The following is a 57,671-nucleotide window of genomic DNA, read 5'->3' on the forward strand; positions in this document are numbered from 1 at the left end:
CCAGCGATTTACAGGATTTACCCTGGCGTTACCTGTATAACGAAGCCCTGGCCGATTTTCAGAAGATCTATGAGCTGGGCAAAACGGCCAACAACGAAAATCTTCAGGCGATAGGGCTGATCATGCGCGCCTGGGTATTCGGCAACCTGACGGATGTGTACGGCGATATTCCCTACTCCGAAGCGCTCAAAGGCACCACCAGCGGCATTGTTGCCCCAAAATTCGATGCTCAGAAAGATGTGTATATCGGATTGGTAAACGACCTGAAAACCGCCAGTGACCTGATCAGCACCAAAACGGTCGATAAAGACGCCGACATTCTATTCGCGGGCGATATGACCAAATGGAAAAAGCTGGCCAATTCGCTAAGTCTGCGGTTGCTGAACCGAATGGTGGGTAAAACGGGTCTGTCCATTGACCCAAAAGCCGAAATGACACGCATTCTGAGCGACCCGACAAAATACCCCGTTATGACCTCGAATACAGATGTCGCGCAACTGGTATACCTGTCTCGTCCGAACAACAACCCCACCAACGAGAACCGGCGCACCCGCGATGATCATCGGATAAGTGCCACCCTGGTTGACAAACTCGTTGCGTTGGGCGATCCGCGTTTGGGCGTTTACGCTAACAAAGCGGTGGCTACGGGCCTGTACAAAGGCGTTCCCAACGGACTCCCCAACTCCGATGCCGGGGCGCTGGGCTTCACCAGTACGTCAAAAATCGGTGATTTCTTTGTGCAGGAAACCACACCGGGCGTGATCATGAGCTATGCCGAGCTGAACTTCATCAAGGCCGAAGCTGCTCTGAAGGGTGTAACGGCCGCCGGTGATGCTGCCAAAGCTTACGAAGAGGGCATCAAAGCGTCCATGGCGTATTACAAGCTGACACTTCCCGCCGATTACCTCACCAAAAATGCGCTTAAAGCCGGTGATGCGGGGCTAACACAGGTGCTGGAACAGAAATGGATTGCGCTGTTCGGGCAGGGCGTTGAAGCATGGACGGAATACCGGCGAACGGGCGTTCCGGCGCTGGTAGTACCTAAAGTCAACTACAACGGGGGCGTAATTCCCACCCGACTGCCTTACCCATCGTCGGAAGAAAACCTCAATAACGCCAATTTTAAAGCCGCCCTCACCGCTATGGGTGGGGCCAACACTATGCAAACCAAACTCTGGTGGGCCAAGTAGACCGCTACAGGTTTTTATTGATTAAGGCTCTGGCTTCTTCGAATGCGCCCGGTAAGGGCGCGTTTCGTTTTATGATCTTACCCGTTCGGTTGAGGATGGTTGCCGAGGTTTCATTATCGGGCCTGAATCGTTCTACAGCATCCATTAGCTGCGTTTCGGTTAACAGCAAGTGATCACCGTAAAGGTTGTAGCGGGTGGCCTGTTCCGGAAACAAATCCATGTCGGAACTCGGCATGGGTATGTAAATCAGCGCGAAGTCGCGCGGGCTGTAGGCGCTCCGCAGACGCTGGGCGTCGAGGGCTACCTGCCGTCCGGCTTCGTCGGAAGGGGAGAAGAGCAGAACATAAATGACTTTCCCGCGATTGGCGGCAATGACCTGGTCGATCAATACCTGACCACCATTGCGTTCTGATTTCGTTATAAACACACCGGGAGCTATTTCTAATCCCTGGGCTATTGTCCCTGATTTTTTCAATACCTGCGTGGCTGCCCGAATGCGTGTGCTGTCTTTCACTTCCAGCCGATACAACTCATCGAGCGATTGACCCAAGGCCGTTTCTTTTATCTGCGGCCGGCCGTAGTCGTAGAGCAGCAGGGCAAAATTAAGTGTCATGGCTGGCAGCGACGTGGCCAGCCAATAAGCGGTCAGGTAATGCAGAGACGAACTGTCGACCTGCGAACGGCTGCGCTCGATCAGGGATTCGTAGCTAACCAGGCGTTGTAGTGTATCGGGGCTGCGTTTGACGAGGCCATCAAAAAAACGCAGGTCGGCGGCACGGGCGGAGTTTTTTATGGCGTAATCATGGAGCCGGATGCGCTCGTCGGCCGTGAGATTCTTGCCGTATCGTTCGAGCAAAGTAGAAAGCATACGAACCGTCAAACCATTGGTACGCCCATTCGCCGACTCGGTAGACACCCGCTGGGTAATGTAATTGGCAAACCGGTTCATAGCCGACGCCCGCGACGCCGTCAGCAACTGGTCGTTGGCGGGCCGCAGGGAGTCGGTCAGGGCAGTTGGAATTTTTTCATTTTCGTAAGTTGCCTTTTCGTACAGGAAGGCGGCTGCGTTGTATCGACTGCTGGACGTGATCCAGCGGGTCACCAGCGGGAACGCCTTTTCCCGCTTCGCAAAGGCGGTGAAGGGCGCTCGGTAAGCCGCCGACAGTATGCCAAAGGCTGACGTAACGGTTTGATCGCTGATCTGTTTGCTTAGCTTCTTGCCATCCGGCTTATCGGCATAGGTTGCTTCAAAGGCTTTGTAACGGGCAAACTGGCTATTGACCTGTGCGTTGACACCCCCAAAGCGGAAGGGAACGGCGGCTGTGAAGAGGGAGTCGGCATCGAGGTCGATGCTGAGTGTACCGGGTGCGGCCAGAAAAGCCGTTGATATGCGGCCGTAGTTAAAGTACATTTCTTCCTGCGCGTATACAAGCGGCATAGATACCCGAAACGTACCATCTATGTTGAGTGGAGCCGGACGAACCAGCTCACGACTGGCTTGCAGGATATTGTTACGACTAACCAGAACCGTGGGCGACTCCCGATAAAGGCGGGCCGTCAGGTTACGAATACGACCCGTTACAATGACTGAATCCGTTTGTGCCTGACTCAGAAAAGGGGCTAGACAAAGAACGGTATACACTACGGCGCGGAGGAGCCGGGAACGATTTTTCATGGGTTTCAGGAATACAGACAAAGCAATAACAAACGAAATTCAGAAACAGTCAACAATCAACTCAAAATGTCGACGGCTTATTTCGTTTTTATGCCATGGTACTGTTCCTCTTCCTGGTAATCGGTACGAAGGGGATGTCCGACCCAATCGGTAGGGAGCAAAATCCGGCGCAGATCGGGGTGGCCGGCGAAGTGAATCCCCACAAGATCGAAGGCTTCGCGCTCGTGCCAGTCGGCGGTGCGCCAGACGTGGGCGAGGCTCGGTACGGATGGCAGCGCTGCCCCGTTCATGTTACGCGGCACAACGACCTTTATCATCAGGTTGTGTTCGTAAGGGATGGAAGTGAGGTTATAAATTACCTCCATGGTGTTGGCACTCACTCCGTTGTCGATGGCTGTTAGGCAGGCCAGCAGGTCGAAGAATAGTCGCTCGTCGTTGCGAAGGAATTGGCAAATGTCGACCAGTTGCTCTGCTGGAACCGTCAGATAAGGTTGTAGGTTCTGGGTGTTGGGCTGGATAGCTGCGCCAAATTGTGTGGCGAGGAGGTCGGAAATTTCGGAGAAAGTCATTAAGTAACTTAGCAAGCAAACGGGTTTTTATCTGGCCCAATTCGTGTGGTCATACTATTTAACAGACGAATGGTATCGTCTTCAATCAGATAGAATCTAAGCGATCTCCTGAAGGCTCATTGCTGTATTCGTTTGTTTATCGAAAGATACAAAAAACTTGCCTGACCCTATGCCAGCCAGGCTAGCCACTGCATCCAGTTTTCAACCCAGAACAGGAACTTGGCGGCAAACTTTGCCGCCGGAGCAGACGACGGCGATAAGGTTAAACTGTTATTGTTCAGGTTGGTATCCATAAAGATTTTCTGCTTCGGGTCTACCTTTGCCCAGAGCACCCGGTCGTTTTCCGTAACCGTAAACTGACGCTGGCGACCCTGGCCATCCCAGAACAGCATCAGCTCCCGCCCATTATCGAAATGCACCAGCACATCGACCGGAATTTTACCATCGCCGTTTCGCTGTACGGTTATCACCGCCTGTCGCCGACCGTTCGGGCGGCTGTTTTTGATCGACACGAGTTCATAGTCCACCACGTTGTCGCCGTAGAGCACCTGGTCGAAGAACCAGTTCATGTTGGTGCCGTACTTGCTGCCGAGCCGCTTCGGTACGATCTCGTTCACGATGTCGATGAAGTTCTGCCCGTTTGGGTGTTTGAATTTCCAGCGGATAAAATATGTCTGCATAATTTCGTCCATCACACGTCGGCCAACGAGTCCTTCCAGCGTTCGCATCCAGGTGGCCGTTTTGGAGTAGGTCAGTACTCCATACTGACCTACGGGCAGTTGCCAGGTGTTGCCGAACGAGGAGCCGATGGCCGGGTTGTCCTGATGAACATAACTATCGCGGGAACTTTCCAGATCGCCCATGCCAAAGCCGAACAGGTCAATCTGCGACGAACGCGGGCCATAGGTTTCGTCCATGACCCGGCCTTCGTAATATTGGTTGAATCCCTCGTCGAGCCAGGCTTCTTCGAACTCGTTGGTCGCCAGCAACTGCATGAAGTACTGATGACCGAACTCATGGATGGTCACTTCTTCGGGAAAACGGGCTCCGGCGGGTAGAAACCACGCGGTTCCGGCCGTGATGAATGTGGGGTACTCCATCCCGAACGAACCCTGGGCGTGAAACGGCGGATCGACGATAGTCAGATTCGGGAAGGGGTATTTGCCAAGGTGTTTGTCGAAGTAAGCCAGCGCAGATCGGGCTGCATCAATATGGCGTTGCGCCTGATGAACGTGTTCCGGCTGCATAACCAGCTCGATACTCACTTCGCCACCGCCGGGGCGTTTCCATTTATCGTTGATCACCTGAAAATGGGGCGAGGCCGTCCAGGCGAAATCGACCACATCTTCGGCATGATAAAACAGTGTCTTGGTGCCGTTGCCATGTATTTTTTCGGATTGATACAGGCCGGTGGCGCTTACCCAATAGTCCTTTGGTGTAGTGATGTTAACATCGTAAACGCCATAATCGGCGTAAAATTCCGAATGGGCATGAAACTGGTGGCAGTTCCACTGGCCCGTTTTGGCATAACGCGTTCCGGCCGGTTCGTACACGCCGATTTTCGGGAACCATTGACCCACCAGAAAGAAGTCCCGGCTAAAACCCGTTCGGGCAAAGATTTTAGGTAATTTGGCCTTGAAGGCAATGTCGAGCACAATTGTCTCGCCCGGCCCGACGGGCTTGCTCAGCGGCACTCGAACAACGGTATGGTCGTCCCGGTTCTGGTCGTCGGGCTGAAAAAACTGGTAGGCCAGCGGCTCGCCGTTCCGCACCTTCATCGACACAATATCAATAGAGCCATACGGGTTTTCCTTTGCGTTCCGGTCAATGCCCTCGCCCCGAAGCTGCCCGCCGGATTCGCGCATGAACGTCGAGTTTTCGTTTCGGAAAGCATTCAGATACAGGTGAAACTGCAACTCCCGGACAACATCGGTTGAGGGGTTCCGCCAGGTGAGCGTTTCCCGGCCGTTCAGTTTTTTGGAGGTCGGGTCCAGTGTCACGTCGATCTGGTAATTCGCCAGGCGTGGGCTCAGCGGAGTCGTGAACATAGGCTTTGCCGACTGGGCAAAGCTGGAGAACGCCACACCCATCAGGAGCAGGAACAAACGTAGTTTCATGGCCGGGATCAATTCGGTAGACGAAGCTAAGTACCGAAAAAGCGGGCTCGATTGCAACTGGGGTCTGGCAGGAGATCAGGAAAATTGGGTCATGGCATCGAGCCGCGTACCGGATGCCATGACTCAGGTTCAGTTTTATAGGTAGCGATCAATTCATGGAATCTGCCGGTTACCAACCTCCGATGGGCTAGCCGAAGAGGGCTGCAGCGTTGGGGCGTTTCTGACGAGCGCGTCGCGTATTTCGGTCAGCAGGACTTCTTCTTTCGTAGGCGCGGGGGGTACGTCTACCGCGTCGGCTTTCACGCGCATCAGGCGATTCATGCCCCGAATAAGAAGAAAAATAATGAAGGCCAGGATAAGAAAGTCGATCACAATTGTCAGGAAGCTGCCATAGGCAAAAACGGGTCCCAGCTTTTTAGCATCTGCCAGCGCCAGGCCCTCTGTGATCTTGTCGGATAGCGGTACGTACAGGTTACTGAAATCGACGTTGCCAATGGCGCGGCCCACCAGCGGCATAATGAGGTCGTTTACAACAGAATCCACAATTTTGCCGAAAGCGGCTCCAATAATTACCCCAACGGCAAGGTCCATAACATTGCCGCGCATGGCAAACTCCTTAAACTCTTTGAACATGGGTGTATGTGTTTAGTAGTTAAAAATAGGAATAGGTGAATTTCTGTTGAAATATAAATTCTATGGGGGTAACAGGCAATCACATCTTATTGTTTATCAGTCTTATTTGTCTGATTAGTATGTCGGAATAAAGAAGAATCGATGCGTTTTACTGGCCTTATTTCATTCGTAACAGAATTACATGGACTTGTAAAATAGCCGGAAAGGCTTTTACTATTTTTAGGCAGATTCATCGGTAAGCCGGGGTTCGCTGGTCTGCACTTTGTTTTGAGCCGAAAAACGACAAGATTGTTAAGGGAATATTATTTGTACCGTCTTGTAAAAAAACTAACTATGCTAAACCGGCTACTCTCATTCTCTATTTGTTTTCTGGTTCCCCTGCTGACGCAGGCGCAACGCTACGACCTGGTTATCAAAAATGGACGGGTTGTGGATGGAACGGGTAACCCCTGGGTTTATGCCGATGTAGCCATACAAAACGGCCGTATCGTTCGGGTGGGGGTGGTGCCTGCCACCGATGCGAAACAGACTATCGATGCCACCGGACTCATTGTTGCCCCCGGTTTTATTGATGTACATACCCACGTAGAAGGTAGTCTGGAAGCTCAGCCCGGTGCCCCCAATTTTATTCATGATGGGGTAACTACCCTGATTACCGGCAACTGCGGAGGGTCCAGTGCGAACCTGCGTACGTACTTTGATACACTTCGTACGCAGGGCATTTCCGTAAATCTTGGTTCGCTGATTGGTCATAATACAGTACGGATGCGCGTGATGAAAATGGCTTTTCGGGAGCCAACCGCCCGCGAGCAAACGGAAATGGAAGCCCTGGTTGAGCAGGCTATGAAAGACGGAGCCGTGGGCCTTTCAACCGGGCTTATTTATACACCCGGTACCTACGCCCGAACGCCCGAAGTAGTGAGCCTGGCTAAAGTGGCCTCTCGCTACGGTGGCGTCTACGCATCGCACATTCGCAACGAAGGGCAAAACGTTAAACAGGCCGTTGAAGAGGCCATTCTGATTAGCCGCGAAGCGCACATACCGGTCGAGATATCTCACTTTAAAGTAGCCAGCAAACCACTTTGGGGTAAAAGTACCGAAACGGTCGAATTGGTCGAGGCTGCCCGGCGCGAAGGACTCGACGTAACGGTAGATCAGTATCCGTACACCGCTTCGAGTACTTCGCTGGAAAGCATTGTGCCTTCGTGGGCGCTGGCAGATGGCGATTCGGCCGTGCTGAACCGGTTTCGCGACCCGGTTACCCGTGCCAAAATAAAAGCCGAAATGCTGGACGGACTGGCAAAGAACCTTCGCAAAAATTATGAATACGCCGTAGTGGCCAGTTATAAACCCGATACGACCTTCAATGGCCTGAGCATTAGTGCCATCAATCAGAAAGTAGGCCGTAAAAAGTCGGCAGCCGCCGAAGCAGATCTGATCCTGGACCTCATGGAGCGCGCAAGCCTGAAACGCATTCAGATGGTGTACCATACCATGTCGGAGACCGATGTTGAAACGATTCTGCGCTACCCCAATACCATGATTGCGTCTGATGCGGGCGTGGCCAAACTGGGGTCGGGCATGCCGCATCCGAGGGCCTACGGCACCAACGCCCGTGTATTGGGCCGCTATGTGCGCGAACGGCACGTTATTCCGCTGGAAGAAGCCATTCGCCGGATGACGTCCTTACCTGCCCAGCGGTTTCGGCTTCAGGATCGGGGACTGTTACGACCGGGCTATGCGGCCGATATTGTGCTGTTTGATGAGAAAACCGTTTCTGACAAGGCCACCTATGACCAACCTCATGCCTACACAACAGGAATTTCGTGGGTACTGGTCAATGGTACACCCGTAGTCGAGAATAACCAGTATACCGGTAAACGGCCCGGTCAGCTGCTTTTGGGCCCCGGTTCTTTAAACTAGTAGATTACAGGATACATCATCCTGCCGTATACATTTATTGCTGAATAATATATTCTCATGTTACCATGATTATGCGTAAATTTCCATTCGCATAATGAGTTTTCCCCTTTGGTGTGTAGCTGTAATGACAACAATTTTAGTTGTAGATGATGAAGTTGATGTTGAACCGCTAATGCAGAACTGGTTCCGACGGAAAATTCAGCAAGAGACGTATCGATTTCATTTTGCCTATACTGGTCGGGAAGCACTCAACTTGCTCCAGGACGAACCGGACATTGATCTGGTGCTACTGGATATCAACATGCCCGAAATGGACGGCCTTACCGTCCTGAATGAGCTGTCGACGCTGGATCGTTTGTTGGGCGTTGTTATGGTATCGGCTTACAGCGACATGAATAACATCCGGATTGCCATGAACCGGGGGGCCTTTGACTTCGTCGTCAAACCCATTGATTTTTCGGATCTGGAGGTTACCATTGAAAAAACAGCCCAGTATATTCGTCAGTTACGCGAATCGCAGCAGCTGAAAGTGATCAACGACCTGAAGACGCGCTTTTACGATAACATTACGCATGAGTTCCGGACACCGCTGACCCTTATCTTATCGCCGGTCGAAAAGCTGCTGCAGAAGCACCGTGAACCCGAAGAACTCCGGGTGGGCCTGAACATGGTTGAGCGCAATGCCCAGCAGTTACTGCGGCTGGTCAATCAGCTTCTTGACCTGGCCAAACTCGAGTCCGGGCACCTGACGTTGTCGCCCCGAACCGGCGATTTAAGCGATTTTATCGGTCAGATTGTCCAGCTCTTCAAGCCAATGGCCGAGGAGCGCGGGCTGACCCTGACCTACGAAAGCGAACTGGTCGGTTTTTACAGCTTCGATACCGAGAAAGTTGAACAGCTTGTTTACAACCTTATTGCCAATGCGTTGAAGTTTACGCCGGCCGGCCAGGTGAAGGTCGAACTAAGAAAGGGCCGGTCTGTACAGATTATCGTTGCCGATACGGGCGTTGGCATTGCTTCAGAAAAGTTACCCTACATCTTCAATCGGTTCTATCAGATCATTCCAACCCAATCCCTCACAGAGCAACATCTGCCTGATACGTCGGATAAAGTGCCGGGATTCCTGAACTCGGGTACGGGTATCGGGCTGGCGCTGGTAAAAGAGCTGACCGAATTAATGAATGGAACCGTAACCGTAGACAGTACGGTGGGTAAAAACCCCGAACAGCCATCAGGAACGGTTTTTACCGTTGAGCTGCCTTTGGTGGCCGTTGAAAGCGCAACCGTTCATGTAATTGACAAACCACTACTGCAGCCGCTTGACTGGTCTGCTCAAAGTGCGGGTGTTCCCGAAGTGCCGGAGCCAGAAGCTGAACCGGTCGATACGACGCTTTTTGGCGTTAATGGTGAAAAACCATTGGTACTGATCGTTGAAGATAATAGTCAGTTACGTACACTTTTAGAGCGGCAGTTATCTCCCCTTTACCGGATAATGCTGGCTACCGATGGGGAGATGGGCTGGCAAATTGCCCAGACCGAACTCCCCGATCTTGTTCTTACCGATATATCCATGCCCAAAATGGACGGGTATGAGTTGACCCGTCGGCTGAAGACATCCCTTATTACCGATCATATCGCGGTTGTGATGCTGACCGCGAAAACGGCCCAGCCCAGTCGTATTCAGGGTTTGCAACAGGGGGCCGACGACTACATCAACAAACCGTTTCACGTCGACGAGCTGCATCTTCGACTGAAAAACCTGTTCATTCGGCAGCAGAAGCTACGCGCCTATTACCAGAATGTATTCTCGCAGCCGGAGGTATCCTTCCAACCCGCCACCGCTACGGATAAGTTCTTGCAGACACTCTATGCCGTCATTGAAGCCCACCTGGATGATAGCCAGTTTGGGGTTGAAGAGCTGGCGTATGAGGTGGGCATGAGCCGCCGGACACTCTACCGGAAATTGCTGGTCGTGACTAACCTCACCATCAATGACTTTATGCGTCAGTATCGGCTAAGGCGGGCGGCTCAGTTTCTGCGGCAAGGCCGTAACGTATCAGAAACAGCGTATCTGGTTGGTTACGAGAGCCCGGCGCATTTTACTACCGTTTTTAAGGAGTTCTACAACAAGACACCTTCCGAGTATACGGATCTATGATTGACAAAAAATAATGGCTGCATTCCGGCTAAATTTTGATCCAGTCAATCCATTGCGCATACTGTAGCTAAACCGCTGCCGGGTAGCACCGGAGCGGCTAAATAATCAGGTAAAAACAGGTTGTCCTAAAAACGATAGTTGTTGTCCTAAATTCGATAGCCTGCCGGTCAGTTATAAACGACCTTTGTTATGGCCGAGAGCAGTGGCTTTTCGCTTTTAACCACACCTACCACTTCCAAGAATAAAGAGTTTGTTCGTGCAGTTTGCAGAAAACACAGGCTCCTACTTTATCCAATAAATTGTGATACCGAGCCAGGTAGTTAACGCTGCCTGGTTTTTCACATTTCCGGCGCCACCGAATCGGCTGCCAAGTTCATAATCCGGTCAACTGCGGAGTCAGTCAAATTAACAGCATATACAGGTCTGGAATCGTAATTTTTAGCTAAGACAGCTGAAGATTCGACATTTTTGCGGTTTATATAAATGACATTGGACCGGCAAGGTCTTTCTCATCCGATCATTTGAACCGATTCACTTATTTTGACCACTTCATCTGCCTCTCCGTCACCCGATCAACTTTTTGGCGATTTGTTCCGTGATGTGCAATTGGGTCACGTTTTCGCCGATTCGAAAACGTTTGTCGACTGTGTACCCAAACAGGCTCCGGCTGCTATCCTTGCCCGGTATAAAGCCGAAAAGACAGCGGCAAACTTTGACTTAAGTGACTTCGTTCACCATAATTTTTGGGTACCCGAGAAAGTAGCCGGTGACTACGTCAGCGATACCTCCGTCAGTACCACCGAGCATATCAATGGGCTGTGGGATCGGCTTTCCCGACCGGCTGATGGCCCACCCGCTGAAGGAAGCTCCCGGGTGCCCCTGCCTTATCCGTATGTAGTGCCGGGCGGACGGTTTCGCGAGATTTTTTACTGGGATAGCTACTTTACCATGCTGGGCCTGCAACGGGCGGAGCGGGTCGATTTGATCCGGAGTATGGTGAACAACTTTGCTCACCTGATCGATACACTCGGGTTTATCCCCAACGGGAACCGGACGTATTTTCTCAGCCGGTCTCAACCGCCTTACTTCGCGCTGATGGTAAAGCTGCTGGCCGATATCGACGGCCCGGAAACGCTGGTCCATTACCAGCCACAGCTACAGCGGGAGTACGACTTCTGGATGCAGAGCAGTAAAGACCTTACCGATGAACAGCCGATAACCAAACGGGTGGTTCGTGTGCCGGGCTGCTCGATCGTAAACCGCCATTGGGATACCAGCCAAACGCCCCGACCGGAGGCCTATCGGCAGGAAGTCGAGCTGGCAAAGGAGGCTGAAACGGGTAGCGTTGTGCCAACCGAATTGTTTACGCACATCCGGGCCGCCTGCGAATCGGGCTGGGATTTTAGCAGTCGCTGGTTCAGCGATCAGCATACAATGGCTAAAATCCATACGACGCAGATTGTACCCGTCGACTTAAACTGCCTGCTCTACTCGCTGGAAACAACGCTGCAGGAAGCTAACCAGTTGACAAATTCAACCGCTGGTCAGGATGAACTTGCCCGGCTGATCGAGGTCCGAAAGCAGGCCATCCAGACGCTTTTCTGGAATGACGAAACGGGATTCTTTCACGATTACGACACAACGCTGCATGAACCAACGCCAGCCCTTACCCTGGCCGGTGTTTTTCCGTTGTTTTTTAAGCTGGCCACCCCTGAGCAGGCTGCCCGGGTTCACGACCGTCTCAAAACCGATTTTTTGCAGGCGGGTGGTTGGGTAACTACCCTTATGCATACCGGGCAGCAGTGGGACTGGCCCAATGGCTGGGCACCGTTGCAATGGATGGTACATCAGGCGTTGTTGAATTACGGCTTTGTCGAAACAGCCGACGAAAGCCGTAAACGATGGCTGGCCCTGAACGATAAAGTGTTTCATGCAACGGGTAAAATGATGGAAAAATATAATGTAGTGGATGCTGCCCTAACGACCGGCGGAGGAGAATATCCCAATCAGGACGGTTTCGGCTGGACCAACGGCGTTTATCTGGCTATGGTGGAGTAGTGGGTAGTGGAATGGTGGAGTAATCTGAGCAGCCAATTTCACCACTACGCTAGTTTCCTGGCACTGTATTTGTAAAGGTGTGCTTATCATCCTTGATACTGCACTCAGCAGTAGTAGGTTAAGCCATGAAAAAGCTCTTCATTACCGTACTGGCGTCGTGTATGACAACCGTAGCGTTTTGCCAGAAAACGTTTATTTTATCACATCAGGATAAGCAGGGATTTTTTGCTGTCTCAGCAGGGGCCAGTCTGCCCGTTGGCCAGTTTGCCCGTTGCTCACCCGTCGACGACCAGGCCTGTATGACTGGCGAGGGGGTAGCGTTTAACGCATCAATGGGTTATCGGGTTGCCGGGCCGGTAGGACTGATGATTCGGGGCGAACAGCACCGTAACACGGTCAATGCCAATGCTATGCTCGATGCGTTGTATCGGAATGATACCGATATATGGACGGCCAGAGCCGATAACTGGTCGGTGTTGAGCGTAATGGCAGGCCCTTACGTCAGCCTACCGATGGGCCGCTTCTTCGTCGATGCCCGTTTGTTGGCGGGTCGTGCACTGGCTGTGTTGCCGAGTACATCGATGGCCGGTAATTTTGGTACAACCGAGATGTCTTTGAATACAACCGGATCGCAAAGCACGGCTTTAGCACTCGGAGGGGGGCTGTCCATCCGGTACCGGCTTGGACGTAGTACCTCCATACTGCTCAACGCCGATTACAGCCGCGCCGATTTCACCTTTCATAACCTGATCTCCACCGCCACCAACGGCACCATTCGCTCGCAGAGCGCAGCCTTCAGCAGCAACCGGGTGGTCAGTGTGGTGAGTGTATCGGCCGGAGTATCGCTGCTGTTCGGCACGAAATACCGTCCGTTTTAATAACCGCTGATTGCTGTTTGCGACGGTTCATCCCTATCGGCTTGTAACCATCGTCCGGGTGCCGTAGTTTAGTAGCTAAACTTATCTATTCAGGCCATGACACCTCTCCGTCGACATGCCGTTCTTCGGCGCGTAAAAGATATTACCCTTAGTGCTACCCTTAGTCTGGCTTTGCTCAATGGTTCGGTTATGTTGCAGAGTTGTGGTAACAGCGGCTCCGACGAGCAGGAAGCACGAACAGAAACTACCTTTAAGCAAGGTGTTCGGACATATATAACCGAAACAGCGCCGGGTAATTTTAAAATCACCGATGAAGTTCAGACAGGTCCAGATAAGGCCGGGGCTATTGTGAGTTATTATGATGGCCATCGGGATACATTAAGCGTTGAAGCCGCCAAACGACTGGTTGAAACCGATAAGTCGACGAGTACCTACCTCAATAATCCGGGTGCCTACCAGTCCTATCACCACAATGGTCTGGCCAATGCGCTGCTTTGGGGGAGTCTGGGGTATATGCTGGGCCGCAACAACTCATCTCAGTTTCGCACCGATCAGCAGCGCTATGGTTCTGGCTTTTATACAAATCCCGGTTTGTTTCAACGGTCAACGCAGGTTGGTGAGAACATTCGCAGCTCGCGGGTAACGCGTACCGTTCGTCCTTCGGGAGGCCGGAGCGGGTTCTTTGGTGGCCGGAGCCGTAGTTTTTCAGGGTAACTGCCCGTTAATACAGGTTAACAAATCTGTTGGTTAACAAATCATTAAGCACGTACTCAGTTACTATACTGCATTACTTAGTGTCGTAATAGTCTTACCTTTGTGTATGAATCGGCAAAAAAACTGGGAGCGGCTGCGGCAGGAAAAATTTGATATTTGTATAATCGGGGCAGGTGCCAGTGGTGCCGGTGCCGCTTTGGATGCCGTGCTGCGCGGGTTTAGCGTGGTGCTTATCGACCGAAGTGATTTTGCCGGTGAAACCTCATCGCGCTCAACGAAATTGATACATGGCGGTGTTCGCTACCTCGAACAGGCCATCAAAAAGCTCGATCTGGCGCAACTTCGTCAGGTCCGGCACGGCCTGGCCGAACGCCGGACGGTTATTCGCAATGCCCCGCATCTGGCCCATCCGCTCGCTATTCTGACGCCCGTGTTCAGCTGGTTTGAAGGGATGTACATGACCGTTGGGCTGACCCTCTATGATTTTATTGCCGGGCATGATGCTTTTCCGAAAGGGAGCTGGCTCAACCGGGTACAGGCACTCGAAAAGAGCCCCCGGCTGACGCAGAAAATGCACAGCGCCGTTCTCTATTACGATGGGCAGTTCAATGATGCCCGCTACGCACTGGCGCTGGCTCACTCCGCCGACGAAGCCGGTGCCGCTGTCGTTAACTATGCCGCTGTTACTGCTTTCGAGCAGGAAAAAGGCCAGATTAAAGCCGCAACGGTGCAAGATCAGCTGACTGGAGAGTTGGTAACGGTTCGGGCGAGTGTGTTTTTAAACTGCACCGGCCCTTATGCCGACAGCATCCGCTTGCTGGCGAACCCCAAACTCAGCCCGCGTATTCGACCCAGTAAGGGTGTTCACATCGTACTGCCGCGCGAAACGCTCCAAAGCGACTACGCTGTTCTGATCCCGAAAACAACGGATGGCCGTGTGGTCTTTGCCATACCGTTTGGCGATAAAGTGTTTGTTGGCACGACCGATAACGATTATTCTGATCTGGCAAAAGAGCCGGTGCTGGAGTCGGATGAAGTCGATTACCTGCTCGAAACCGTGCGGCCCTATCTTGCCAAAATGCCCGTCCGCGCCGATGTACAGTCGGGTTTCGGGGGTATCCGACCCCTAATCGTAAGCAGCCGCGCCGACACCAAAACCCTGCTCCGCGACCATGAAATCGAGCACGACGAAGCGTCGGGACTATTGAGTTTGCTGGGTGGTAAATGGACAACCTACCGGTTAATGGCGCAGGATGCTATTGACCGGGTAGCCGAGGTGTTGAAAAGGACAGTGCCCGGCAGTACGGAAATGCATTACCTGATTGGGGGCGAAGGCTACCGGTTTGCCGATTGGGAGGGGTTACAGCATCAGTACGGATTACCCGCCGATGTGTGCCAGCAACTGATGAAAACGTACGGCAGCCGCGCTGAAAAGGTGGCCAAACTAACGGTTGGTCAGCCCGCGTTGACCCAAAAATTAACACCGCAACAGCCTTACATTCTGGCTGAAGTAATTTATCAGGTACGGGAAGAAATGGCCGTTACTCTCCGCGATGTACTGGCCCGTCGGTGGCGCCTTGAATTGTCCGACTGGCAGTTAACGGCCCAAATTACTCCGCAGGTGGCCGACTTGATGGCTGCAGAACTGGGCTGGAGTGACACCTACCGGCTGGAACAGGTACAGCAGTACCAGAATCTACTGGCGTCATTTGTCCGGCAGGCAGGAATTCCGTCGGGTCATGAAAAGGCTGTAGTAACGGAATAATGTAAAGATTCGTCCGAGATTTGGCTTATGGCCCTTCTTTTTCCCAGGGTACGGCTCCCCCCTGGCGCGTGTGCTCACGCATGAGTTTTTCCAGGCGTCGGAAGTCCTCCGGCCGGTCGGTTGCCCGGTTCGATTTTTCCTGCGGGTCTTCTTTCAGATTGTATAATTCCAGTGGGCTGTAGGGGCTATCCTGAAGCAGTTTCCAGTCGCCAAGCCGAACGGCATCGATCGTTTTACCATTGTATTCGCTGCCACCTTCCCGCCTGATGAAGTACAGCGGGCGTTCGGCAGATAACGGCTGGCTCTTTCCCAGTAGAATAGGTAAAAAGCTTTTCCCGTCAATCGGATGTCTGACCGTTGTGGCCGAAGCCTCGGCCAGCGTCGGGAACAGATCCATCAAGAGAAGCGGTTGCTGCGACTGGCTTTGCGGGGCAACTTTTCCGGGCCAGACCACACAGGCCGGTATGCGAAGGCCGCCCTCATACATATGCCCTTTCCCGCTGCGCAACGGCCCGTTGTTGGCTCCGTCAAACAGTTTTCCACCGTTGTCGCTGACAAATACGATCAACGTATTTTCATAAAGCCCTTTCGCCCGTAAGGTTTGAATGACCTTGCCAATGCCGTCGTCCATGTGTTCGATGAGGGCCACCAGTTTGGCGCGTTTCTCACTGATGCCCGGCTGACGCGCTTTCACCCTGGCCAGCCAGTCGGTGGGGGGCTGAATGGGGTCGTGCGGGGCGTTGTAGGCCAGATACAGGAAAAAAGGACTTGCCTGACTCGCACGCTGCTGAAGATAATCCGTTGCCCATTGGGTAAACAGGTCGGTAGCGTGTCCCTGTGGGTTGATTACCTGCCGATTCAGCCGCATGTAGTTCCGGTCATGGCGCAGATGGGTGTAATAGTCGTCCATCATGTCTCCCGCGAAGCCGTGGAAGAGGTCGAAACCCCGCTCGTTGGGCAAATTGGGTGATTCGAGGCCCAGATGCCACTTGCCGATCAAGGCCGTCTGGTAGCCGTTTTTCTTCAATACCGAGGGGAGGAGGGTAGCCGTTGGCGACAGATACCCCCAGTTGTCATCGGGCATGGTTCGGATAACGCCGGGTACACCTACCTGTTCGGGATAGCGGCCGCTGAGCAGGGCGGCCCGCGATGGGGAGCAAACGGACGAGTTCGCATAGAAATGGCTAAACCGCATCCCAGCGCCAGCCAGCGAATCGATGTGGGGCGTCCGAATATCAGGAGCGCCATAACTGCCTAAATCGCCATAGCCGAGGTCATCCGCCAGTATAAGGAGGATGTTCGGTTTTTTAACCGGAGGCTTCGTTTGACCAGCTACCCAAATCGGTTGGCAGAAGAGAACGAGGAACAGGGTGAGTAAAGGCTTCATACATCCGGGAAAAGCTGACATACCCAGCTTCTACCTATGGAGGCAGACTAACTGTAAGACCGAGCGTCGGCCCGGCGACCGTCTCGCCAACCATCTACTGTGGTGTCAGGTTGAAGAACCTGACACCACGCGCACTACCTGTGGCTGAAATCAAAAAAAAGCACCAAATAAAATTTCGTTTCCTAACAATCTGATTAGACGGCGGTTAAGATGGTGTTAAAGAAAGTTTGAATAGTATTCCCATAGGAATACTTACTTTTGTCCCCCAATTTAAATTTTTACTCAACTATGAAAACACTTGGTTACTTTTTAACAGTAATCTGGCTTGTTGTTTCCGGTAGTGTGCAGGCACAGGATCAGCAGGTTACGGTTACGGGGAAGGTTGTCAACAAAGCGGATAAACAGACTCTTCCGGGCGTCAACGTTTTGGTACGCGGCACAACAACCGGCACGGCTACCGATGTAGAGGGCAATTATCGGATCAATGTTCCTGCTGGCGCCGTGCTTCAGTTCAGCATGATCGGGATGACCACTCAGGAGGTTCCGGTAGGCAATCAAACAACTATCAACGTCGAACTCGCCGATGATGCCCGCGCCTTGCAGGAGGTTGTGGTAGTTGGTTACGGTACGCAGCGCAAGATCGACGTGACCGGCTCGGTGGCGCAGGTAAAGGGTGAAGAACTGGTGCGGCAGCCGGTGCTGTCGGCTACCCAGGCCCTGCAAAGCAAAGTGGCCGGGGTACAGATTATCAACTCAGGCGCACCCGGACAGGCACCCACCGTCCGGATTCGGGGAACGGGTACGCTGCTGGGCGGGGCCGACCCCCTCTACGTGGTCGACGGAATTATTACCGAAGACATTCGCAACATCAATACCTCCGACATTACCTCCGTCGATATTCTGAAAGATGCCTCGGCAACGGCTATTTACGGGGTACGAGCAGCCAATGGCGTCGTGCTGATCACCACCAAACGTGGTAAATCGGGTGCGCCAAGTGTCAACTACGATGCGTACTTTGGTATCCGCACACCCGCCTATCGGGTCAAGATGGCCGATTCCCAGTTGTTCACCCAATACAACAACGAAGCGGTTCGGTACGACGACCCAACGGCCACGCTGCCCTTCGATCCAAACGCTACCAATGCGGCCAACACCGACTGGTTCAAAGCCATTACCCGAACGGGTTTCCAGCAGAACCACTCGCTATCGGTCAGTGGCGGTACTGAAAAAACGACCTATCTGTTCAGTGCGGGTTATTTTACCGAAAAAGGGATTCTGAAAGGAACGGACTATAGTCGTCTGACCCTTCGTCTGAACAACGAGTACACGCTCTCGCCGGTGCTGAAACTGGGGCATAACCTGAGTCTGGCCAATGACAACTCGGACCTGACGGGTACTTCCGACCCGGCCATTCCCAGCACAACGGCCTATTCGGCGTTCACAAATGCCTACAAACAGGCCCCGGTGGTTCCCGTTCGTAACGCCAATGGCACTTATGGCTTTACACCCCGCAACAATGTAGCGAATCCCGTTGCCCAGTTGGATTATACTAATTACAACGCGAAAGGGCTGCGGCTGCAAGGGTCGTTCTACGGTAATCTCACGCTGCTCAAGAAGATCACGGTCTTATCGAACTTCGGGATTGAGAGCAACGCTAACCGGGCCTACAATTACAATCCGGTCTATCAGGTATCGGCCAACCAGCGCAACCTGACTAGTTTATTGAATGTGGGTCGGTCGACCAGTTCGCGTTGGCTCTGGACCAACACCGCCGAGTATACCAATACCTTTGCGAAACAGCATACGGTGAAAATCCTGGGTGGTTACGTAGTCGAACGGTTCCAGAATAACATTCTGCAATCGTCCCGGCAGGATGTGCCGCCCCAGTCGAATTATTATTACCTGAATACGGGCAATGCCTCCTCGGCTACGAATAGCGAAGTAGGTAGTATTCAGACCCGGCAGTCATACATTGGTCGGGTCAACTACAACTTTGCCGATCGCTACCTCTTTACGGGTACGGCGCGGTACGATGGGTCGAGCAAGTTTCCGACCAACAACCGTTGGGGCTTCTTCCCCTCACTGGGGGCGGGCTGGGTCATCAGCGAAGAGCCGTTTCTGCGGGGAAAAACACCCTTCGATCAGTTGAAAGCGCGGGTGAGCTGGGGTAAAACCGGTAACGATCGCATCGACCCAAGTGCCTTCCAGTACACCATTGCCAGCGGCCTCGATTACGCATTCGGACCGAACCAGACGCTGCAACAGGGGCGCACGATTACGAACCTGATCGACCCGAACCTGCATTGGGAGGTGACAACCGGTACGGACATCGGACTGGAATTTGCGTTGGCCAAAAACCGGCTGACAGGAGAATTTACGTACTATAACAAACTGACCAGCGACGCCCTCTTCCAGCGGCCCATCGACGCTATTTTTGGCGATGTCGACGGGGCTTACCTGACCAATGCGGCCAGCGTACGCAATCGGGGTTTTGAATTTGCCCTGAACTGGCGCAACAACTCAAGCAGCGGCTTCAACTACAACATCGGTGCCAACGCGACCATCAACCGCAACCGGTTGGAAGACGTTCAGGGTGGCTTGCCCATCAACGAAGGTGGTATTGGCAATGGCCAGTACACCACCCGCACGGCAGTAGGTCAGCCGGTGGGTAGTTTCTGGGTGTGGCAAACTGATGGTATTTTCCAGACGCAGGAGCAGGTGAACAACACAACGGCTAAAATTCAGGGGACCAAACCCGGCGACTTCCGCTACATAGACCAGAACGGCGATGGCGTAATTGACGACAACGACCGTGTGTTTGTAGGTTCCTATCAGCCTAAACTATACTTCGGTATCAACGGCGGTTTCACCTATGGCGGCTTCGACTTCTCGACCGACTGGTACGCCAACTTCGGTAACAAAGTGTACAACGGGAAGAAGGCGCAGCGTTTTGGAAACGAAAATATCGAAGCCTCCCGCGCTGACCGCTGGACAGCCACCAACCCCAGCAATACCGAGCCACGGGCCAGTAATTCGGTCCCCATTTCATCGACCTATTACGTTGAGTCGGGGTCGTTTTTCCGGATCAACAACGTAACGCTGGGCTATACGCTACCGAAAGAACTGGTATCGTCGCTGAAAGTGAGTCGGGTGCGGTTCTACGTAACGGCGCAAAACGCCCTGACGATCAAAGCATTCTCGGGATACACACCTGAACTGCCCGGCAGCAATCCGCTGAACGCCGGTATCGAGTTGGGCACCTATCCGGTAACATCGGCCTACCTGGCTGGTCTGAACATTGGCTTTTAAGTAAACAACGAGATGAAAACGTTTCAGAAACTCATAACATACACGTGCATTGGCGGTCTGGTGATTGCCAGCGGCTGTTCCAAGTCCTTCCTGGATGTAGCTCCTCAGGGACAGCAAACCCCAACGGATTTCTTTTCGAGTAACGCCGATGCGGCTACGAGCCTTGTCAATGCCATTTATTCCAAAATGGTCGACTGGAATTTCCATTCGTTCTCCTGGAATGGCATTACCAGCATTGCCTCGGATGACGCCGATAAAGGCAGCTCGCCGGGCGATACCGGTACGGATAAGGATCAGCTGGACAACTTTACATTCACGCCTTCCAGCATTTCGTTCAACGAAGTTTGGGGCGGTCAATACGAAGCCATTGCCCGCGCCAATCAGGCTTTGGACAACCTGCCGGCGCTGACCATCAACGATACGCTCAAAAACCGGCTCATCGGCGAAGCCAGTTTCCTGCGGGCCTACTGTTATTTCAACCTCGTACGCTCGTTTGGCGGGGTGCCCCTGATTACGAAAGTGGCCGACCCGACCAATGCCAGCGACATTCAGCAGGGACGGGTACGGGCTACACCGGCGCAGGTGTACACGCAGATCGAAACGGATCTGGCAACGGCCGTTGCTAATCTACCCGAAAAGTCGCAGTATAATTCGGCCGATCTGGGCCGCGCTACGAAGGGGGCGGCAAAAGCCCTGCTGGCCAAAGTGTCCATGTATGAAAAGAAATGGAACATCGTACAGCAACTGACCGATGAGATCATTGCTTCGGGTCAGTATTCGCTGCAGCCTAACTATGCTGAACTCTGGCGCGAATCGGCGGAGAACGGCGTAGAGTCGATTTTCGAGATTCAGGGCCGCGGTGTAACGCCCAATAAAGGGGTTCAGGGCTATTTCGAATCGCAGGGTGCACGGGGTGAAAATGGCTGGGGCTGGGGCTTCAATACGCCGTCCGAGAATCTGGTGAAAGCCTACGAAACCGGCGACACCCGCAAGGATGGGACCATCATCCAGCGCGGTATGACCCTTTGGGATGGCCGTGTCGTGAGTCCCAACGCTGAGAATCCGTATTACAACATGAAAGCGTACGTGAGCTTCACCCGGGAAACGAACAACGGTGACACCTGGGAAACCAGCAAGAACGTTCGTATTCTGCGGTATGCCGAAGTACTGCTGATGAATGCCGAAGCGGCCAACGAACTTGGCCAGCCGACGAAAGCGCTAACGGCTCTAAATCAGGTGCGGGCACGGGCGCGGGGCAGCGTTGCCACCGCATTGCCCAACGTAGCTACAACCGCTCAGGCTGGTTTACGGCAGGCTATCTGGAACGAGCGACGGGTTGAACTGGCGTTCGAACATGACCGCTATTTCGACCTGGTTCGTCAGGGACGGGCAGCGGCCGTGTATCAGGCCCTTGGCAAGAACTTTGTCGTGGGCAAGCATGAGGTTTTTCCCATTCCTCAGCCGCAGATTCAATTGAGCGGTGGGCAGTTGACCCAGAATCCGGGGTATTAACAGACATTTGTGCCCTCTATGAAACAACTCCTCGCTATCCTCCTTACCTGCACCAGTCTCACTATCGTCTGCTGCCAGCCGAAAGCACCGTCTGCGACGCCGGCCTCAACGGCATTCAGTCTTTCGGGCGCCGACAATACGTTTCTGGATAGTCTGCAAAAGGATACATTCCGGTATTTCTGGGAAACGACAAATCCTGAAAATGGGCTGGTACCCGACCGGGCACCGTCTAATTCCTTTGCCAGCATTGCCGCCGTAGGTTTCGGCCTGACGTCGTACCTGGTGGGAGTAGAGCGCGGCTACGTGACGCGGGCACAAGCCGCCGACCGTACGCTGAAAACCCTCCGATTCTTTGCCAATGCACCGCAATCCGATAAGGCAACGGGTGTAACGGGTTACAAAGGTTTTTTCTACCATTTTCTGGATATGAAAACCGGTGAACGTTTCAAGCAGGTCGAACTATCGACTATCGACACGGCCCTGCTGCTGGGCGGTATCCTCAGCGCGCAAAGTTATTTCGACCAAACCAACGCTGTTGAAACGGAAATCCGACAGTTGGCCGACCAGATTTATGGGCGCGTCGACTGGGTCTGGTTTCAGAATAACAATGGTCCGGCGTCCCGGCCGTTTGTATCGATGGGCTGGCACCCGGAGTCGGGCTTTATCAAGAGTAACTGGACCGGCTATAACGAAGGGATGCTGCTGTATGTGCTGGCACTCGGCTCACCCACGCATGCGGTTGGTACCGACGTCTGGCCGGCCTGGACCGAGTCGTACCCCTGGGCCACGTTCTACGACCAGCCGCACGTGAATTTTGACCCGCTTTTCGGGCATCAGTACTCGCACATCTGGATTGATTTTCGGGGCATAAAAGACGAGTACATGCGGGGTCGGGGCATCGACTATTTCGAGAATTCGCGCCGGGCCACCTACGCCAATCGTGCGTATTGCGTAGCCAATCCCGGCAAATGGCAGGACTACGGCCCGACCATCTGGGGGCTGACAGCCTGCGACGGTCCCGCCGACACGCTGGTAAATGGCAGGCAGTTTTTTTCGTACCGGGCGCGGGGGGCTGCCAGTACACAGATCGTGGACGATGGCACCATTGCCCCTACGGCTGCGGGTGGGTCGATGGCGTTTGCGCCGGAGATTTGCGTACCGGCCTTACGGGCGATGAAAGCAAAATACGGATCTAAACTCTACGGTACCTATGGCTTCCGCGATGCGTTCAACCCGACGTACCGCTACCCGGCCCGTGTGGCCAATGGCTCTACGCATAATGGCTGGTTCGATGTAGATTACCTCGGCATCGACCAGGGGCCTATTTTGCTGATGGCCGAAAACATGCGTTCGGAGTTTGTCTGGAAATTGATGCAGAAAAATCCGCATATCAAACGCGGACTGATCAAAGCCGGGTTTACCGGCGGCTGGGTAGCCAGATAGCCAAAGGCAATTTTGTTTTTGAGACTGCTTTTCTAAGCAGTCTCTTTTTTTATTGGTCGGAGTAAAATCTCGCACTATCGTTTCGCAAACGTCTTGATTTACAGAGTTCAGAAACTCATTTGGATACTCTGTAACCGAACATTTAACGCAGGACGGGGTTAGTATAGGAAAAATCGCCAGGCTTCACTGATCGATTTTTTCGGTCAAATCTGTCTTCGTTATGAAACAACTTACGCATTCGCGTCGCCATTTCATGCAGCAAATGGGGGCTGCCTCGATTATACTTCCCGGACTGTCGGTCGTGGGCTTGCAGGGCTGCGGGGGGAAAAACGATAAGTCGACAGCCGAATCGGCCAGTTCGACAACCACCACAGAGGGCTCGACGCGTAAGTTGGGGATTGCATTGGTAGGCCTGGGACAGTACAGTGAAGGCCAACTGGCACCGGCGCTCGAAAAGACGACCAACTGCCGGCTAGCGGGCATCGTGACGGGCACACCCGACAAAGCCGAGAAGTGGAAATCGAAGTACAACATCCCCGATAAGAATGTCTACGATTACAAGACATTCGACAAAATCGTTGATAACCCGGATATCGACATTGTGTACGTGGTGCTGCCCAACTCCATGCATGCCGAATACACGATCCGGGCGGCTAAAGCGGGTAAGCATGTCATCTGCGAAAAGCCCATGGCAATGAATGCCGACGAATGCCAGCAGATGATCGATGCCTGTAAAAAAGCCAATCGGCAGCTATCCATCGGCTACCGGCTGCACTTCGAGCCGCATAATCAGGAAATGATGCGGCTGGGGCAGAAAGAAACGTTCGGGAAAGTCAATAGGATTGTTGCCGAGAACGGCCAGGTGCAGGACGAAAGCTCGCCCTGGCGTTTGGGCCGGGGAGTAGGCGGGGGCGGTCCCCTGCGCGATGTGGGTGTGTACTGCATACAGGGTGCCATCTACACAAAGGGCCAGATTCCCATTGCCGTTACGGCCCGGAAGCACCCGGTTACGGATATCGAAAAGTTCAGCAAGATAGAAGAGGGTATGGATTTCAGTCTGTATTTCCCTGACGGTACCGAAGCTGTCTGCAAAGCCAGCTTCAACGATAAATACAATAAACTTCGCGCCGAGGCTGCAAAAGGCTGGTTCGAGCTCTCTCCCGCCTATGCCTATTCCGGTTTGGAAGGAAAGACGAGCCAGGGAAAAATGGAAATTGAAAACGTGCCCCAACAGGCGCATCAGATGGATGCTTTTGCCAACTGTATCCTGCAAAATAAACCCACAACCGTACCCGGCGAGCTGGGCAAGCGGGATGTTCAACTGATCGAGGCCATTTTCGAAGCCGCCCGAACGAATCAGAAAGTATCGACCAAAGATGTTGTCCAGATACTGGATAAGTCGGCACTGACGGCGAAGGTTTAGTGGGCATAGGGGTTTGTGCCCACCCCACCCTCTGCCTAAACCCCTACGCCACCTGCCCACTAAACCAGCGTTACATTGGCTCCCTTAAACGCTATAAGCAGCCGTTGGAGCAGTTGGCTTTTAAGTGTCACCTCGGCATACACGCTTGTGAGCCATACCTGCACCTTAAGGTCCACACTCGTCCCGCCAATACCCGTGACGGTGACTTCGGCCGGTCTATTCTGAAGGGTTCCTTCCAGTTGACTTACTTCTTTATTGATAATCTCCTGAACGGCCTCCAGGTCGGAGTCCATGCTTACTTTCAACGTAAATTCTGTTTTCAGATAGGTGTCGCCGGAGGTCCAGTTGACTAGCCGGTTGGATAATAAGTCGCCGTTGGGGATGATTACTTCCGAGCCCTGTGGGGTAATCATCCGGCTGGAGCGGATGCCAATATCCCGAATCCGGCCTTTTTTATCGGCCAGTTCCACGTAATCACCAATCTTGAACGGTTTCTCGAAAATTAGGATAATGCCCGATACAAAGTTGCTTACGATGTTCTGCATGCCCAGGCCAATCCCTACGCTGAGGGCGCCCAGCACAACCGTGAATTTATCGACCGATATGCCGGAGGTGGCAATCGCCAGTAATACCCCGGCAATAACGATCACCAGCCGAACCAGCGCCAGCACCGAACTCAGCTGCCCAATCTCTTCGGTTTCGGTGGGGAGCTGACTCTCGCCAAACAGCAACCCGATGTTTTTCTGCAACAGACTCGACAGGTAGATGATAATCGAAAACGACAGCACATTGCTCAACGTGAACGTCAGGCTACCAAACGAACGGGGTCTGGTGAGGATGTGATGGAGTATGTTAAAAACCGTATCGGCCGCGCCGATGTTGATGAAAAAGACGATCAGCCATAACGTAACAGCTATAAAAGAAAGCCCTTTCCGGAACGATCGGCGGATGTGACTGACGTTGACCCGCGAAAAAATCCCCTCCGAACTGGTGCTCACGTTAATCTGTAAATCCAGCGCTTCCAGAATTACTTCGATAAAGGTACCCAGCGCCGTAAGCTGCATCAGTCCGATAACGGCCGTTATACCAAGCGTTTTGGCCAGACTGATGCGCCCAAGACAATTCAGGACGATGGCCAGTACCTGAAACACCATGAATAAAGTGGTAACAAACCGCACCACCCTGGCGCTGATGTGCTGGCGGGGCAACCGGCGGGCAAATACAATGCCTATGTAAAGAAAACCGATGTTCAGAGCGATCAGGCCAAGACGCATGAACAGCAGATCACCAACCAGAGCATTGGCAGTAACCAGCAGCATGTACATCGTGCCAATCAGCAACCACATCCGGAGTTCGTGCCGGGAAAGCCGCGACCTGAATTGTACGGTGAGCACCACAAACAACAGAAATTGGGTAATCTCCACGTATAATGATGGCGATTGCGGTTCGAACAGGGGCGTCAGGTTGAGCAGCACAATCAGCGAGGCCACTACCGGTACCGGTTTCAGGTAGTCGGAACGCAGCGGAGTTATCTTCTCCCGCAGCGGGGACTTTTGGGCTTTTTTGTAATTGAAGAACACCCAGGCAAAGAAAAGTCCGCACAGCATAATGAGCAGAATGCGGTTGTCCCAGGTGGCAGAAACGAAATAGGTGAAAATCTTGCTTTGCCCCTGGAAACTTGATTGAAGAAGAGCGGGCAACTCTGCCAGCGACAGAGAAGCAGGGGCTTCCCACAAATAGGGTGCTTCTTTCTGAAATGTATTTTCCGATGACTTTTGCAACCGGTCGTTGATTGCCGCTTGCAGGTTGCTAATTGTTAAATAAGTGCCTGATACATCGGCCAGTAAGCGACTAACCGTGTCCAGCTGGGCGCTGGTTCGGGTGCCCGCATCCTGCAACTGAAACTTGATACTCCTGATCTGGTCGGCATAGAGCTTCCTGTCGGTTGTGTCGGTCCCGTTTACTGTCAATAATGAATCGGTGCTCAGGGCCAGCACCTGATCCAGATTTGATTGTAAATAGTTATTCGATTTGGATAGGGTTGTACGCCAGTCGGTCAGTTTTTTCAGCCCATCATTCAGAATGAGGCTGTAGTTGACCATATTTTTGGTGTCGACTTCTTTACCATGCGCCCGCATGTCGGTGGCAATAGGAGCCAGATTTGCTTTTACATCCGCCAGCCCCGACCGTATGCGGGAAATGCCGTACTTCCGTTTGTTGGCTGCCTTGATCTGCGAAATGACAGACTGGGCTTTCTGAATCTTAAATAAGAGTGTATCCGGAATCGTTTGTGGCACCGATGTCTCTATCGTTGCAGTGGTATCCTGAGCCACGACGGGAACCGTTGCACTATGAAAAAAGATGAGTACGAGTAGTAGATTACTAAATAGCCTGATAAACATAGAATCGCAAAAGAATAGGCAGGCGAGCAGGTCAGTAAGCCAGCTGCCTTGCCAAGTGTTATCCTTCTGTTAAAACTGCCCGTTGGCGCTTATGTTAGATCGACCCGGCTCAGGCTTTGGGTTGGAACGGATTGCGTACGTTTTACCAATAGCGTCGATGAAGCTATGTCAAAACACGTATGTCATCCCGTGAATGGGTATTGAACTAGTCACTTATCAAGGAAAAAGTTTATTAAATAGTACTGTTTATTGTAATAGTGCTAAAATAGATTTATTGCATCCAAGATTGGTTTATATAATTATTGAAAAATGGTGCTTATTTTACAATGACTTTTCGCGCAAGGTGTAAGGTCTTTACATTACCTGGCTGCTTGTGCTGTTTCCTCTTCGATTACTGGCAACAATCCTTTCCATTCTGTTTTTTTTGTTCCTGCTAACGCTATGGCATCGAACGCCAACGGGCGACGATGCCCGGTTCGCCGAGCAAGCTTACTGGTTACAAAAAGACGGGATAATTCGCTCCGAGTTTTTTAGAGGTACGCTTGGTTGGGAAAATCAATTGCTTGTTAGCCATAAACTGTTTTTGCTTTTCGGCGCAGGACTGATCAAGTTATTTGGCTTTGGCCTGCCAACCGTTCAGTTTGTGGGGTTGATTCCCTTCATCATTATTCTTGCCGAAATCATAGCCTACATCCGTCAGGAAAATAAGTTGAATTCGTCTTACTTCATTTTCCTGGTTCTAATCCTGATCTTCTCAAATCGGTTATTGATCCGGTTGAGTTTTGAAAATCGCCCCGAACTGATGCTGGCGGCATTAGGCTTCGGTTCATTTTTATGTATTAAAGCCAAAAGTCATCCACTGCGCAATGCCGCGCTCGCTGGCTTACTTGCCGGCCTGGCCATGCTGTGCCATCTTAATGGGGTCATCTATTTGATTGCTGGAGCGGGTACCTATTTATACACCCGTCGAATCAAAGAAGCAGTTCTCTTTTCAATTGTCGGCGGGTTGACCCTGTCAGGATACTTCATTGACATTGTGCAGGCAAAAGATGGTTTCTCGGTCTGGTATTATCAATTTCGCCACGATCCTGCTACGCAGACTGCTTTTGGCTGGTACTCCAGGCTGGAGGTCATGCTCACTTTCCCGAGGATGTTTTTTGAATCTCCCGAACAGGCTGCCTTATCCGGACTGCTGTTATTTATGCTTTGGCACCAGCGTCAGTTCATTCAGCGGTTACCCCGCCTGATTAGCATATACCCGGTAATCCTGCTGGTTTCGTTCTGGATTATTACGAAGCATGGTTCCGGGAGCTACATGCCTCTCTTTATGCCGTTTATGCTGGTTGTTCTATATGAACTTTACCACTGCGAGCCTTTCATGAGTTGGGGATTACGAATCGTCCTGGCGGCCTATTTCATCATTGGCCTGTATGGAACCATAGAAATAATCTACAAGAATTATACCCTCGGCAATTTTCCGGTAGCCTACCAGCAACTCCGGCCCTACATTCCCGAAAACGCGACAGGACTAGTGCCGCTTACGTTTTTCTTTGACGAGTACGACCAATATCCCCACTTGTTATGTCACGAGAATTTCACCAATTATTCAACACAACATCAGGATGATTTGCCCGTCTGGGCAAATCATCACAAAGCAGATTTTATTCTTCTGGACTACGTATACAGGCCGGAAGCGTTCTACCCAAAACCGGGCACTACCACGTTGCCTTTCTACAAACTAACGTATTACGACGGCCGATTTGCCGTGTATTTGCATACACGTTAGCAGATACTAGATCAAAGGCCTTCATTCATTAACCAACGCGTTACCGCCAATAGGGCATTTCGGCCGCTGTGAACAGGAGCTTGCGGTTCGAGGATACGCTTTGCCCCGCGCCAAAGCTCAGGTCCAGTGTATAAACGGAGCGTACGCCGTTGCCGGTGTTATCGGTATTTGTAAAGATGATCTGCGCCCCATTGGGTGAAAAACGAGGGTCAAGGTCGTTGGTCCCAGCAGGTTTACCCGACGCAGACGAGCCCGACGAGGTTTGGCTGGATGATAAGCTGACGATTCCGTTTGTACTCAGGTCGAGCAGGTAAAGCCGGGCATCGAGCTGGCGACCCTGTTCATTCATGAAGTTGCTGGAGTCGGCGGAGAAAACCAGTCTGCGACCATCAATCGAAAAGGCTGGATTTCCAACCCGGGCCGACCGCTGACTATAAACCAGCTTGGACCCTGAACCATCGGGCAGGAAGGTCGTAATTTCGTTGTCATACACACCCGTGCCGGTTGTCCGGGCGGCAATCCGATTGCCCTGCGGTGTCCAGTCGCAACCGGCAAACACCCGGCCATTGGTCGCCTGGCTTACCACCCGTAACCCGGTACCATCAGTACGAACGGCATACAGGCGGTCATTGCTTGGGTAAAGCAATTGGGTACCGTCCGGCGACCAGCTGAACGACAGGTCCGTCTGGTATAAACCGGCAATGGGTACTGTAGTGACCTGACGGATATTGGTGCCGTTGGCATTCATAACATACAAGTGCAACTCGGTATTGACATTTGAGATAAATGCAAGCTGTTGCCGGTTCGGGCTGGCAATGGGCCGCCAGTTGCTGCCGTCGCGGGTGAGCTGAACGGTCTGCCCTGTTGCGCTGGCCGAAAAGATCTGGTACTGACCGTTGGTTCGGCGCGCAAAGAAGAAGCTGTAATCGGGTACTTCGCCGATCCTGAATGACCAGATCGGACCATTTACAGTATTGACTTTATCCTTCACGATCACCTGCCACAGATAGGTGGTGTTATACTCCAGAGCCGACACGTTCAGGCTGTCGACGGTGAGCCCTGTAAAGGAAGACGTAGGCGTGGCACTTCCTCCTTTAAACAACAGTACGTCATACGTGAGGCTATCCCGATTGGGGTCGGAGGCACTCCATTTGAGTGTGGCTGTCGTTGACTGGATGGTTGTATTTGTGGCAGGAGACACCAGTGTGGGCGATGTTGGCGGCCTGTTGAGCGCGGCATCTTCCGTCACTAAAATGGTCACCAGGGTAGAGGCATCGGCCGTTGCCGCAACGGTGCCGATCCCCGTTCCATAGTTGGCTTTGGCTACCTGAATGGTGTAGTTGCCCACCAGAACGCTGTCAAACCGAAAATAACCGGACGAGTCCGTTGAAATAACCCGGCTGGTAGGCGACAACGTAACGGTGGCATTTCGAACGGGTTGCTGGGTGGTGTTATAAAGAACCCGTCCCCGAACGCTGGTGAGTTGAACGGGGGTAACGAATGTTTCTTCATTGCAACTCCAGAGGCCAATCAGGGCAGCCGCCAGAATAGTTAAATAGATAAAGTATTTCATTATAAATTTTGAGATCGGTGGCTAAGTGGCAGTAGATGGACTCGTTACTTATTGGTTGCCGGTTGCTGTGGAGTGAGTGGTTTGAGTTTAGGCGGGGAGAACCGGCCAATATGAAAAACCACGCCCAGTGTTCCCCGCAGATAGTAGTCGTTACGGGTGCCAGCCACTTTGTTGTCCAGAACATCCGTAAAGGGCTGATTGTAAGACAGGGTAGTGCGAAATCCGATGACCTTGCTCGGAGAAAACTGCACGCCGGCTCCTCCCTGGGCCTGTAAATAGCTGGCTCCCTGCCACTGAAACGGCGATGCGCCACTTTGCGAAACAGCACCCGCACCCGCAAAGAGCAGGGCCGTCCAGCGTTGATAAGGTGTTAACCGATAAATCAGGTTGCCCTCCAATGAGGTGATGTTCTTCGAAAAAGCACCTTCACTGGCCAGAACGCCGGTAGCTCCGTTTACCTGCACGCCAAAGGCGGGTGTAATATGGAAGTCCAGGGAGGCACCATAGCTGCCTTTGATGGTCCGGCGCGCGTAGTCGCCATAATACCGCATGGCACCGGCATAAGCCTGTACGCTCAGAAACGGCGGGGCTATTTCGGGGCGTATGCCATACACATCCGTTTCGCTCATTACGGTCTTCTCTTTCTCGTACTCTTTAACGACGGCCTGCATGGCGGCAGCCTGGTTGTCGGCTGCGGACCACAATCCGTCCCGTACGCCCTCGATAATGAGTCCCTGAACCGCTTTTTCGATGGCTTCTGTAACGGCCAGCTGGCCCGGTTCGGTAGTGGTTAAGCCAGTTTCGGTTTCGAGGAGCCGTTTGAAAGTCACATAGCGGAACAGACTGGCGTTGACCGTTTGCGACAGAATGGTTTTGGAGGTGTATATCGTCTTGAGAATCTTTCCTGATTTGGTCGATACAGCCCGTAAATAGACCGTTACCCGATCCTGCCGGTACTGCGTTGATCCCCCGGCGCTGAAATACTGAAGGCCGCCACCACCGGTTATGATATTGGCATCGTACGAAACAACGCCCCCTTCCAGAATTATACCGGCAAACAGCAGAGGAGGCAGGTTTTCGCCCTCTTTATACTGGGCAACGCTGGAGCGGACAATCTTTCGCTCATTAAGCAGGTTGCTAACGTTCTCGCGTTCAATGGGCAAAAACCAGCCACTCTCTTCGAGGGCTTTGAGAAGTATATTGGTCGTTCCCTGGGTAACCGCGGTCGAGAAGGTAGAACCCGCTTCTATTTGTTTGTATTGGCCCGTTAAGTCCCGAAATTTATAAACGGCAGTAATGATTTTTTCTTTGGCAACGGGCAATCGGTGTAAGTCCGCCGTAACAGGTGTTTCTTCTCCCAAACGAGCGCGACGAGCCTTCGTTGGTTGAAAGAAAAAAGCGGTACACCCCGATAAAACCCCTACCAAGCCAGTCAGCAAAAAAAGCTGGATAGCTTTGGATAAAAGTACGTTCATTGTGTGAGGTAAAAAGGAAAAAGAGGAAGTAATGCAAGACTATACAGTTGTCGGGCTCAACTGCTCAACCGATCAATAATAGGGTATGGTGATAGAGGTTTCTCCGCCCTTTCCGTCAACGATCCGGACAACAACGCCACCGGAGCCATTGCTGATGTCAACCTGGTATTCCCCAAATTTATACGTACCGGGTTTAAGGGTTCCTTCCCCAAACTGAGAGCCAACCAAACTACTGGTAATGCGACTCAGTAACTGGCTCTGGAGAGACTGGGCAAATGAGTTCAGGGAGCCGGTCTGCGTGGTTCCATTCGCAGTACGGACTGTTGCCGTTGGGTCGGTGTTGCGGTCCTGCGCCTGAGCAGAACTCAACATCCACGAATAGTTAAATGTATTACCCCCGAAATTTGGATTGTTAGGATGGTATACAAACGACTGAGCCGAGGAGTAACCGGCCAGACAGATCACGAAAAGAACAGTAAATAGATGTGTTTTCATGTTGGGTTTGAGGAATGTAATTCGTTAAAATATGCCGGTTCCTTTTTGATCATCGTTTTCAAGAGATCGTTGAACTTCCTGATAATTAAGAACATATTGATTGATCACTTCGGCGGCATTGAACGCATATAGCTCAAGTACTTCCTGCCGAATCTGAACATAGTTCTGCCAAACCATCTGGTCGTTCAGCGATACGGAAATAATGCTTGTGCCAGCGCCTAAAGCGGGTAGTTCATCAATGGTAACCACAAAGGCATTAATATCCAGTTCTACGTTTGGCGTTATTTTAAGGGTAGTGTCGGCCGGGAAAATGGGTGCAATGGTTTTTGGCAGCTCGGCGTAATGGCGGAAGAACGCTTCGTAAAAATCACGACCGATTTTCGAACGGGTATTATCCAGCAACAGCGTTTCGGTGCCTTCTTCTGTAATCACGGCTTCGTCCATGGTTCCTTCTTCCAGCTTCCCTTCCAGATCGGGGTCCTGTGCCCAGCCGGCAAAACTGACCAATGTCAAACAAAGCAGTAGTATTTCCTTTAATCGTTTCATACGGTCTGGTACTTAGTACGGTTAGGGATACACGTTTGTGTTTAGCTAATTGGCTGAATTGTATTCTAATCTAGACCTTTACGGGCGTGAAAGGACTGCAAGAGTTTACTAATATATGGTAACTGTAAGATAAAAATACCAAGTCTTTTTTAATTAGTCACATATCGGCTAATTAAATGCAGGATGAATCGATTAAATGGTAGCTTAGATGTAAAGGTCTAAAATAGGTGACTTATAAGTCCTGTAGGATCAGGCACGTCGGTCAATGCGTGTGTATCGGGTGATTGCTATAAATTGTGCATTTTCTGATTTCTTAATTACACGTAAGCCGCTCTAAATGGAGCGGCTTACGTGTTTAACTGTCCTTATGAATGCGGGTGGCCTATTAAGGAGCAACACCAGTCTGAACGATAGAGGCACTATTGCCATTACCGAGCTGAGAAATGGTTAACATATTCGGCGTGCCCGACTGGGTTACGCTCAGCGTGTTCATATTTCCACTCTGAACAACAATGGCTGTCTGGTTATTATCGCTTTGAGCTATTGTTAGTGCGTTGTCATCGCCTATTTGCCGCATCGTAACCAGATTGGCGTTACCTGTCTGGGTAATGTCAATCGAGTTGCGCATGCCATACTGTGGAGGCAAAACATAGCCGCCACTGGCCAGAATCTGGTTGTTATTTCCCGTTTGAACAGTGCTGAAGGAATTGTCGCTACCACCATCGCGGAACACACCCGATTTGTTTTGGTTACCCACTTGGATGATACTAGCCGTATTTCCATTGCTGAAGTAATCCTGAATCTGAGCGTCGTTGCTCTCGCCTGTCTGAGAAATAGTACTGTTATTATTGTTTCCTATCTCCTGAATAAAGGCATTGTTCGAGATGCCGGACTGTGATATGGAGGCTATGTTGTTGTCACCGATCTGCTGAAGACCTACTGGGCCAGATCCGTTGTCATTATTACCGATAACGTTATTATCACCTAACTGAGTAACAGTTGCGAAGTTGGCGTCACCATTCTGATTTGCCAGAAAGGTATTCTCTGAACCCCCCGCTTGAGCCATTTTAATGGTGTTGGTATTACCTGTCTGGGCAATTGTGGCTACGTTAAACGTACCATATTGTGGAGGTAATATATATAAATCGGTAGCCAGAACCTTGTTGCCGTCACCGGTCTGCGTTGTTGTAAAGGTATTGTTCGAACTGTTTGACGTGTGGAACACACCTGATTTGTTGTTATTCCCAATCTGGGTTATGGTCGAGGTGTTGTTGTTCGATGAGGAGAAGTCAACCGCCTGTCCATCGTTGCCATTACCCGTTTGCGTAACAGTCGTTACGTTCATATTACCCCGCTGGTAAATGAAGCCGTTGTTATTACTTCCAACCTGGGTAATTGTGCCTTCATTGGACATTCCATACTGCTGAAGTCCACTGCTTCCAAGGCCGTTGTCGCTGTTGCCAATAGTATTACCATTGCCATTCTGGGTAATGATACCGGCGTTTGCGCTGCCGGATTGGATTGTTCCTGCACTATTACCGTTCCCCGATTGGGTTAGGGACATAGAGTTTTGGGCAAAAGAGGCTGTTGCTAATGCAAACAGCGCAAAACCTGATAAAATATACTTTTTCATGGTTTGAGAGGTAATGGTTAAAATTAAGAATTGGTAAAGGTCTTAGTGCTCCAGACGCTGTATTTCGTAGTGGTGCGGATATCTTAAAGGATTCGGTTTTAGGTCTGAATCTGTTTTGGTCAAGGTTGTGAATAGTTGAGTATACCTTCTGAAAAAAGTTAAATCAGATTGTGCTGCCAGCGAGCTGTTTTTAGCAACATAATCAAAAAATAAACTGACATTAGTGATGAGGTTTAGACGCAGTTAAAGTCAATAAGACACAAAAAAAATCGCAATAAAAAGAGTTTTAATTCATCGGTCAATCAGTTTAACTAAATCCATAAATCGCTTGTTTGCCGATGTCTTGATAAAGTTTTTTTTGATGAGTCAAAGCTAACAGCAACCTTATTAAAAATCAATATTCTTTTTCAGTGAAAAGTACAATACAGAACATGAAAATGAGTTTCTTTATAAACGATTTGATTTGAATATTGCTAATGAGTTATAAATCTCATCTTTGTGCAACTGCCTGTTTTACAGTAATTTAATGTATATATTAGGAGTTCGGTTTATTTTATTTTTATGATTTTTCTTAGAAAGAAATTAATTTAAAGTGGTGAAATAGCCGTTTTTTATAATTCTTATATTTAGCGAATGGTAGTGAATAATGTGCTTTATATTTCTAAAAAATGAATTATAAAATATTTATATACTTAAAATTAATTTTGAATAATAATTGGTGTATTTAATGATATTTGTGACAATATATTTGTTTCATTTTTCTTAAAATGTATATTAATTATATGTCTCATAGATTCAAAATTAGTGTTTTGTCGTTACATCAGCTGTAGAAGTGTTGCTTATCAACTTACATATAGGTATGTTAGTTCATGAATAATGATAAGAGGCCAAGTTTTTTCTGATTCGTATTTATATTATTCGGTCAGAGATATTAAGTGAAAATGCACATTTGCGGCCTGAATAAATTTGAAAAAATCTATTTGGACGATTGGTTTTTTTAGGCATGTTCTACTGAAAAAACAAAACGTCTTTCCATTGCAGATTTTCTCGTGCAACAGAAAGACGTTATATAATGGTGTGGTATTTTGCTGTAATTTGTTTTTAAAAAGAACGCCTATTTTTGCTTATTCTTCTTTTTTTCTTTCCTGTTACTTAAAGCTGGCCCCTGATAAACGCTTATTGTGTTGCCATCATTTGATTGGTTTATGATTGTTTCACTTGTACCTGACTGGCTGGCGTTTACCGAATTTTGCGGTCCGGTTGTATTTGGGCTGCCGCTCCCCTGATTAATAGTGACCACATTACCATTGCCCGACTGCGTAACGGTAGCCTGGTTACCAGTATTGATGGACGACTGGTTAATAACCGATGTATTTCCTGAACCCTGCTGCACAACGGTTACTTCATGAGCAGTTCCTTCCTGCGTAATGGTCGCTTTGTTCTGCGCGCCGGCCGTTGCTCCACTGAGAGCGGCAAGTCCTAGTAAAAAGAAGTTTTTCATAAGGAAGGTATCGTTTAAGCGTAAGTTAGAGGGAGCCCTGGTTTGTAAAAGCACCCTGAACGGTATAAAACTAATTGCCAGTCATACCGATGACTGCCGAATTGCCATTACCAATCTGTGCAACAGCAATGGTATGGCCATTACCAACTTCCGACAAAGTGATCATATTGTCAGAACCATTCTGCAGCAGATTGGCAATGTTATCTAGACCAATCTGTGCTACATTGACGATGTTGCCAGAGCTGCCGGCTATCTGCTCTGTGGTCAGCTTGTTGTTTGTGCCTAACTGAAGAGCCGCCGAGTTAAGGGATGCATCCAGGTTGCGAACTATATTGCCATTACCGGTCTGTGTGAACGTCGCCACGTTTAAGTCGCCGGTCTGTTGCAAACGGGCCTTGTTTGAACTGCCTTCCTGATTTATGGTTGCCGTATTGGCATTCGAGTTCGTCGAAGAGGATAAAACTCCCTGAACAATGGATGCACTATTATTCATCCCCTTGGCTTTCAGGTTTTGACTGATGCTCGCTGTATTTCCGCCCAATGATTCCTCCGGCGCAGACTGTTGCTGCGTGATTGAAGCATTGTTACCGCCATTGCTAAAAATCCCCTGGTTAATTGTTGCGGTGTTGCCTATCGAGTTAATCGATTGGGTGATAGTCGCTACATCACTAACCCCGTTTTGATTAATACTTGCCTGATTGAAGGCGCTTAAATCTTTCTGGACAACAAAGGCCTGATTCAGTGAATTGGACTGGCTGACGTTTGCCGTGTTATTGTAGCTGTTTCCCTGACCATCATTGTTTGAATCTTCACCTGCCTGACGAATATCCGCATTATTGCCTTTCCCGGTTTGGTTAACCTGTGCCGTATTGTTGTAGCTGCTAAAGGTAGTATTGCCATCCTGACTAACATAAGCCGTATGCTGACCCTCACCAGCTTGGTTGATAACTGTGGAGTTATTTTGGGCATAGTTGCTCTGGCTTACATTCGCATTGGAACCAAATTTTCCTGACTGACTAATGGTAGCGTCGTTCCCCAACCCATCGAGACCACCACTGAAGTTGTTCTGAAGAACTTTTGCAACGTTAGACCCCTGGCCGACTTGGGTTATGGTGGCCTCGTTGCCTGAGGAACTACCCAGCGCCCCTCCATTTTGTTCAACAGTTGCCTTAGCATTAGATGTGTTGCTACCTGTGTTAACACCGCCCCCTCCTCCTTGCTTTATTGTGGCAATGTTGTTGTCGGAATTAGTAGACTGGCTGATGCTTAGGGTATTATTGTTACCAAGCTGGGTGGCTGTGGCCCGGTTTTTTGTGGATGAATTATTTTGATTGACAGTTGCTGTCTGAATAGTTCCAAAGTTCTCCTGTCGTATACTGGCCTGGTTAGCAATTGAATTGTCGTTCTGATTGACCGTTATTACCTGGTTGAGTCCTCTTTGGAACGCTGTCACGACATTGCCATCTCCGCTGGAACCGGCATTGTTGTTCTTCTGATTGATCGTCGACAGGTTATTGATCCCTTCCTGCTCGATAGTGGCCGAGTTATACCTCGTTCCTAACTGATTGATGAAAGCCTGGTTTTTATCCGATGGATAGGAAGCCGGTTTCTGAATAGTTCGGGCAACGTTGCCAATGTTGGCAATGGTGCTGCTTGAGGTTTGTACAATAGCAGACACCAGGTTTTTACCCTTCTGCATGGCACTAGCAGTTTGCTGAGTACCAGATTGTGTAATTGTTGACGTATTATTTTGGGCGAAGCACGCTGCTGCCAAAGCTAGTATAGCTGTACCGGTGAGGATAATTTTTTTCATGACATGATGGGAATACAATACCTATGAAAAAACGGATATATACACTCTCTAAAAACTGGTCAGTGAGATCCCAATCTGGGGAAATGCACTTGCTTAATTCAGTTACTTTGGCGCGACAAAACGTCATTTTTTACTGATGAGTCAAAGGTATACGCAAGTTGTAAAAAAGCAATAACTGTTTTGTTTTCTAATAATTTCATTTGTATACAAATATTTGAGTTTTTATTTGTTTATTAAGCGTTCTTGATTTCAATAAATTGTAAAACAATTTATTGATTTTCAGCTATTTAGGCTTTAGTATAAAATTTCGTAATTAAGCATTTGTATTAAACTATTAGTTTGTCATTTTTATATTTTGTATAGTTAATTTCATTTTTACTGTAATTATTTAGCAAGCGGTAGCATATGCAGAGATATGATTAAAAAAATAAAGAATTAGTAATAAACAATTTATGCTGCCTGTGCGGAAGCCCGAAAAGTAAGTAAGCAGCATTCGTAAAAAGATGAGGATTTGATCCTTATTTTTCATCAAACAAATGTTAAAAAAACGTGTATGCCGGCCGCAAATTCAAGCACTTGCCTACTGGTTTTTTATACTAAAAAAGAAGTAATTAACCCATTTAATCTATATATTAAAAGTCAATAGGCTCCGCAAAAAATAAAGGGTTATAGAAAAAAACAGCCCCCTAAAATAAGGAGGCTGTTCTGCTAAAGAAAACTACCATGTTCGTTTGCTCATGACTTTATCCAGCTCGGGTCTGGTCATGGTACCTAACTCCGGGTGCTTCTTGAGCCAGTTCAGGAAATCTACTTTGATTTCGTCTGTCCACTGGCTGTCGATCTGGCCCGTGGTGTACTTACCCGACTTAACCGTTTCGAAGCCAAATTGATCCTTGCGTACCACGAACTCGGCCGTACTTACCACCTGTTCGGCCATGTGGGCCGGCACAAACAGGACGCCTTCCCGCTGGGCAATCACCAGGTCGCCGGGCATGACCATCACGTTGCCAATACGAATGGGCGCATTTAGACCCATCAGTACCATCTCTTCCAGAAAAGAGGGGTGGAAATCGCGTACAAACGCGTTGAAGCCTTTGATATTCTGTAGTTCCTGCAAGTCGCGGGCGGCTCCGTTAAAAACAACACCATTGCCGGTTTTGCTGAAGATAGCATTGCCCAAGGTGGCCCCCATCAGTGTACCACCACCAATTTTCCCAAAGCCATCAGCCACGTATACATCCCCTTTGGTTAGGGTTTCAATGGGCCAGGTGTTGGTGTTGCCCTTCCGGCCCTGTTTGCTGATGCCCCGATCCTTAATGAGCTTTTCGACATCCGGCCGACTTGGCATGTAAGCCGCCGTAACGGCCCGCCCGGTTACCGGTACATCGTTATGAATCAGTTTCCAGTTACCCTCAAACTGATTGACGTAGCCTTCGTTTTTAAGTACCGTCCAGGCGTCGTCAATGCCAATGTATTTAGCTCGTTCGAGCAGACCATCCGGAATTTTGGGCCGTCCATCCGGGAAGCGCTCCCCTTTCCATTCAGATGTTAAAAAAGTCAGTTCGTCTTTCGGTATGGTTTGGGCAAGTGAAGCGCTATTAAAGCAGAAACTCGCAACAGCCGTCAACAAAACGGCAATCCTGGGTGTCATCATTTTTATAAGTTAATGGTATAAGGTCAGACAGGATTAGCAAGGATTTCGTAAGCAACAATCCGCTTAATCCTGTCTAAAGTATAGGGACAATCAATGACCTTCTTTGGCCAGGTAACTGTCAATATCTTTCTGCGTGATGGCGAGTTTCTTGGGATACTTGCCAACCCAGGTTCTAAACTCGCCTTTGATTTTCTCTGACCAGTCGCCGTGAATTTCGCCGGATGGGTATTTCCCCTGCTGAAGAAGCACCCGTTCGAACTCGTCGCGCAGGGCGGTCATTTCCGAAGCCGATACCAGTCCCTCAACCAGGTGAGCCGGGATAAACACGGTTCCGTATTCATTGGCGAATACGGCATCGCCGGGCAGTACCGTCACGTCGCCAATGCGAATAGGCGCATTGATAGAGGTTGGCGTCATGTCTTTAATGTACGAGGGATCGTGCCCTTTTACCCAGGCATTGAACCCTTTCGTATCTTTCAACTCCTGCATGTCGCGTACCGATCCGTAAAAGATGACGCCTTTACCGGTTTTACCGTAAATAGCGTTGCCCAGGCTGGACCCGATCAGGGTGCCATCTTTAATTTTGCCGAAGCCATCCGCTACATAAATGTCTCCTTTCGTCAATATGTCGATTGGCCAGATGTTGATTCCTCCTTTTTGGGAGCGGCCTTCGGCTTTCCCCTGCGCCCGGACCAAGCTGTCGAGGTCGGGTCGCATAGGCATGAATTGAGCCGTAACGGCGCGGCCGGTCATGGTTTCGCCGGGCTTAAGGATGATCCAGTTTTTTTCGACCTGATTCCGGTATCCTTTTTTGCCCAGATAGCCCCATATCTGCTCCAGTGTACAATTGGCCAGACGCTCCATAACGATATCCGGGATCTTCGGACGGCCATCCGCCAAACGCTCGCCTTTCCAGTCGGCAGTTAAGGCTTTGACGTATTCGGGCGAAGAGCCCACGCGTTGGGCGCTGGCGGCAAGGCCACCTGAAAGGGTGATAATCGATAAGATGAAAAGTGTTCTTTTTATCATTGCTTTAATGTCGTGCTGACTATTTGGTAAGGGTTCTACAGGAAGTTTAGGGACATAAGTGGCTCTGTTACAAGGCGAGTCTCAAGGGGGCATGGTTAAATGCAGGTCTTAAGGTAATTCTCCCTAAAAAGACGATTGCATAAGTAAAATACTGGCATTTGCCTACTTATATGATAACAGGGCACTATACCTGAACAGGCTATTCGTTTACTGCTTTTTGACAGTATAGGTTGGCTCAAAACTAAAATCTGTGTTAACCAGACATAAACCCTATTGTCTTTTTTACCATGAAAAACATCTTCTCCCGATTGACATCTTCGGGAAAATCTTCCGACCGACGTGACTTTTTGCGGAATGCCGGTTTAGGTGGCCTTTCGCTTGGTTTGGCATTCGATGGTCAGCATGACCAGGAAATGGAGTTTATTACCCAGAAAGTAAGCCGCGATTCAAAGCCATCGGACTTGCGCATTACCGACATGCGGGTTGCCGTGCTGAACGGTGTGCCTTTCAGCAGTCCGATTATCCGGATCGACACCAACCAGGGTCTTGTTGGCTGGGGTGAGGTTCGGGATGGGGCCAGCGCCAATTACGCGCTGATGCTTAAAAGCCGGTTGCTGGGTAAAAACCCCTGCAACGTAGAGCAGATTTTTAAGCAGATCAAGCAGTTCGGCGGTCAGAGCCGGGCGGCAGGTGGTGTTTGTGGGGTAGAAATGGCCCTGTGGGATTTAGCTGGTAAGGCGTACAATGTGCCCGCTTACCAGTTGCTGGGCGGTAAATACCGCGACTTTATCCGGTTGTATGCCGATACGCCGGAATCCAATACCTACGAAGGCTTTGCCGAGAACATGAAGAAGCGCCGGGATCAGGGATATACGTTCCTGAAAATGGACTTCGGTATCGGTATGCTGGCCGATCAGCCCGGTATGCTCGTCAATGCCAACAACTGGAGCGTGAAGCAGCAGTGGAACGACCGGGAGTCGGGTAAGCTGGGCAACTACGCCAACACAAAACACCCGTTTACCCGTATTCAGGTTACGAAGAAAGGACTCGACCGGCTGGTTGAGCACGTGGGTAAAGTGCGGGATATTGTCGGTTACGATACGCCACTGGCTGCCGATCACTTCGGCCACTTCGATGTGAACACGGCTATCCAGATCGGTAAGGCCATGGAGCCGTTCCGCCTGGCCTGGCTGGAAGATCTGGTCCCCTGGTTCTACACCGACCAATGGAAGCAAATCACCGACGCCATTGAAACGCCAACGCTGACGGGCGAAGATATCTACCTGAAAGAAGGGTTTATCAAGCTCATTGATGCCAAAGCAATCGACATGATTCACCCGGATCTGGCCAGTTCGGGCGGCTTATTGGAAACCAAGAAAATAGGCGATTATGCCGAAGAAAAAGGGATTCCGATGGCCATGCACTTTGCCGGTTCGCCTATTTCGATGATGGCCAACGTGCACTGCGCGGCTGCCACCGAGAATTTCGTAGCCCTCGAACACCACGGAGTCGATGTGGCAGGTTGGGAGGATTTGATCACCGGCATGAGGCCTATTGTCGAAAAAGGCTTTGTCCGCGTGCCCGAAAAACCAGGCCTCGGCGTAGAGCTGAATGAAGACGTAGCCAAGAAATTCCTGAAAAAAGGAGCCACTTGGTTTGCCCCAACCGATACCTGGAATACGAAAGACTCCGCCGACCGGGAGTGGAGTTAATGTTTTCTGGCGCGGGCAAACGCCCGCGCCAGAAAATTTATACTAACAGATTCTCCAGCGCTCTGGTCAAATCATCGAACTGATACTGAAAGTCAGTCTCGTCGGCTATGCGTTTGTTGAGTACGTAATTGCCGCCCGTAACGACGATGGCCATCTCGCCGTACATCAGCTTTATAACAAAGGCCGGAATGTTGGGCAGTAAGATAGGCCGGTGCACTACCTGAGCGATAGCCCGCGTAAGGGTTTCGTTAGTAACCGGGGTAGGCGCCACGGCATTGTAAACACCCTGCCACTTCGTATTTGACAGCCCTTCAATAAACAACCGACACATATCGTCGAGGTGAATCCACGAGATATACTGCTGCCCCGACCCAATAGGCGCTCCTGCTCCCAACCGAATAGGCTGCACTAACTTGGGCAATGCTCCGCCCTCGGCCATGAGCACAACACCAATCCGGAATTTTACCGTTCGAATACCCAAAGACGCTACCTGCTCCTCCGACCGCTCCCAGGCGCGTACCACCTGAGCCAGAAAATCGGAACCACCCTGACTGTTCTCTGTGAGGGGACGGTCGTCTGTATTACCGCCGTAATACCCAATGGCCGACGCACCCACAAACGATTTGACATGATGTGAATTGGTCTTCAAGGCCTGTACCAGTAAATCCGTCGATTGCGTTCGGCTATTGAGAATGGCCTCTTTTCGTTGGTCGGTCCAGCGTTCATCGGCAATGCCCTCGCCGGCCAGGTGAATAATATGATCGGCGGTAGCGATGGCCTGCGGGTCAATGTGCCCTTTCTTTATGTCCCATTGATAGACCCTGACGTCGGGTATGGATTTGGGCGATCTGCTCAGCAAGGCCACCTGATAGCCAGCCTGTTGAAGCAATTGGGTCAGGCGACGGCCAATGGAGCCGGTACCGCCTGTGATTAAAACTGTTTCGCTCATGTGTGATTGAGTTTATTGGTGGGTGTAAGTCTATAACACACAAAACAGCCGAGTGTTCGCCGGTGTAAAACGAAGCCTAAAGGGATACTATGATGGCCAGATCAATAGCTTATTCGCTGGTAAGTCCTTATGTTTGGTTCACCCAAACCGCTTCTCAGGAGCAGACTCAACCTTAAAAACATGAACACGATCAGACAACCCCAACCGCTTCCGGGTGATTATTACGGAGTGGTGTACAAAGGCAGTCTTGTTCTGCCAGTCTTGTTTATCATTGTTTTTGCCGTAGCCCTATGGTGGTTTCTAAAGAAGCGAAGATGAATAAAAACTATTATACCAGCCACTCCTTAGGCAAGCTCAACTGCCGGGCGTAGTGTGCCGAAGCGGTAGACGTTACCCAGCCGAGCAATTTGTTGATATCATCGACAAACTCGACGTAATAGTCGGGGTCGAGTTTAGCGGCTTTCTTTACTACCTGCTCGGTTCGTTTGGCCACGTATTCGGCGGCTTTGTCGGTGCGGGAGTTGTACTTCTGAAGCAGGTGGGCGTTGTTATCGTAGAAGGTGTTGAGCATGTACAACATCAGCTCCACCTCGCCGTATTTGTCTTTAGTGACTTTTAAATGGCGGCTGATGTATCCGCTCGCCGTTCGCATATCCATCATAAGCCAGCCGGGCGTGTCGGCATGAAGCCTGGCTGTGCGGTCGATAAAATCGCGGATGAGCCCCCGCCGTTCGTCGATGGTCTTGCCCTCTTCTACCAGCTCGAACTGAAGCCGCTCGGTAAGTACGGCATCTTTGGCAATCAGGCGCAGCAGCAGTTTGTCTTTCTCCGCGCCGGGCATCCGGACAATGGCTTTCTTAAGTTCAGAATCGAGAGCTGGCATTTCTTAAGGAATAATGTAGAATGAAAAATGTAGAATGCTGGATAGAGACTGGTAAAATTATTCATTCTACACCATTCATTCTACATTCGTCATTTAAACCCCTACCGTGTCGCCCTCGTCGGTGCGAATCTTGTCTTCGATATAGGCGATGACTTCGGCGGCAATATCGACACCCGTTGCTTTTTCAATACCTTCCAGGCCGGGCGACGAGTTTACCTCCAGCACCAGCGGCCCGCGGTCGGAGGGGAGCATATCCACACCAGCCACTTTAAGGCCGAGGGCGCGGGCTGCATCAACCGCCGTCTGCTCTTCGTCGGGGGTGAGGGTTACCGTCACGGCATTGCCGCCCCGGTGAATGTTGGACCGGAATTCACCTTCAAGGCCCTGCCGTTTTATGGCCCCCACAACGCGGCCCCCTATCACAAACGCCCGAATGTCGGACCCTTTGGCTTCGGCAACGAACTCCTGCACCAGCACGTGTTTTTTCAGGCCGTAAAAAGCCTCGATGGTCGATTTGGCCGCTTTGGTCGTTTCGGCCAGCACAACCCCGATGCCCTGCGTGCCTTCCAGTAGTTTGATAACCACCGGCGGGCCACCCACCAGCTTGATCAGTTGCGTGACATCGCCGTTTTTGGGGTGATTGGCGAAGATCGTTTTGGGTAAACCAACCCCTGCTTTGGAAAGCACCTGTAAGCTGCGCAGCTTATTGCGCGAACGCATGATGGCCTGCGATTTGCCCGTTGTGAAAACGTTCATCATCTCAAACTGCCGGACAACGGCACAGCCGTAATCCGTTACGGAGGCTCCAATGCGGGGTACAATGGCATCGAAGGAATCCAGTTCCTGCCCTTCGTACAGCACCGTTGGCTTTCCGCCTTCGATCATAACCTGGCAGTTCAAATGGTTGATCAACACACCTTCATGACCACGCTGATTGGCGGCTTCCAGGAGTCGTTGAGTAGAATATAAATTCGGATTGGCCGATAAAATGGCAATTCGCATTGATTCAGTGTTCAGTTGTGTGTAAGATGTTGTTTGTAGACGAGCTTACTCGTCTTCCGAATCGATCGATGAAACGCAGGCCTGGTCTGCGTTTTTGGCTTCGTAAGACAGATTCTTCTGGGATACATCGACGATGAAGCGGTTCCGAAGGAGTTTTCGGCCCAACAGGACAGGGTTTTTGAGTTGCTCGCGGTCGGCCAGAGTAAATTCGGCCCGTATGGTACGGCCGAAGAGAACGATACGCGTTTGAATGACATACCGCAGTTCGGCCACGCCGAACGAGTTACGAATCATACGCTGGCTAAACTGGTCGCTGCGAAATTTGCGCGCGGGGAGTCCGGTCTTGTCGATCAGCCAGAAGCTTAGTTTACGTTTACCACCCGACTTGATCAGCCGGATATCTTTACAATGCAGGGCCGACGTAAATGCGCCTGTATCGACTTTAGCCTGTATATCGTAAAGCCCCAGATCCGGAAAATCGACCAGGTCTGTCATGCCAATGATCTGCTTGGGCTTGGGCGTTCGGGCTTTCATAGCAACGTCACCTGATTAACCGGCTAAAGGTAAGCGACATGTCCAGCATAATCATTTTGGCACGGGCGTTTCGTTCGAGGTGATAAGCGGCTTGGTTAAGGTCGTGAACGATACGTTCAATATGGTCGATGGTCAGTACTTTAGCGAAGTTTTTAACAAAAGCCAGTTCATCATCGGGCAGCCGCAACAGTTCAGCAGCTCCCTGCTGCCAGAGGAATAAATCGCGGTACAGCCGAATGCTGTAATCGAGTAAGCCCTTTTGCTTTTCCTTACTGAAACCATCAAACTGGTCGGCCTGTTTAACGAGGCTGATTAAATCCTGCCGGTAGCAGGTACGCATCCAGTCGGCAAACCAGATGTGCTGTCCAGGTCCGGCGTTTCCGGTTGAAACGCTATCCTGCTGGCTTAGCCGAAGGGCCTCGGCCAGATTGCCATCCGCCAGGTACGCAAACCGTCGGGCGATGGTTTCGTCGAGATTCTGGTGCTGGCGCAGATAAGTCGCCACTTCCTCATCCGTAAACGCCCGAATGGCCACCCGCTGCGTTCGCGACAGAATGGTGATCAGCAGTTTGTCGGACTGGTTGGTAACGAGCAGAAAGAGCGTTTGTGCAGGGGGCTCTTCCAGCACTTTCAGCAGGGCATTGGCGGAGGTGACGTTCATCAGCTCCGGGAGCCAGATGAGCATGATCTTGTAAGCACCTTCGTATGATTTCAGCGATAGCTTCTGCAGAATATTCCGGGCTTCTTCGGCCGAAATGTTTCCCTGTTTATTATCGGCTCCCATCGTTTCCAGCCAGTCGGGGAGAGTTCGATAGGGGGTAGCGAGCAGAAATTTACGCCAGTCGGCCAGGTAGGCTTCCGATGTTTTTCCCTTCGACAGATTCGCTACCGGAAAAACCATGTGCAAATCGGGATGCACGAGTTTCTGAATTTTTATGCACGACGCGCACCGGCCACAGGCATCGTCTGCCTGCTTGTCTTCGCAGTTGACATACTGCGCCAGCGCCAGCGCCAGCGCGAGGTTGGCGCTTCCCGTTGGACCGTCGAACAACAGGGCATGCGCGAGGTGGTTCCGTTGTACCGCCTGCAGCAGAAACTGCTTCGTTTCGTCCAGACCGATTATTTCGTTAAACAGCATAAGAGAGGGAGGAGGGGGAGGAGGGGGAGAAAAGGGGACGAGAGGGGGAAGAGATGCACGCGAGCTTTTTCCTCCCTCCCTTTCGTCCCTCTCCTCCCTTTATTCCCTTTCCTCCTTTTTATAAATATTTCTTAAAATTCCTTCTTCAACCTCGTCAAATTCCTTGCCACGCCGGATAAAGGCTTCGCGGGCTACCTGTATGGCTTTGTCGATTCGGTAAGGGGTGAAGCCATCGGACACGCCCCCCCACGAAAAGGAGGGAATGTGCTTCGGCTGGAAACCACCCCCGAACACGTTGGCGCTAACGCCCACCACCGTTCCCGTATTGAACATGGTACTGATACCGGCTTTCGTGAAATCGCCCATCGTCAGTCCGCAGAAAATCCGGCCCGTGTCTTCCAGTTGGCCGGTGGCGTAGGAATGGATCTTCACATTGGTGTAATCGTTCTTCAGGTTCGAGTTGTTGACATTGGCGCCCAGATTGCACCATTCGCCAATGACCGAATTACCCAGAAAACCGTCGTGTGCTTTGTTGCTGTACCCGATAAAAACGGAGTTGCCTACCTCGCCACCTACTTTACAGAATGGGCCGATGGTGGTGTTGCTGCGCATTTTGCCGCCCCAGTTTACGGTTGAGCCTTCGCCCAGGGAAAAGGGGCCAATCATAACCGTTCCTTCGCTGATGGTTGCGTTTTTGCCGATGTAAATAGGGCCACTTTCTGCATTGAGAACGGCCGCCCGAATAGTAGCGCCGGGTTCGACAAATATGTTCTCGGGGGCGTAACAGCGGGTAAACGGATCGGTAATGGGCGCCGAGGTACGTCCGGCGGTCAGACTGGCAAAGTCGGCCCGGATCTGATCGCCGTTCTCCACGAAAATATCCCACAAATGGCGGACAATGGTGAGCGGTTCGGTAAAGGTTCGCAGCGGATAATCGTCGTTCAGGACCGGAGCCTCCGTCAATAGGGCGTTGGTGTGAATCGCCAGAATCAGGCCGTCGTGGGTAATGAGGCCCGTGTTTTGCGGCAGGTTATGAATTGCTTCCGCCAGGGCCTCCGTGGGGCAAACGGCCCCATTAACGTACCAGCTATCGGTACCACTCTGCTGCGGAAACTTTGTCTGTAAATAAGGTTCGACTAAGTACGATGGCGTATGATTCAGCCGATTGGCCCATTTTTCGGCCAGCGTTAAAATGCCAATACGGATACCCGCCACCGGCCGGGTAAACGTTAGCGGCAGTAGGGCTGTACGGATAAGCGGGTCATCGAATAAGACTAAATTGGGCATTGATTGTAAGAGGAAAATCAGGCGGCAAATATCTAACCTTAATCTGTAAAAAGAGAACGTATGGAAAGGTACTTTTACGAAAAATATGGACGCTTTATCTATCGACGCTATTACTCAACGGATTGCTGATTTACAGGACGAAACAGGCCTGTTCGCGTCATCCCGACACAATAAATTAATTTTTTACCGACGTCCGGATACCAATGTTTTCTTTACGGCCGTGACGGTCTTTACGTTGCAAAATCTGCGGCCCAAATTACCCGCCCGAAGCCGGGAACGGGTTGACCGCATAACCGAAAGGGCCAGGGCAGCTTACCCTGTTTTTAAGAACAAAGATGGGTTGAATACATACAACTTTTGGCCTACGCGTCCTTCGCAGCATTTCTCCAACGGCTATATTTTTCGTCACTTCGACCATTTTCGCATTCCCGACGATATCGACGATACGGCGATGGTGTACCTGACAACCACGCCTGCACCCGCCAACGGGCGTTGGCTGAAAGCAAAGCTGGCGCAGCACGCCAACGGCAGCCAGGGGCAGCAGATCGTAAACACCTATCCCGACTACCGGCCGCTGCGGGCTTATTCAACCTGGTTCGGGAAGAATATGGGCATCGACTTCGACGCCTGTGCGCTATCCAACATCCTGTATTGCGTCTACCGGTACAACTTACCTCGCGATCAGCACGACGCCGATTCCCTGACGTATCTGCGTGGTATTGTGGAATCGGGTCGGTACGTGGCGGACCCGTTCCAGTGTGCGCCCCACTACGCCCGAACGTCGCTGATCAGTTACCACCTCGCCCGGCTCATGTCGGCATTCGACATTCCCGAGCTGGAGCTTATTCGTCCGCGCCTGGTTGAAGACACCAAACAACTGCTGAGCAGGGCGCACAATCGACTGGAGAAGATTCTGCTGGCAACGGCCCTGTTTCGATTGGGTGAGCCACTGCCAACCGTGAATCTGGACGGTATCGAGCGCGATTTCGACACTTTTCATTTTTTCATTGCGGGTCTGTTAACGGCCTACCAGCAACCCTGGCTGCGTCGCTTCGCCAACCGATCGCTTATGCAAATGCGCTGGCAGTGCGAAGCCCACTGCTGGGCGCTGGTAGCAGAATACGTTGTTATGTATGAGGTATGATGTAGGATGTATGAACGTGGGCCGTTGGAGTGCCGTGGGGTAGATGGAATAGGCGAACAGGGCGTAAAGACGTAACTTTACGAACGCATAAATGAGCAATTCATGAAAACACACGGTCAGTCGGTTTTACGGACTCTATCTAAAAATAAGGTCTCTACAGCCGGTTTGGTTGCGGCTGTTCTACTATCGACCTGTATTCAGAGAACAGCCGCGCAGCAACCGCTTCAGGGGCTTATGAAGCAGGTCGAGTCTATTTCCGGTAAGAAAGAATACCTGGCATCGCCCTTTGTAACGGCTGGTAACCGGTTGTACATGGTTGGTCATCAGGACAGTAAGTTCCCGGATCTGGGCTGGCACATTACCGGCGAGATGGGCGGCATCTGGGACCATCCAATCAAATTAATGGATGGATTTACGGCGGCTGTATCCATCAATCAACAATCGGTTTGCCTCGATAAAGCCGATACGTTCATCAACTACCCCTTTGCCAACAAGCACCTGTACCAGCGGGTTGCCGACGGGCTGGACATGGAGCGATTTCAGTTTGTGCCCGACAATAAAGAGGGCATGGTGGTTGAATACACCTTTATCAACAGGCAATCCAGACCGCTCACGCTTCAGTTTACCTGGACAGCCCATACGGACCTGCGTCCAACCTGGCTGGGCGAACGGACCAACATGATCGATGCACCGGATCAGGCAACCTGGGATACAAAAATGCAGGCCTGGGTCGCCAAAGATCAGAAAAACGACTGGTTCGTGGTGTTCGGGGCCAATGTGCCCGCCCGCCAGCACCATCAGCATAAATCCTGCGAATTTGTATCGGCAGGACAGGGGTGTGCGGCTTCGCTGGTGTACACGATCACGGTGCCCGCCAATGGCAAAACACAGTTGCCGATTACCATTGCCGGTTCATACAAATCGGCGGAGGTAGCCAATCGGACCTTTGCCGACGTTCAGAAAAATGCCTATGCGTATCTGGCAAGCAAGAAAACCCGCTACGCCACCATCGACCAACTGGCATCGGTAAAAGTGCCGGACAAAAAGCTGGAACAGGCCTTTCGCTGGGTGAAATACAATACCGATTGGCTGATTCGGGAAGTGCCCGAAATCGGTCGGGGATTGTCGGCGGGCTTGCCCGATTATCCGTGGTGGTTTGGGGCTGATGGCTGTTATACCCTGACAGGCCTGATCACAACGGGAAATCGGCAACTGGTGTATGATTCCGTCGACCTGCTGAATAAAATCTCCGAAAAGGAAAACGGCAACGGCCGGATCATCCACGAAGTATCGACGAACGGTGCGGTTTTCAACCCCGGTAATTTGAACGAAGTGCCTCAGTTTGCCAGCATGATTGCTGAGGTTTATCGGTGGACCGGCGACAAAAGCTTTCTTCAAAAGTACTTCCCGACGGTAAAAAAGGGGATGGCCTGGTTGCTGGCCGAAAATGACAAAGACAAAAACCTGCTCCCCGACGGCTTCGGGATGATGGAAATACACGGCATGAACAGCGAGATGATCGATGTAGCGGTGTACACGCAGGATGCCTTTGCCAGTGCGGCCTACATGGCGGCAGAACTTGGCGATAAAACGCTGGCGATGGATTACCAGCGTAAAGCGGATCAGCTAAAGACGAAAATAAACACCGATTTCTGGGTGCCCGAAAGTGGTTCCTATGCCGATTTTATCGGGACAAAAGCCGAGGCTTTGCAGCTTGTAGAAGGGGCCATTGTTCGGGCGGATACACTACACAAACCATGGGCTGTTGAGGAGCTGAAAGCCACTCAACGCAAACTTCGGACGTTATCCGACGATACCAAAAAAGGGTTCGTGCTCCACCATAACTGGGTGGTCAACACCCCCATGGAAACGGGTGTCGCCGATCCCGATAAAGCCGCTATTGCGCTTCGGACGGCCAGCAAGTTTACCAACCCGTTTGGCCTGTTTGTAACGGGTATCGACCGCGACGAATCGGCCGGCACCGACGAGGGGTCGTTCAACCTGAACAAAAAAGTATTTACGTACACCGGAGCAGTAATGACCTTGCCAACGGGTGTAGCAACGATTGGAGAGAACAACTATGGCCACCCCGACGAAGCGCTGGGCTACCTGAAACGAATGACCAAAACGTTCAGCTATGCCTTTCCGGGTTCTATTTACGAAGTATCGCCGGATTACGGCATGGTCACGCAGGCCTGGAATATGTACAGTTATGCCGTCCCGATCGTTAAACAGTTTTTCGGTATTCGTCCGGAAGCGTCCCGAAAACTAGTCGTTGTTCAGCCGCAAATGCCTGATGCCTGGAACAACGCCAGCGTTGAGAAAGTGGCAATGGGCGATAACATGGTATCGCTGAACTATGCCAAAGCGGACGGGCAGTTGACATTGTCGATTACCCAAAAACAACCAAACTGGACCGTACGGCTGGCCTTTCCCAAAGGCAAATACCAAAACTGGCAGGTAAATGGTAAAAAAGTGCCCGTACAGCATAATGCCGATTCTGATTTTGTGGAGCTAAACGGCAGTTTACTACGCGTGCGTTTGCAGTAAATTTGATCATCACACCCGATTCATCATGGAAACCGTTTCAGTAACAACAATCGATGCCTATATCGCAGGATTCCCGGAGAACGTACAGGAACTGCTGCAACGGGTACGGGCAACCCTACGCGAAGCGGCACCCGATGCTGAAGAAACCATTGGATATGGCATTCCAACGCTAAAACTGAATGGCAATCTGGTTCATTTTGCCGCTTTCAAAAGCCATATCGGCTTCTACCCGGCACCGCAGGGACTGGACGCGTTCAAGGAAGAACTGGCCGGTTATAAAGGCGCGAAAGGCTCCGTGCAGTTTCCACTTGATCAACCGCTGCCGCTCGATTTAATCGCCCGAATTACAAAATACAGGGTTGAGCAAAATTGGGTAAAAGGTAAAAAAAAGAAACCATTGGCAAAGTCCCGTTGATGTATGACATCATCTAATACGTCTTCGTCATATCGGCGGGGATGGCCAGTACGAAATTGGCAAGGTTCCGGTTGTCGGTATCGGGTTTGTCAATGTCCGACAACTCGACAGACGAGAGGGTCAGAATTTTTAAATCGGGCTGTTTCTGCCGCAGGTACCAGACAATACCTTCAAAGTTCTTGGAGTGATAGTCGCCGTTGAAGTGGAGCAGCGTTTGGCCCGGTTTCCAGTTTTGCAGGATAAAATAAGCCATTGTCGCATCTTTGGTTGCCTGCGCACGGGCAAAATTGGCCATCATGTCGGTTTGGCCGCCGTGTGGATTTGCCGTGCCATGCCCCTCGTTGCCACCCATCATATCCATCATGGCTTTGTAGCCGGGCAGCGTCAGGTCGACGTTTATGGGCAGGGGGGCCAGCTGGCGTTTGGCATCGGCAGTGATCGTGTCAAGAGCCGTTAATCCCTGTCTGGAAACCAGCCGGGCATACCGCCGGGGCACGTTTGTGGCGATAAACGGAATGTGCTGCTCCCGGGCGAAATCGGTAATGGGTTTGTAATCTGTATCGAAATTGGGCCACAGACGAGCCTGCGAAGCCAGTTCTTTGGCCGTAGTTCGTCCCTGTACGTAATCGGTAAGGGCGGACTGGTTATCCGTCTCAAACATTTCGGCGCCGAGCACCAGGCCGCCTTTTTTAGCCGCCTGAAGGTCTTTTGTCAGTTGAAACTCAAGCCAGTGGCAAATCGGGTTGTTGTGGAGTTCGCCGAACAGCACCACATCGGCTTCCGCAGCCTGCCGAAGCAACTGGGTGTAAGTGGTCGTTTTAAGCTTTGGTGTATAAAGGCGGTAGGCAGGCTTATCGGCCCGGAAAGCAAAGCCCAGAAAACAGAGAAACAGCAGAGTGAAGCGCATCAGGCAGGAAGTTCTTTGGCATTGCTGTAACCAATTTGAGCGGCAATTAGTTACCCGTCTGACCAGTAACACCTTCGCTCCCATGAATTTATTAGAAACACTGCAACAGTTCCCTGCTTTTGCGAATGTTCCCGATGAGCAGCTCCAGTGGGTTATCGACCGGGCCGATCAAGAGTCGTACCCGGAAGAAACCGTACTTTATAATCCTAACGAATCGATTCATCACCTGATTCTGCTGCTCGAAGGCCGGGTTCGAATTGATGGCGGGGTCAACGGGGCCGCCGATGAAATATTGACGTACGAACCGCATTCGCTGCTGGGTCTGCTTCCGTTCTCGCGCATGCAAAGCATCTCCAATCGGCTGATTTCGGTAACGCCTATACATGTTCTCAAACTCCACCGCGATAAGCTGCCCGAGTTGATTCATGCGTGTTATGAGCTGACCGAAGCCATGGTGCATCAGATGACCACCCGCGTTCGGGATTATACCAAACTGACGCAGCAGAACGAGAAAATGGCGTCGCTGGGGCGCTTATCGGCGGGGCTGGCGCATGAGTTGAACAACCCCGTAGCCGCCGTGGTGCGCTCGGCCGATACGCTCAAAGTACACATGCGGGCTACTCCCGAGGCTTTCAAGGCCATCATGCACCTCAACCTCACCGATGAGCAGGTCGACTCGGTCAATACGGTCTTCTTCAAAAAGGTTGACCAGCAGCGCGCTGCCGATGCCCGCACCTTAACCCTGCTCGAACGAACCAGCCTGGAAGACGAAGTGACCGACTGGCTGGATGACAACGGCGTGGATGACAGCATGGACCTCGCCAGCCCTTTGGTCGATTACGGGTTTACGGTCGACGATCTGGACTGGATTCTGGAGAAGATCGGGGATGAAAATCTCGTGGGCGTTATCAACTGGCTGGTCAATAACCTGGTCACGGAAAAGCTGGTTTCCGACATCAGCGAAGCCTCCAAGCGCATCTCGACACTCACTGGCTCTATCAAGAATTATACGCACATGGATCGGGGCGTGGGAAAACAGCAGATTCCGCTTGCCGAAGGATTGAAAAGTACGCTTGTTTTGCTGGATCATAAGGTTAAAAGCAAGCATATTCAATTAAATTTGACTATCGCCGACGATCTGCCGCCCGTTTGCGGCTGGCCCGGCGAGCTGAACCAGGTTTGGACGAACCTGATCGACAACGCCATCGATGCGTTGCCCGACGGGGGAACGCTCGACATCATTAGTCAACCCGACCGGCGGTCCGATGGGTCGGAGTTTGTTGTGACGAAAGTAATTGACAACGGAAGTGGCATTCCGGAGGATATAAAAGACAAAATCTTTGAGCCTTTTTTTACCACCAAAGAGATTGGAAAAGGTACGGGTCTGGGTCTCGATATTGTGCAGGGAATCATTAAGCACCACAATGGCTCCATCAAGCTACAATCAGAACCAGGGCATACCGAATTTAGTGTTTGTTTACCGGTTTAAAGAGTGCAGGAGCGAACGAGTCAATGGGCGCTTTCCTTACTCTTTTCTTCTCTCGCTCTCTCATTCTTTCACTCTTTCGACTTTATGAAGCTACCCATCATTTTTTCCATTGACGACGACCCACAGGTGTTGCAGGCCATTCAGCACGATTTGCGCCAGCAATACCGAAAAAAATACCGGATCGTGTGTACCAGCTCGTCGCAGGAGGCACTGGCTACCCTGCCCGAATTAAAGAAAAAAGGGGAGGAGGTTGCCTTGTTTTTGTCGGACCAGCGCATGCCGAGTATGACGGGCGTGGAGTTTCTGATGCAGGCCCGGCAACTGTTCCCGAATGCCAAACGGGTGCTGCTAACAGCCTACTCGGACATCGACGCAGCTGTACGGGCCATCAACGAGGTACAACTCGATTATTACATTGCCAAACCCTGGGACCCGCCCGAAGAAAAGCTGTACCCCGTTCTGGACGATCTGCTGAGCGACTGGCAGTCGAACTACCGTCCGCCGTTTGAGGGGCTGAAACTGATCGGCTATCAGTTCTCACCCCGTTCGCACGAGTTAAAGGATTTTCTGGCGGGCAACCTGTTCCCCTATCAATGGCTCGACATTGAAAGTGACCCGGCGGCACAGGAAATGCTCGACCTCCACCGCCTGAGTACTACTGACCTGCCCGCTATTTTGCTCGGCGATGGCTCGGTACTTACCCAACCCTCTCTGGCCGATTTGGGCGGAAAGCTGGGGCTGCAGCCCAAAGCCTCCGAAGGACTCTACGACCTGGCGATTATCGGGGCCGGTCCGGCCGGTCTGGCCGCTGCCGTGTATGGTGGCTCAGAAGGACTAAAAACGATCCTGATCGACAAACGCGCCCCCGGCGGACAGGCGGGAACCAGTTCCCGGATTGAAAACTACCTGGGTTTTCCCAATGGTCTGAGTGGTGCCGACCTCACCCGGCGGGCCATTACCCAGGCCCAGCGCTTTGGCGTGGAGTTTTTGGCTCCGCAGGAGGTGATGTCGATCACGTCGCAGGGACAGTACAAACACATTCGGCTGGGTGACGGCAATGAGGTGGTGGCGCGGTCCATTATTCTGAGCACCGGCGTGTCGTACCACCAGTTAGACAATGAGAGCCTGCATAAATATACCGGAGCGGGCGTGTACTACGGAGCCGCTACTACAGAGGCCTTCGCGTTCAAAGGCAAGCCCGTTTACATTGTCGGGGGAGGTAATTCGGCCGGGCAGGGCGCCATGTATTTATCCCGGACGGCCTCCGAAGTGTGCATCTGCGTTCGTCGCCCCGATCTATCCGAAACGATGTCGCAGTACCTGATCGACCAGATTGCCCAGACGCCCAACATCACCGTGCTCGGCTGTACGGAAGTGGTAGAAGGACTGGGTAACGAGCGGCTGGAATGCCTGGTGGTGGAAAATATGGATACCAAGGAACGCCGGACGGTAAAAGCCGCCGGGTTGTTCATCTTCATCGGCACCAAGCCCCTCACCGACTGGATCGAGATGGACATCATCAAAGACCCTAAAGGATTCATTGCCACCGGTCGGGATCTGGCCAAATACGCCGATTTCAAAAAGGTATGGCGGTACAACCGGGAGCCGTTCTCCCTCGAAACCTGCAGCGCGGGCATCTTTGCTGCTGGCGACGTGCGGGCCGGGGCTATGAACCGTGTCGCATCGGCCGTAGGCGAAGGCGCTATGGCCGTAAGCTTTGTCCATAAATACCTGGCAGAAAACTGATTGACTGTATGATGTATGATGTAGGATATAGGATGTATAATGTGGTCAATTATATCCTACATCCTATATCCTAAATAACACCTTCCATGCTGAAACCAACCATTTGCCAACACCTCTCCTCTATAACGGAGCTTCGCACGGCTGCTGAGTACGTCTGCGAAGAATGTATCAAAACGGGTGCTTCGTGGGTGCATCTGCGCACCTGCCAAACCTGTGGTACTACACTTTGCTGCGATTCATCGCCCAACAAACACGCCACAAAGCATTTTCACGCGAGTAGTCATCCGGTGGTGGCCTCGGCCGAGCCGGGCGAACGCTGGCTCTGGTGCTTTGTGGACGAACAAATGGTTGGGTATTGAACAACAACGTTCATATCCTGTTACAAGTCTATAGGGTTTTGCTGATCGGCTTCGGCTAACCCTTGCCGTCCTTGTATGCCGAAATTCAACTACCGCACACCTGAATGATTGCCGAACAAACGCTTACCGAATACTATTTCCGCGTACGGCTGCATTCCGAAGCCATCTGTCGCGGCCTCGAAACCGAGGACTATGTTGTGCAGCCCGTTGTGGATGTAAGTCCGCCCAAGTGGCACCTGGGCCATACCACCTGGTTTTGGGAGACCTTCGTGCTTGTTCCCAATGCCCCCGGTTACCGCATCTTTCACGAAGATTTCAGCTACGTTTTCAATAGCTATTACGAAACGGTTGGCAGGCGCGTACTGCGTACCGACCGGGGTAACCTGAGCCGTCCTACGGTGGCTGGCGTGTATGCCTATCGAGCCTATGTCGATGAGCAGATGGGGCGGTTTCTGGATACAGCAGACCTCTCGCCCGATCTGCACGCGCTGATCCTGCTGGGACTGAACCACGAGCAGCAACACCAGGAATTGCTTATCACTGATATCAAATACATTCTTGGGCATAACCCGTTGCTGCCCGCCGTCGAAATGCCTTTTCCGGAGCACCAGCCACAGCAGAGCGGATCGCCGGTGTTCATTAAGGAAGGTGTTTACACCGTTGGTTTTCAACCAATAGATGGGCAGGCCGATAATGCATTCCATTTTGATAATGAAGTAGGCGCACACAAAGTGTACCTAACTAATACGACCCTGGCCGGTAAGCTGGTCACCAACGGGGATTATATGGCGTTTATCGAAGCCGGTGGCTACCGTAACTTCCGGTACTGGCTCTCCGATGGCTGGGCCTGGGTAAACGCAAACAGCATTCAGGCACCTTTGTACTGGCATCTGGT

44 protein-coding genes (2 of these 44 cut by a window edge) are annotated in these 57,671 nt (G+C 51.2%); 22 read left to right on the forward strand and 22 right to left on the reverse strand.

Translation table 11 applies throughout. The annotated features are described in order from the left end of the window. Positions 1-1,190, forward strand: the 3' portion of a protein-coding gene (locus ACYVJM_RS19975; protein WP_461149998.1) for a SusD/RagB family nutrient-binding outer membrane lipoprotein. 262 nt of this gene lie to the left of the window's left edge; the window shows 1,190 of its 1,452 coding nt (coding positions 263-1,452); the start codon falls outside the window, past its left edge; its stop codon occupies positions 1,188-1,190. A 4-nt stretch (positions 1,191-1,194) separates the two neighbouring features. On the opposite strand, the gene ACYVJM_RS19980 is transcribed toward ACYVJM_RS19975, so the two are convergent. From ACYVJM_RS19980 to ACYVJM_RS19990, 3 genes are all read right to left on the reverse strand, one after another. Next, complete coding sequence (locus tag ACYVJM_RS19980; protein ID WP_461149999.1) at positions 1,195-2,865, reverse strand: hypothetical protein; 1,671 nt, start codon at positions 2,863-2,865, stop codon at positions 1,195-1,197. Between the two features lie 77 nt (positions 2,866-2,942). Beyond that, positions 2,943-3,434: an NADH-quinone oxidoreductase subunit C gene (locus ACYVJM_RS19985; RefSeq protein WP_461150000.1), complete on the reverse strand. Its 492-nt coding sequence runs from the start codon at positions 3,432-3,434 to the stop codon at positions 2,943-2,945. A gap of 167 nt (positions 3,435-3,601) precedes the next feature. Further along, positions 3,602-5,551: a M1 family metallopeptidase gene (locus ACYVJM_RS19990; protein ID WP_461150001.1), complete on the reverse strand. Its 1,950-nt coding sequence runs from the start codon at positions 5,549-5,551 to the stop codon at positions 3,602-3,604. On the opposite strand from ACYVJM_RS19990, the gene ACYVJM_RS19995 reads away from it, so the two are divergent. Then, the gene (locus ACYVJM_RS19995) at positions 5,550-5,696 is read left to right on the forward strand and encodes a hypothetical protein (RefSeq protein ID WP_461150002.1); all 147 of its coding nucleotides are present in this window, start codon (positions 5,550-5,552) and stop codon (positions 5,694-5,696) included. The genes ACYVJM_RS19990 and ACYVJM_RS19995 overlap by 2 nt on opposite strands. 8 nt (positions 5,697-5,704) lie before the next feature. Here ACYVJM_RS19995 and mscL read toward each other — a convergent pair whose 3' ends face one another. Further along, a complete protein-coding gene (gene mscL, locus ACYVJM_RS20000; protein ID WP_461150003.1) occupies positions 5,705-6,184 on the reverse strand; it encodes a large conductance mechanosensitive channel protein MscL in 480 nt (159 codons plus the stop codon). Between the two features lie 333 nt (positions 6,185-6,517). On the opposite strand from mscL, the gene ACYVJM_RS20005 reads away from it, so the two are divergent. The 6 genes from ACYVJM_RS20005 to ACYVJM_RS20030 all read left to right on the forward strand — a co-directional run bounded on the left by ACYVJM_RS20005 (position 6,518) and on the right by ACYVJM_RS20030 (position 15,680). Next, positions 6,518-8,107, forward strand: a complete 1,590-nt coding sequence (locus ACYVJM_RS20005) for an N-acyl-D-amino-acid deacylase family protein (protein WP_461150004.1) — start codon at positions 6,518-6,520, stop codon at positions 8,105-8,107. 124 nt (positions 8,108-8,231) lie between these two features. Then, complete coding sequence (locus tag ACYVJM_RS20010) at positions 8,232-10,265, forward strand: hybrid sensor histidine kinase/response regulator transcription factor (RefSeq protein WP_461150005.1); 2,034 nt, start codon at positions 8,232-8,234, stop codon at positions 10,263-10,265. Between the two features lie 540 nt (positions 10,266-10,805). Continuing rightward, positions 10,806-12,323 carry an alpha,alpha-trehalase TreF gene (gene treF / locus ACYVJM_RS20015; protein ID WP_461150006.1) on the forward strand — a complete coding sequence of 506 codons (1,518 nt, stop codon included), beginning with the start codon at positions 10,806-10,808 and terminating at the stop codon, positions 12,321-12,323. 125 nt (positions 12,324-12,448) lie between these two features. Further along, positions 12,449-13,201, forward strand: a complete 753-nt coding sequence (locus ACYVJM_RS20020; RefSeq protein ID WP_461150007.1) for a hypothetical protein — start codon at positions 12,449-12,451, stop codon at positions 13,199-13,201. A gap of 96 nt (positions 13,202-13,297) precedes the next feature. Then, complete coding sequence (locus tag ACYVJM_RS20025) at positions 13,298-13,915, forward strand: hypothetical protein (protein ID WP_461150008.1); 618 nt, start codon at positions 13,298-13,300, stop codon at positions 13,913-13,915. A gap of 106 nt (positions 13,916-14,021) precedes the next feature. Beyond that, positions 14,022-15,680, forward strand: coding sequence for a glycerol-3-phosphate dehydrogenase/oxidase (locus tag ACYVJM_RS20030; RefSeq protein WP_461150009.1), 1,659 nt, complete (start codon positions 14,022-14,024; stop codon positions 15,678-15,680). 25 nt (positions 15,681-15,705) lie between these two features. Here the strand turns inward: ACYVJM_RS20030 and ACYVJM_RS20035 are convergent, their stop codons facing one another. Beyond that, positions 15,706-17,067 carry a sulfatase family protein gene (locus ACYVJM_RS20035; RefSeq protein WP_461150010.1) on the reverse strand — a complete coding sequence of 454 codons (1,362 nt, stop codon included), beginning with the start codon at positions 17,065-17,067 and terminating at the stop codon, positions 15,706-15,708. A gap of 288 nt (positions 17,068-17,355) precedes the next feature. Here ACYVJM_RS20035 and ACYVJM_RS20040 point away from each other — a divergent pair, with 288 nt between their 5' ends. The 4 genes from ACYVJM_RS20040 to ACYVJM_RS20055 all read left to right on the forward strand — a co-directional run bounded on the left by ACYVJM_RS20040 (position 17,356) and on the right by ACYVJM_RS20055 (position 24,754). Further along, positions 17,356-20,376 (forward strand): SusC/RagA family TonB-linked outer membrane protein, encoded by a 3,021-nt coding sequence (locus ACYVJM_RS20040; protein WP_461150011.1) that lies wholly within the window; start codon positions 17,356-17,358, stop codon positions 20,374-20,376. Between the two features lie 12 nt (positions 20,377-20,388). After that, positions 20,389-21,888, forward strand: coding sequence for a RagB/SusD family nutrient uptake outer membrane protein (locus ACYVJM_RS20045; RefSeq protein WP_461150012.1), 1,500 nt, complete (start codon positions 20,389-20,391; stop codon positions 21,886-21,888). A gap of 18 nt (positions 21,889-21,906) precedes the next feature. Then, positions 21,907-23,331, forward strand: coding sequence for a glucoamylase family protein (locus ACYVJM_RS20050; protein ID WP_461150013.1), 1,425 nt, complete (start codon positions 21,907-21,909; stop codon positions 23,329-23,331). A gap of 220 nt (positions 23,332-23,551) precedes the next feature. Then, complete coding sequence (locus ACYVJM_RS20055) at positions 23,552-24,754, forward strand: Gfo/Idh/MocA family protein (protein WP_461150014.1); 1,203 nt, start codon at positions 23,552-23,554, stop codon at positions 24,752-24,754. Between the two features lie 59 nt (positions 24,755-24,813). Here ACYVJM_RS20055 and ACYVJM_RS20060 read toward each other — a convergent pair whose 3' ends face one another. Further along, complete coding sequence (locus tag ACYVJM_RS20060; protein ID WP_461150015.1) at positions 24,814-27,156, reverse strand: mechanosensitive ion channel family protein; 2,343 nt, start codon at positions 27,154-27,156, stop codon at positions 24,814-24,816. Between the two features lie 373 nt (positions 27,157-27,529). On the opposite strand from ACYVJM_RS20060, the gene ACYVJM_RS20065 reads away from it, so the two are divergent. Continuing rightward, positions 27,530-28,942 carry a hypothetical protein gene (locus ACYVJM_RS20065; RefSeq protein ID WP_461150016.1) on the forward strand — a complete coding sequence of 471 codons (1,413 nt, stop codon included), beginning with the start codon at positions 27,530-27,532 and terminating at the stop codon, positions 28,940-28,942. Between the two features lie 40 nt (positions 28,943-28,982). On the opposite strand, the gene ACYVJM_RS20070 is transcribed toward ACYVJM_RS20065, so the two are convergent. The 9 genes from ACYVJM_RS20070 to ACYVJM_RS20110 all read right to left on the reverse strand — a co-directional run bounded on the left by ACYVJM_RS20070 (position 28,983) and on the right by ACYVJM_RS20110 (position 40,661). After that, positions 28,983-30,515 (reverse strand): carboxypeptidase regulatory-like domain-containing protein, encoded by a 1,533-nt coding sequence (locus tag ACYVJM_RS20070; RefSeq protein WP_461150017.1) that lies wholly within the window; start codon positions 30,513-30,515, stop codon positions 28,983-28,985. Between the two features lie 44 nt (positions 30,516-30,559). After that, positions 30,560-31,990 (reverse strand): CsgG/HfaB family protein, encoded by a 1,431-nt coding sequence (locus tag ACYVJM_RS20075; protein ID WP_461150018.1) that lies wholly within the window; start codon positions 31,988-31,990, stop codon positions 30,560-30,562. A 72-nt stretch (positions 31,991-32,062) separates the two neighbouring features. Next, complete coding sequence (locus tag ACYVJM_RS20080) at positions 32,063-32,485, reverse strand: curli production assembly/transport component CsgF (protein ID WP_461150019.1); 423 nt, start codon at positions 32,483-32,485, stop codon at positions 32,063-32,065. 24 nt (positions 32,486-32,509) lie between these two features. Continuing rightward, positions 32,510-33,031 (reverse strand): CsgE family curli-type amyloid fiber assembly protein, encoded by a 522-nt coding sequence (locus tag ACYVJM_RS20085; protein WP_461150020.1) that lies wholly within the window; start codon positions 33,029-33,031, stop codon positions 32,510-32,512. 385 nt (positions 33,032-33,416) lie between these two features. Continuing rightward, positions 33,417-34,664: a hypothetical protein gene (locus tag ACYVJM_RS20090; RefSeq protein ID WP_461150021.1), complete on the reverse strand. Its 1,248-nt coding sequence runs from the start codon at positions 34,662-34,664 to the stop codon at positions 33,417-33,419. A gap of 1,114 nt (positions 34,665-35,778) precedes the next feature. Then, complete coding sequence (locus ACYVJM_RS20095) at positions 35,779-36,165, reverse strand: hypothetical protein (protein WP_461150022.1); 387 nt, start codon at positions 36,163-36,165, stop codon at positions 35,779-35,781. Positions 36,166-36,235: 70 nt separating this feature from the next. Further along, the gene (locus tag ACYVJM_RS20100) at positions 36,236-37,864 is read right to left on the reverse strand and encodes a beta strand repeat-containing protein (RefSeq protein WP_461150023.1); all 1,629 of its coding nucleotides are present in this window, start codon (positions 37,862-37,864) and stop codon (positions 36,236-36,238) included. 832 nt (positions 37,865-38,696) lie between these two features. Further along, positions 38,697-39,632 (reverse strand): RraA family protein, encoded by a 936-nt coding sequence (locus tag ACYVJM_RS20105; protein WP_461150024.1) that lies wholly within the window; start codon positions 39,630-39,632, stop codon positions 38,697-38,699. 90 nt (positions 39,633-39,722) lie between these two features. Beyond that, on the reverse strand, positions 39,723-40,661 hold the full coding sequence (locus ACYVJM_RS20110) for an RraA family protein (RefSeq protein WP_461150025.1): 939 nt from the start codon (positions 40,659-40,661) through the stop codon (positions 39,723-39,725). Between the two features lie 287 nt (positions 40,662-40,948). Between ACYVJM_RS20110 and ACYVJM_RS20115 the strand changes: the two genes are divergently transcribed. Then, on the forward strand, positions 40,949-42,373 hold the full coding sequence (locus tag ACYVJM_RS20115) for a mandelate racemase/muconate lactonizing enzyme family protein (protein ID WP_461150026.1): 1,425 nt from the start codon (positions 40,949-40,951) through the stop codon (positions 42,371-42,373). Between the two features lie 37 nt (positions 42,374-42,410). On the opposite strand, the gene ACYVJM_RS20120 is transcribed toward ACYVJM_RS20115, so the two are convergent. Beyond that, complete coding sequence (locus ACYVJM_RS20120; protein ID WP_461150027.1) at positions 42,411-43,322, reverse strand: TIGR01777 family oxidoreductase; 912 nt, start codon at positions 43,320-43,322, stop codon at positions 42,411-42,413. A gap of 180 nt (positions 43,323-43,502) precedes the next feature. On the opposite strand from ACYVJM_RS20120, the gene ACYVJM_RS20125 reads away from it, so the two are divergent. Continuing rightward, a complete protein-coding gene (locus tag ACYVJM_RS20125) occupies positions 43,503-43,640 on the forward strand; it encodes a hypothetical protein (protein WP_461150028.1) in 138 nt (45 codons plus the stop codon). 10 nt (positions 43,641-43,650) lie between these two features. On the opposite strand, the gene ACYVJM_RS20130 is transcribed toward ACYVJM_RS20125, so the two are convergent. The 5 genes from ACYVJM_RS20130 to ACYVJM_RS20150 form a co-directional block, all read right to left on the reverse strand. After that, complete coding sequence (locus ACYVJM_RS20130) at positions 43,651-44,205, reverse strand: hypothetical protein (RefSeq protein ID WP_461150029.1); 555 nt, start codon at positions 44,203-44,205, stop codon at positions 43,651-43,653. A gap of 93 nt (positions 44,206-44,298) precedes the next feature. Next, positions 44,299-45,207, reverse strand: coding sequence for a 30S ribosomal protein S6--L-glutamate ligase (gene rimK, locus ACYVJM_RS20135; protein WP_461150030.1), 909 nt, complete (start codon positions 45,205-45,207; stop codon positions 44,299-44,301). A 45-nt stretch (positions 45,208-45,252) separates the two neighbouring features. Beyond that, positions 45,253-45,741, reverse strand: coding sequence for an ATP-dependent zinc protease family protein (locus tag ACYVJM_RS20140; protein ID WP_461150031.1), 489 nt, complete (start codon positions 45,739-45,741; stop codon positions 45,253-45,255). Between the two features lie 7 nt (positions 45,742-45,748). Beyond that, positions 45,749-46,879, reverse strand: a complete 1,131-nt coding sequence (locus ACYVJM_RS20145) for a DNA polymerase III subunit (protein ID WP_461150032.1) — start codon at positions 46,877-46,879, stop codon at positions 45,749-45,751. A 99-nt stretch (positions 46,880-46,978) separates the two neighbouring features. After that, positions 46,979-48,166 (reverse strand): GlmU family protein, encoded by a 1,188-nt coding sequence (locus ACYVJM_RS20150; RefSeq protein ID WP_461150033.1) that lies wholly within the window; start codon positions 48,164-48,166, stop codon positions 46,979-46,981. An 85-nt stretch (positions 48,167-48,251) separates the two neighbouring features. On the opposite strand from ACYVJM_RS20150, the gene ACYVJM_RS20155 reads away from it, so the two are divergent. The 3 genes from ACYVJM_RS20155 (at position 48,252) to ACYVJM_RS20165 (ending at position 52,275) form a co-directional block, all read left to right on the forward strand. Continuing rightward, positions 48,252-49,310: a hypothetical protein gene (locus ACYVJM_RS20155; protein ID WP_461150034.1), complete on the forward strand. Its 1,059-nt coding sequence runs from the start codon at positions 48,252-48,254 to the stop codon at positions 49,308-49,310. Between the two features lie 102 nt (positions 49,311-49,412). Next, a complete protein-coding gene (locus tag ACYVJM_RS20160) occupies positions 49,413-51,860 on the forward strand; it encodes an alpha-L-rhamnosidase-related protein (protein WP_461150035.1) in 2,448 nt (815 codons plus the stop codon). A 25-nt stretch (positions 51,861-51,885) separates the two neighbouring features. Further along, on the forward strand, positions 51,886-52,275 hold the full coding sequence (locus ACYVJM_RS20165) for an iron chaperone (protein ID WP_461150036.1): 390 nt from the start codon (positions 51,886-51,888) through the stop codon (positions 52,273-52,275). Between the two features lie 13 nt (positions 52,276-52,288). Here ACYVJM_RS20165 and ACYVJM_RS20170 read toward each other — a convergent pair whose 3' ends face one another. Further along, a complete protein-coding gene (locus ACYVJM_RS20170; RefSeq protein WP_461150037.1) occupies positions 52,289-53,182 on the reverse strand; it encodes a ChaN family lipoprotein in 894 nt (297 codons plus the stop codon). Between the two features lie 82 nt (positions 53,183-53,264). Here ACYVJM_RS20170 and ACYVJM_RS20175 point away from each other — a divergent pair, with 82 nt between their 5' ends. From ACYVJM_RS20175 to egtB, 4 genes are all read left to right on the forward strand, one after another. Continuing rightward, a complete protein-coding gene (locus ACYVJM_RS20175; protein ID WP_461150038.1) occupies positions 53,265-54,671 on the forward strand; it encodes a sensor histidine kinase in 1,407 nt (468 codons plus the stop codon). 84 nt (positions 54,672-54,755) lie between these two features. Further along, on the forward strand, positions 54,756-56,417 hold the full coding sequence (locus tag ACYVJM_RS20180) for an FAD-dependent oxidoreductase (RefSeq protein ID WP_461150039.1): 1,662 nt from the start codon (positions 54,756-54,758) through the stop codon (positions 56,415-56,417). A gap of 86 nt (positions 56,418-56,503) precedes the next feature. Beyond that, the gene (locus tag ACYVJM_RS20185; RefSeq protein WP_461150040.1) at positions 56,504-56,776 is read left to right on the forward strand and encodes a UBP-type zinc finger domain-containing protein; all 273 of its coding nucleotides are present in this window, start codon (positions 56,504-56,506) and stop codon (positions 56,774-56,776) included. A gap of 104 nt (positions 56,777-56,880) precedes the next feature. Then, positions 56,881-57,671, forward strand: partial view of an ergothioneine biosynthesis protein EgtB gene (gene egtB / locus ACYVJM_RS20190; protein ID WP_461150041.1) — the 5' portion only. 406 nt of this gene lie beyond the right edge of the window; 791 of the gene's 1,197 nt are visible here — the first part of the coding sequence; the start codon lies at positions 56,881-56,883; its stop codon lies off the right edge, out of view.

The organism is Spirosoma pulveris (assembly GCF_054781875.1).

Bases quoted from the DNA above. Each gene is read 5' to 3' on its own strand.
- ACYVJM_RS19980 (WP_461149999.1), bottom strand. From the start codon at position 2,865: ATGAAAAATCGTTCCCGGCTCCTCCGCGCCGTAGTGTATACCGTTCTT.
- ACYVJM_RS20110 (WP_461150025.1), bottom strand. From the start codon at position 40,661: ATGATAAAAAGAACACTTTTCATCTTATCGATTATCACCCTTTCAGGT.
- ACYVJM_RS20040 (WP_461150011.1), top strand. From the start codon at position 17,356: ATGAAAACACTTGGTTACTTTTTAACAGTAATCTGGCTTGTTGTTTCC.
- ACYVJM_RS20140 (WP_461150031.1), bottom strand. From the start codon at position 45,741: ATGAAAGCCCGAACGCCCAAGCCCAAGCAGATCATTGGCATGACAGAC.
- ACYVJM_RS20045 (WP_461150012.1), top strand. From the start codon at position 20,389: ATGAAAACGTTTCAGAAACTCATAACATACACGTGCATTGGCGGTCTG.
- ACYVJM_RS19985 (WP_461150000.1), bottom strand. From the start codon at position 3,434: ATGACTTTCTCCGAAATTTCCGACCTCCTCGCCACACAATTTGGCGCA.
- ACYVJM_RS20090 (WP_461150021.1), bottom strand. From the start codon at position 34,664: ATGAAAAAGTATATTTTATCAGGTTTTGCGCTGTTTGCATTAGCAACA.
- ACYVJM_RS20095 (WP_461150022.1), bottom strand. From the start codon at position 36,165: ATGAAAAACTTCTTTTTACTAGGACTTGCCGCTCTCAGTGGAGCAACG.
- ACYVJM_RS19995 (WP_461150002.1), top strand. From the start codon at position 5,550: ATGGCCGGGATCAATTCGGTAGACGAAGCTAAGTACCGAAAAAGCGGG.
- ACYVJM_RS20020 (WP_461150007.1), top strand. From the start codon at position 12,449: ATGAAAAAGCTCTTCATTACCGTACTGGCGTCGTGTATGACAACCGTA.
- ACYVJM_RS20085 (WP_461150020.1), bottom strand. From the start codon at position 33,031: ATGAAACGATTAAAGGAAATACTACTGCTTTGTTTGACATTGGTCAGT.
- ACYVJM_RS20025 (WP_461150008.1), top strand. From the start codon at position 13,298: ATGACACCTCTCCGTCGACATGCCGTTCTTCGGCGCGTAAAAGATATT.
- rimK (WP_461150030.1), bottom strand. From the start codon at position 45,207: ATGCGAATTGCCATTTTATCGGCCAATCCGAATTTATATTCTACTCAA.
- ACYVJM_RS20175 (WP_461150038.1), top strand. From the start codon at position 53,265: ATGAATTTATTAGAAACACTGCAACAGTTCCCTGCTTTTGCGAATGTT.
- ACYVJM_RS20150 (WP_461150033.1), bottom strand. From the start codon at position 48,166: ATGCCCAATTTAGTCTTATTCGATGACCCGCTTATCCGTACAGCCCTA.
- ACYVJM_RS20180 (WP_461150039.1), top strand. From the start codon at position 54,756: ATGAAGCTACCCATCATTTTTTCCATTGACGACGACCCACAGGTGTTG.
- ACYVJM_RS20030 (WP_461150009.1), top strand. From the start codon at position 14,022: ATGAATCGGCAAAAAAACTGGGAGCGGCTGCGGCAGGAAAAATTTGAT.
- ACYVJM_RS20185 (WP_461150040.1), top strand. From the start codon at position 56,504: ATGCTGAAACCAACCATTTGCCAACACCTCTCCTCTATAACGGAGCTT.
- ACYVJM_RS20100 (WP_461150023.1), bottom strand. From the start codon at position 37,864: ATGCAGAAGGGTAAAAACCTGGTGTCTGCTATTGTACAAACCTCAAGC.
- ACYVJM_RS20105 (WP_461150024.1), bottom strand. From the start codon at position 39,632: ATGATGACACCCAGGATTGCCGTTTTGTTGACGGCTGTTGCGAGTTTC.
- ACYVJM_RS20055 (WP_461150014.1), top strand. From the start codon at position 23,552: ATGAAACAACTTACGCATTCGCGTCGCCATTTCATGCAGCAAATGGGG.
- ACYVJM_RS20120 (WP_461150027.1), bottom strand. From the start codon at position 43,322: ATGAGCGAAACAGTTTTAATCACAGGCGGTACCGGCTCCATTGGCCGT.
- ACYVJM_RS20080 (WP_461150019.1), bottom strand. From the start codon at position 32,485: ATGAAAACACATCTATTTACTGTTCTTTTCGTGATCTGTCTGGCCGGT.
- mscL (WP_461150003.1), bottom strand. From the start codon at position 6,184: ATGTTCAAAGAGTTTAAGGAGTTTGCCATGCGCGGCAATGTTATGGAC.
- ACYVJM_RS20050 (WP_461150013.1), top strand. From the start codon at position 21,907: ATGAAACAACTCCTCGCTATCCTCCTTACCTGCACCAGTCTCACTATC.
- ACYVJM_RS20130 (WP_461150029.1), bottom strand. From the start codon at position 44,205: ATGCCAGCTCTCGATTCTGAACTTAAGAAAGCCATTGTCCGGATGCCC.
- ACYVJM_RS20115 (WP_461150026.1), top strand. From the start codon at position 40,949: ATGAAAAACATCTTCTCCCGATTGACATCTTCGGGAAAATCTTCCGAC.
- ACYVJM_RS20165 (WP_461150036.1), top strand. From the start codon at position 51,886: ATGGAAACCGTTTCAGTAACAACAATCGATGCCTATATCGCAGGATTC.
- ACYVJM_RS20155 (WP_461150034.1), top strand. From the start codon at position 48,252: ATGGACGCTTTATCTATCGACGCTATTACTCAACGGATTGCTGATTTA.
- ACYVJM_RS20075 (WP_461150018.1), bottom strand. From the start codon at position 31,990: ATGAACGTACTTTTATCCAAAGCTATCCAGCTTTTTTTGCTGACTGGC.
- ACYVJM_RS20005 (WP_461150004.1), top strand. From the start codon at position 6,518: ATGCTAAACCGGCTACTCTCATTCTCTATTTGTTTTCTGGTTCCCCTG.
- ACYVJM_RS20125 (WP_461150028.1), top strand. From the start codon at position 43,503: ATGAACACGATCAGACAACCCCAACCGCTTCCGGGTGATTATTACGGA.
- ACYVJM_RS20060 (WP_461150015.1), bottom strand. From the start codon at position 27,156: ATGTTTATCAGGCTATTTAGTAATCTACTACTCGTACTCATCTTTTTT.
- ACYVJM_RS19990 (WP_461150001.1), bottom strand. From the start codon at position 5,551: ATGAAACTACGTTTGTTCCTGCTCCTGATGGGTGTGGCGTTCTCCAGC.
- ACYVJM_RS20070 (WP_461150017.1), bottom strand. From the start codon at position 30,515: ATGAAATACTTTATCTATTTAACTATTCTGGCGGCTGCCCTGATTGGC.
- ACYVJM_RS20010 (WP_461150005.1), top strand. From the start codon at position 8,232: ATGACAACAATTTTAGTTGTAGATGATGAAGTTGATGTTGAACCGCTA.
- ACYVJM_RS20160 (WP_461150035.1), top strand. From the start codon at position 49,413: ATGAAAACACACGGTCAGTCGGTTTTACGGACTCTATCTAAAAATAAG.
- ACYVJM_RS20170 (WP_461150037.1), bottom strand. From the start codon at position 53,182: ATGCGCTTCACTCTGCTGTTTCTCTGTTTTCTGGGCTTTGCTTTCCGG.
- ACYVJM_RS20035 (WP_461150010.1), bottom strand. From the start codon at position 17,067: ATGAAGCCTTTACTCACCCTGTTCCTCGTTCTCTTCTGCCAACCGATT.
- ACYVJM_RS20145 (WP_461150032.1), bottom strand. From the start codon at position 46,879: ATGCTGTTTAACGAAATAATCGGTCTGGACGAAACGAAGCAGTTTCTG.